The organism is Ferrimicrobium sp. (assembly GCF_027364955.1).
In the GTDB taxonomy this organism is placed as follows: domain Bacteria; phylum Actinomycetota; class Acidimicrobiia; order Acidimicrobiales; family Acidimicrobiaceae; genus Ferrimicrobium.
Window position 1 is genome coordinate 230,685 of record NZ_DAHXOI010000001.1, and the last position, 57,671, is coordinate 288,355.

Here is a 57,671-nt window from a genome sequence, read left to right on the forward strand (position 1 = left end):
ATTCACCAATGATGTTAAGGGAGAGAGGCCACAATGAACGTGTTTTTGAGTCAACTTGATCCGGTCGATGAATGGACCGTTGAAGCAGCCGTTACCCATCCCGTCTTTGAGGAACTATTTGGAGTAATTGTTGGGGAGGAGATCGAGACATCGTCTGAGCCTGGACCAAAGTGCCCTACTCCCTCCAGGCGATCATCGCACGGGCGCGTAGTAGCGCTCGTGGCGGTTCTCATACTCGTGGGTGCCTTGGTGGGAATTCGAGCCTTCAGTGGTGTCCGCGCGCTCACCCATCCCATCACCACCGCTTGGCGCCAGGCCCAGGTGCTCGCGTCGGGGAGTTCTCCTCGCGGCGGAACCTGGCAACTTGTTGATGCGGTCATGAGTGGGACCTGGCAACAGAACGAGGATGGACCACCGCCGGGGTACCTTACCTGCGCGACTCAGGGGCGCTGCTATGTGATGGCGGGTAACTACTCGTCCGCTTCTGCTGGAGCGCCACTGCTCTCCGAGTCACTTTACGTTACGATCGACCAGGGTGCAAACTGGGCAATTCTTCCCATGCCCGCCGGGTTTGCCCCTACGACAGCCCTGTCCTGTTCAGGGGCGGGCTGGTGCGCAGCCGGTGGAACCTATCACGGGCAACCGATTGTACTCTCGACCACAGATGGAGGACATTCCTTCACCTTGACGCCTCTGCCGGGTGGGCTGGGGACGATCGACGTCCTCTCGTGTCCATCTCGCGGAGCCTGTGACGCACTGGTCGCGGCGTCGACTGGACTAAATGGTGGTCCGATTGGGGCTACGTTTCTTACCATGACCGGTGAAGGAGCGAGATTTGTGGATCATCCGATCCTGCAAGGGGATTCGATGGTCGCGCTTGCCTGCGTCTCCTCGACCCGCTGTACGGTGGTTGGAGCGACGAGCCGAACACAGGGTTCGCTGCTACCCACCGGGGTGGCGGCGTTGACGAACAATGGCGGCAAGACGTGGACGCCGGGGAGTATTCCTGCTGGGTTTGGCATCCAAAGGATGTCTTCGCCTCTGGTCTGTTCCGATGCGACCCACTGTGTTCTTGGTGGGGAGATTCCTATTCACGATGCGAATACCTGTGTCGGGATACCCACCGTTGGACCATCGCTTGCGTCGTTTCCCTTATCGCCTTCGATACGAGCGATCTCTCGTACTGAGTCACGGATCGCCGAAGACTGGGCGATCCAAAGCGGGAGCTTTCAGGGTGCAAGGACCTGCACGAACGCTAGGACTAGCGTAGTGAGCGCATTTGCCACAAGTGCGAATGGTGGCCTGACCTGGAGCGCACAGTCGTTGCCCTCTGACGTGCCTGATCCACAAATCGATGGGCTCGCCTGCTCTTCGGCAACTGCGTGCTGGGCAGCGGGGTCGGAGTCGGTGCCCCAAAAGATCGCTAAGGTTACTGACTTTAGCTCCTCTGTCCTCCTAGGAACGGTCAATGGGGGCCAGAGTTGGTCAAAGGTGATCTTTCATGTGCCCGCAAGCGCACCGAATCCACAGGGGCAGTCGTATCAGACTATCGGTGCCGTCAGTTGCCCAACGAGTAGTCTTTGTCTGGCCGCAGGGGTGGCGGCCCAGGGCGCCAGCGTCAGTCCAATCTACCGCTTAGCCATTCCAAGCCACCAACCTCAGAGGTTGGGGTGAGGCGAGCGCTACCGGCAATCCCCTGTGCGTACTCGATTATTGGCCCGTAGAGCGTTAGCGGAGGGCGCTGCCAGGGCGGTGAGACCACCGGAGGAGAGGAGTACGTTGCACGACCGGTCCCGAGACGGCGCATTCAGGTATCCCCTGTCGAGGCCGTCTGGAGCGCGGTGGGAGCTATAGACGCCGATCAGCAACAGAGAGACTGCGCCGATTGTCCCGTGTATCGGAGGACTCGCACCTGGATTCAGTGCATCTTTCAGCACCCCAAGATGGCCTATGGCGCGCAACCGGATGAAATCTAGCGTGCACCCGCTGGTGGCTGACTCGGGGTACCTCCCAGTGCGAACGTCGGAACGAAATGGAGAGGCAAGACCCGGTGAGGGCGCCCTCAATACACTTGCGGTCACTCGGCTGGTAGGGTCAGGGCGAGACCGAAGGATGGATCGCACGTTCACACGCCTCGAGGAAGGGCGTCTGTCGCTAGGTTCTTGGTGTCCCTTGCGGTCGATGCTGGGGGGCGATCTCGGAGAGCCGAGGGTTCGTCTGATCACGGGTCGAGACGACGGGGTCTGAGATGCGCCAAGCGTCTTGGAAGCGGGGGTCGTCCCAACGGATGCCGAGTTCGTCGGAGGGGTTGTAGTAGCTGTCCACAAGGTACGTCAAAGTGATATCGGTGAGCGTCGCGAATCCGTGCGCAACTCCAGGAGGGATGAAGACCCCGATAGGGTTCGTCTCTCCCATCTCTAGATTCATTAGTCGGTCATAGGTCGTGGAGGAGGCACGCAGGTCGTAGAGGAGAACCTGTGCGACACCGTCGACGATGTACCAGTAGTCGGCTTGGTGGAGGTGGTAATGAAACCCTACCAGCGATCCAGCTATCTTGTCGGAACGGGAACTCTGTACCATCTCGCGACCGAGTGGAAACCATGAGCGACGATAGGTCTCCTGGAAGGTGCCACGGGCATCTCGATGGACCTCAGGTTGGATGATGATGACGTCTTGAATAGCGTCGTTGGAATCTTGGTTCGTCATTTGCAACCGCCGTTTCTTTGCGTCCCTTTGACGGTTAGGCTATCAGCCGCCAACGGCTTTGCACGCATCTGCTGAGGCCGTCGCGTTTGCGTCGATGCGAATCAGTTGGCCGTGAGTCCGAGATCCTTGAGCATGAGTCCGAGATCGTGACTATTGGATGCATTGGCGAGTGCGGTCTCGGCGGTGATTTTCCCCTCGGTAACTAACTGGGCGAGCGCTTGATCGAAGGTCATCATCCCGTAGAAGGCGCCCTCGGTAACGATGGTCTTTAGGTCAGTCGCGCGGTCAGGCTCAAGGATGGCCTGCTTGACCCTTCCGTTGGTGACAAGAATCTCGCAAGCGGCTACCAGTGCAGTGCCAGCGGCTGCGTCGACAAGGCGTTGCGAGATGACGCCAGCTAGGATATCTGCAAGAGAGACCCGAGCCTGTTGTTGTTGATAGGGCGGGAAGAAGTCGATGATACGAGAGATCGTCTCGGCAACACCGAGCGTGTGGAGCGTCGACAGCACAAGATGCCCGGTCTCAGCCGCTTGCATGGCAGCCTCAACGGTCTCGAGATCCCGCATCTCTCCTACCAGGATCACGTCGGGATCCTGGCGTAGGGACGCCCGCAATGCGGAAGCGAAGGTGCGAGTATCAAAGCCGATCTCGCGTTGGTTGATAAAGGACATCTGGTCGCGGTGGGTGAACTCGATTGGATCCTCGAGGGTGATGATATGCTTGGCCTGGGTCATGTTGATGGCGTTCACGATGGCTGCGAGCGTCGATGATTTGCCCGACCCGGTCGGTCCTGTGACAAGGATGAGACCGCGTTCGATGGCCGCCAGGTTGGCGATTGAGGCGGGGAGACCGAGGTCGGTGTAGGAAGGAGCCTCTGGCTTGACGGAGCGAAAGGCAAATCCGACCGCTCGCCCGAAGACAAAGCAGTTCACGCGGTAGCGACGGCCGTGGGTATCGACGTAGGCAAAGTCTGTCTCACCGGTCTTCTTGAAGTTTGCTGCCGCCGTCTCGGGCAGGATCGTCTCCATCATCGCCGAGAGGTCACTTGCGGTCGGAACGGGCAGGGTAGCAAGTGTTTGGAGTCGGCCACTGACACGAACCCGAGCGTGGGCATCGGCCTTGATATGCAGGTCCGATCCTCCTTGTTCGCGGAGGGTGTCTAGGTAGCGCTCCAAAAGAGGGTGATAGGTCATACTGGACAATCTTCGACCTGTTGGGCCGGTTGCTGAAGGTGTACCTAAATCCGCATAACTGCGGCTATTTTTGCGACGTCTATACTGGAGCAAGAAGCGTCGTCTCTCACCTTCGAGGTGTCCCATGGAAGTAATAATCGTCTTTGTAGTTGCATTTATCGGCTTGGCGGTTGTAGCGCGGATTGGGCTATCGAATGCGACCCGCGAACGTCGTTCCATGTCTGGTCATCGCCAGACGCTTGAGACCATCTCAAAGGTAGCTGACGCTCCAGTTGCTGACCGAGATGTTCGTACCTTTAAGGTTGAACCTCTCCGTCCAGTGCGCCTTGATCTCTCCAAACTCGATGATCTTACCGATCCCGACCTCATTCGTATCACCTCTCCGCTTGCGAGTGATGACGAGCCGCCGGTCGTGGAGGACCCTGCTACCGATACAGGTCAAGACCACGACACCGGTCGTTCTCGGACACACGCTTCGAGCGAGAGCGATGCCACGGTTGCCCATGACACCTTTCTTGACCGCGACGATCGTGAAGAACCTGCCTCTGTTGCAGAGCGTGAGGCTATCGATTCAGGACTTGTCTTTGGCGATGAAGGTCTCATCGGTACAGCCCCCGGGGAATCGGAGGTGACGGCTCAGCTTATTGCCGCAGGAGAGGTGGACCCATCGCTACTGACGCAGTCCATGGGGACGGTAGAGCCACCGCTAGGCCAAGACGCAGTGGATGAAAAGGGTTCGGCAGATGAGCAGGGCTCGACAGGGGGGTTTGGAGCTCGAGGTCAGCACCGTGTCTATTCCAGTGGACGTAGGGGCGTTCCGCTGTCGGCGATGGCGGTAGGCGCCGGGGCGATTGCGGTGCTGCTCGGCGTAGGCTTCTTCGTGCTTGGTAGGAATACTTCGGCTACCGTTGTTCCACCCTCGAGTACGAACCAGACGCAGACCACTACACCCTCAAAGACCTCGTCCACCGGCTCTCAGCCCACATCATCGACCAAAAAGAAGACGGGTACTGGTGGATCATCGACGACCAAACAAGCGAAATCAACGACCGGAGGTAATGGAGCTTCAGGGAATTCCTCATCGGCGTCGCCGACGAGTTACACGCCGGTGAGTTCAAATGCGGGTTACGCTACCTACGACATACCTGGAGGCGCTAAGACGATTGTTGTGAGCGCAAGTCAACCGTGCTGGGTGGCGGACTCAGATTCTGCGAACGGTGCTCTCCTGTGGGACGAGACGCTCCCAGCGGGTGGATCATATACGATCTCGTCGACGGCCCCGTCGTTGTGGATCAAAGTTGGCAACGCGCATGAATTCCAGATGCAGGTCAATGGTGTCCCGGTCTCATTCTCGGCACCGCCGGGAGTCTACGCTTTCAACTTAGTGGCGACCTCTGGCCAGTCGCCAGCGTAATTGCTGCCATGATCTGGGGTCGCTGGGCGCCGCGCTTGCGAAAGCCACCGCCCATGCGGATGGAGAGAGCACCGGGGGAGCCTGCAGGTACGTGACCCCAGCTTGTGGTTCGATCTAGGCTCGGTTTACGGTAGCTCAACGTTCGTGCATGCGGCGATGAGGAAGGCTTGTACCAGTGCCTCATTCTCATAGACCTCCGTACGCTTTGAGGCGCCCATATGTCCTGCCTCCTCCTCGACTTTGAGAGCGACATTGGTCATCGGGGAGAGTTGACGGAGTTTGGCGACGTATTTGGTCGGCTCCCAATAGGAGACCCTGGAGTCATTGAGGCCTGTCGTGACCAGAAGGTCCGGATATGGTTCGGCTCGCAGATTATCGTACGGGCTATAGGAGGCCATCAGCGCCTCGATTGCCAGCGATTCGGTGGGGTTGCCCCACTCCTCCCATTCGGTAATGGTGAGCGGAAGATTGGGGTCTGATATGGTCGTCAAGCAGTCAACGAACGGGACTTCAAGGACCGCAGCGCGGAAGCGATGCGGATCGAGGTTGAGTGTCGCTCCTACCATGAGCCCACCTGCACTGGCACCGCGAAGACAGAGCATGTTCTGGTCAGTGACTCCACGACTGATGAGCCAGTCGCTCGCAGCGAGTAGGTCATGAAAGCCTTGAGTTTTGCGCTCGAGGCGTCCCTCATCGTGCCACGTGCGACCGAGTTCACCGCCGCCTCGCACATGGGCGATCGCGTAGGCAAATCCGCGATCGAGAAGGGAGAGCCGCATGGTTGAAAAACTCGGATCGATGGGTTCTCCATAGGCGCCGTAGCTGTACAGCAGTGTTGGGACCGGCAGCATGACGTCTCGACGGTGGATCACCGTCACGGGGATCGGGGTTCCATCGTCGCTCGGTGCGTAACCACGATACGTCAGATAGTTGGCGAGGTTGACGTCGCCAACTACTCGCTGTTGCCACAGGGTGGTCCGTTCGAGCGTAGCGAGATCAATCTCGTACAAGGTCGCCGGCAATCCAAGCGAGGTCTCTTCGATCCTGATCGTGGTGGCAGCGGGGTCGGCATTGCCGAGCAGTATCGATGTAATGGCGGCGTCGTCTCCTGACAGTTCGATACCAGTGCTTGCTGGCGCTCGATCAAAGGCGACATAGGTGAGCTTTGTGCGGTCCTGCGAGCGCAGTTGCAACACAAGTCCAAGTGAGGTCGCCTCAAAGCTCTCAAGGCGGTCGTCAACCGGTAGATCGAAGAAGGGTTGCCATGGGGTCTGTGGGGTTTGTGCTGAGAAGAGACGGTACTCCTCGCCCTCATGAGCGGCCAGGAGATAGAACGTCCCATTGATATGGTCTAAGTGATATTCAAGCCCCTGTTCACGTGGTCGAAAACAGGTGGGCGTACCAAGATCCCCCGAGGTCGGCAACAGCCAGTATTCGCTGGTGATTGCACTTGCTGATGAGATCACCAACAACTCTCTATCCTTGGTGCGGCCGACGTCGAGGTAGAAACGTTGATCGTCTTCATGCATGAGCAGTCGATCGTTGGCTGAGTCAGAGCCAAGTGCGTGCAGGAGGACGGTGTCTGGTCGCATCGCTTCGTCAGGACGGGTGTAGAGCAACTGGGTCGCATCGTTGGTAAAGACAAACCCGTACGATGTGCTGGGAATCTCTTCAAGGACGTTGATCACGCCATCGGTCAGTTGTCCAATACGCAGGGTGTAGCGCTCCTCTCCAGTGAAGTCAACTCCATAGGCAATCGTGTGATCGTCATCAGCGATGGCGATACCGCTGATGCCGAGAAAATCATGGCCCTCGGCGACTACGTTCTCGTCGAGCACCGTCTCGATATGGGTGTCGCCGACTCTGCGCCGGAGATGAATCGGGTAGTCGCGATCTGGTTCTATTCTTGTGAAGTACTCAAAGGCCCCGCGACGCATCGGATAGCTCTCATCTGGCTCAGGGATACGGGTGCGAAACTCCCGTACTAGCTCATCTCGTGAGGTCAGCAAGGTTCCGGTGAGTCGATCCATGAAGTCTCGCTCCTGCTCAAGATAGGCGGCCGTGACCGGGTTGTCGAGGTTACGCAGTTCGTAAAATGGGTCCTCGCGTAGGATGGAACGGCCTTGGAGGGTGCGTTGGAGCCCCCGCGGAGGGGTTGGGGTCGGTAAGGCGCGTGCAAAAAGCTGCTGAGACAGATATGGCATGATGCTCAGTGTAGACCGGTCGTGGCGATGCGCAGAGTTGTTACTATGGAGGTAGTGCAAATCACTCGTACGACTCAGTTGGGGGGTGATGGTGCCTAGCGGATGCGTGAAGGAGTAACGATGGCCTCGGTAGAACTTGATCTGGGACGATACAAACTCGGTTGGTCTGACGTCGAGGATTATGTATTTAAGCCGAAGAAGGGACTCTCCAGAGAAATCGTGGAGGAGATGTCGAGAATCAAGGGCGAACCTGATTGGATGCGAGCATTTCGATTGAAGGCCCTTGACCACTTCATGCGTAGGCCGATGGCTCCCTGGTTTGCGGTCAACATGCCTGATTTAGACTTTGATGATATCTACTATTACGTGAAGCCCACCGACCACCAGGTAGATAACTGGGATGCGCTTCCCGAAAACATGAAGAATACGTGGGATAAACTTGGCATCCCTGAGGCTGAGCGTAAATACCTCGGTGGCGTGACCGCACAGTATGAGTCTGAGGTCGTTTATCATCGCAACCGGGATGACCTCGCCAGACTTGGTGTGCTCTTCACCGATATGGATACCGCCTTGCGCGATTACCCGGAGATCGTCAAACAGTATTTCGGAACGGTGATTCCGCCCAATGACAACAAATTTGCCGCATTAAACTCTGCGGTCTGGTCAGGGGGATCCTTCATCTACGTGCCCAAGGGTGTGAAGCTTGACATGCCTCTGCAGGCGTACTTCCGGATCAACTCAGAGAATATGGGCCAGTTTGAGCGGACATTGATCATTGCCGATGAGGGTTCGCAGGTTCACTACATCGAGGGTTGTTCGGCACCGGTATATTCGACGGATTCATTGCACTCCGCGGTGGTTGAGTTAATTGCAAAGCCGGGTGCTCGTATCACCTATACGACGATCCAGAACTGGTCATCAAACGTCTATAACCTGGTGACGAAGAGAGCCCGTGCTGAAGCTGAGGCGCGAGTGGAATGGATCGATGGCAACATCGGCTCTCGCTTGACGATGAAGTATCCTTCGGTGTACCTGATGGGTCCTAAGGCATCTGGAGAGGTCCTCTCGGTGGCCTATGCCGGAGCGGGACAGCACCAAGATGCAGGGGCCAAAATGATCCATGCTGCGCCGGAGACGACCTCGACGATCGTCTCCAAGTCCATCTCAAAAGATGGAGGGACTGCGACCTATCGCGGGCTCGTGCACATGGAAGAGGGCGCGAAGAACTCACGATCCTTCGTGCGTTGTGACGCACTACTCCTAGACGATAACTCTATCTCCGAGACGAAGCCGTACATGGAGATCGGAGAGCGTAACGCATGGATTGGTCACGAGGCGACGGTCTCGAAGGTGGGTGAGGATCAGCTCTTCTACTTGATGAGCCGAGGCCTATCAGAGGCTCAAGCCATGAGCCTGATCGTGAACGGGTTTATCGAGCCGGTGACGCGCACGCTGCCGATGGAGTATGCGGTTGAATGGTCAAGGCTGATCGAGCTGCAGATGGATGGTTCGATCGGTTAATGGGGTCGCTTGACCTTGGTCAGGGTCGAGCTAACGCAACGTACGGTGATGCGATCGCATGGAGCGAATCTTTCGCGGCGATCGGTCACCGACGGGCTGGCGTTGCTTGAGGCAACGAGGCTTTCTCGTCTCCATAGCCTTCTCGTCTCCATAGCCCTAGTCAGAAGTTACCCCATGAAGTCCTCCCTTAAGGCGTTCTAACTGGACTTATTCCAAAAATCCTGCCTACTGTGGGCATGTAGACAGACCGCTCACCTGGGGTGGAGTACTCCTGAAGGGGGAACTTTGGCCTCGCAGGGCCGCAGCGGCACACAAAGACTTGATGGACTTGCTAAGCGACGCATCAAACGAGTTGAGATGTGCCCACCGCTACCCGAACCTCAGGTCCGCAGTAGCGCCATGATGAACCATGCGTTCTGTCCGTCTCGCAACAGGATGCGCGTGCCCCCGAAAGGATGGACCCGCTCCACCTGTTGCGATAGGGACGTGCGTCTAGCTCGTGCGATCTCTCGTAGAGTACTTATAGCCAAGCCATCCCCCTGCAGCAGCACCGACGACGAGGCCGATCGGTCCTGCTAGCATCGTTCCGAGGACAGCGACCACTGCTCCGGCACCTACGGTCTTGCCTACCAAGGCTGGTCCACGATTCGAATAGCTGCTCACGGTGTCACCTTTCAAGAACTCTGTCATGGGTCATGCTACTAGCGTTGCTGGAGCGAGACAACCTTGTGGTTGCGGGCTTCTTCAGCAAAGCCGCCTGGTTCGGCTCCCGGGTTCCTCCCTGCTCTGTGGTGGCGTGCCGTGGCTTGACCCCACTCGGATGGCAGGGCGGGGTTCATTCCGCTTTGGAATGCCGTTCTCTGCGAGAGGAGATCTTCCAGCGGGGCGTGAGTCTTGCGGTCGGTTCGTTGGTTGCTTGGCGATCTGCTAAGTCAGGGATGGTATCGGCAGCATCCATCTCGAGCATTGGGAGATCGACTCCAAAACAACTGCCTCGCCCGAGACCAGGGCTGGCGACCCAAGCGGTACCTCCATGGGCATGCGTGATGGCGGCGACGAGGGAGAGTCCAAGTCCAGCTCCACCACGCGCGCGTGAACGCGATTCGTCCGATCGATAGAACCGTTCGAAGACGCGTTCTAGCTGTTGCCCGTCGAGCCCGGGTCCAGAGTCGCAGACGGTGAGCCGTACCATAGCGTCCCACTCGAGGAGTGCGATGGTTTCGTCAATACTGCCGAACAGATCTGATATACCCTTTGCTGTACGGGCACCTGGGGGCGGCAAGGCGCCCTTTGGAACCATCTCGACTCGCACCACGACGGTCGCCGTTGGAGGAGTGTGGGTGCGCACATTGGAGAGGAGGTTGGTGATCACCTGGGTAAGCCGATGTTGATCACCGAGAACCAACGCTTCGTCTGGTGTGATCAGCTCGATGTTGCGATCGGGTTCGACGGCCTTAGCGTCCATGACCGCGGCCTTCGCGAGCGCTGATAAATCGATAGGGGCTAGCGAGAGCGGTCGGTTCTCGTCCATGCGGGCGAGCAGGAGCAAGTCTTCGATGAGCGCTGCCATGCGACTCGCCTCGGATTGAATGCGTTCCATGGCGATCGGTGTGTCGGTCGTTGGGTCGAGAGCGCCGTCGAGATAGAGTTCAGCGTAACCCTTGATGCTGGTGAGCGGTGTGCGGAGCTCATGACTGACGTCCGCGATGAATTGACGCAGGCGGGTCTGTGAACTCTGGGAATCGTTGTAGGCCTCCTGGAGCCGTTCTAGCATTGTGTTGAGCGTGCCAGCAAGACTAGCGATCTCCTGAGGACCATGATCGTCGACTCGGGCCATGGAGTCACCTGCGGTGATCTCACGAGCCTGTGTTCGCATCCGCTCAAGTGGGTTCAGACCAATGCGAATGGAGAAGGCACCTGCGAGACCAAGTGCCAGAACAACCCCGAGGGAAACGAAGAGTTCGGCTAACTCAAGCCGGCGGAGCGTGCTTTGCACCGAGGTGAGGGGGATTGAGAGGACCATCGTCGCGCCGAGTGACGGATCGCGAGCAGCGAGTACACGGTAGGCGTAGTCGGTTCCAGTGAGTTCGATCGTGATGGGGTGTCCGACAGGTATGTCGACGCGTTGGTCTCCTGCCTTGCCTGAAGCGACGTTTGGCGGGGGTTCAGAGACCGAATTTGAGAATTGGCCAACCACTGAGGTCCCGTTTGAGAAGATCAGCTCACCATAACTGCCTTGTGGCAAGGAGACAAGACCGGTAAAGCTCGAATCACCATAGATGCTTGAGTGCAAGAGCTCTCGGGCAGCGAGGGGGATATCGTTGGTCAACTGAGAGTCGACTCGTGCTACGAGGAATGATCTGAGTGCGGTGACCGTCGTGAAGTCGATTGCCAGGGTGCCGACGATCAGGGTGGTCAGCGCGATGAGCAGCAGTCGAGCCCTCAGGGAAAGAGTTGATCGCTTCGGTGACACGGCCCCTGTCTCGCGCTTCAGGAGTTTTTGATCTCTGGGGCCCGCAGACTGTAGCCGACTCCGCGGATCGTTTTGATGATCGGTGGCCCAAACTGGTCCAGTTTCTTGCGAAGGTAACTGATGTACGTTTCGACGATATTGGCATCGCCTCCGAAGTCATACTCCCAGACATGGTCGAGAATCTGTGTCTTTGAGACGACCTTATTAGCATTGAGCATGAGGAATCGCAGAAGTTTGAACTCGGTGGCGGTGAGCTCCACGAGTTTACCTGCCCTAAAAACTTCGTGTGTCTCATCATCAAGTGTAAGATCATGAAATGTTTGCCGGGTGGATTCGGTTGTTGCTCCACCGCTGCGTCGCAACACCGCCTCAATACGAGCTGTCAATTCGGCGAGCGAAAATGGTTTCGTGAGATAGTCGTCTGACCCTAAGCGGAGTCCTTCAACACGATCCTCGACCGAGTCACGTGCCGTTAAAAAGAGGATAGGCGTGTCATCGCGTTCCTCGCGGAGCCGCTTGACGACCTGGAAGCCATCAAGTCCTGGCATCATGACGTCGAGCACGATGACATCAGGGCGAAAGGTCCTGGTGAGTTCTAGGGCTTCACGACCGGAAGCTGCCACCCCAACATCGTAGCCTTCGAAGTTGAGCGCCATTTGGAGAAGTTCGGTGATTGGCAGCTCGTCGTCTACCACCAGTATCCGTTTGTCCTTGGATGGTCGGCCCTGTGGGGATGTCATGAATCCTCATTTCTGTTGGCTGCGGCTCTGCCTCTCGTGTGCAGCCCGGCGGACACTGGTCGAAGAGGCAAGGGTTGGATGACTGAGACAGGAACGATACCGCTCGTGTCATAGGTGACGCGAGCGGTATCGTTCCTACGAGTTCTACCGAACCAAGAACGCCTCATCTAGGCTGCCGGAGCGTTGCCAAGAGTAATCGTCATTGTCGAAGTCCCTGATTGTGAGAGTACCTTCAAGGTGACGGAGGTTCCAGGAGACTTTGACGTGACGTCGGTGACGAGTTCAGAGGCGTCCGTCACTGCCTTGCCATCGAATCCAATGATGACATCACCCGACGTGAGTCCAGCGTTCGATGCGGGCGACCCAGGATAGATGTAGTCGATGAGCGCCCCCTGTTGATCGGTCGGATAACCGAGTTGGGCTGCGGCTTGTGCATTCATCGTCTGTATACCGACGCCGAGAAATGCCTTTGCCGTGGTGGCGGTGCTCGAGGAACTTGAAGAAGTTCTGGTGTAGTAGCTCGGATCCTTCAGGATATTTTTCACGACTGGCAGAACAGAATCTATCGATTCGGCGAAGCCTAGGTTTTGGGCGGGAGTCTGTGAAGTGGAGGAGATAATGGCGGTGTCCATTCCCACCACCTGTCCCGCTGCATTGACGAGCGGACCGCCGGAGTTGCCGGGGTTGATGGGTGCATCCGTTTGAATCATTTGGGTGAGGTGTTCGCTTAAATTTTGATCCTGCGCAGTGATCGAACGGTTGAGCGCAGAGACGATGCCCTGCGTAACCGTAGGATCACCTTGCAGTGCGAGTGCATTGCCGATCGCCACGACAGGATCGCCTACTTCCAGTTGCCCAGAGTTTCCAAACTTGACGGTAGGCAAGCCTGATAGGCCCTCGATCTGAAGGACAGCAACATCATGGGTGGGATCGGTTCCCACAATCTTGACCGGGTAGGACTTCGATTGGTTATAGAGCGTCGCCTGTATTGAGGTGGCCCCGGCGATGACATGGTTGTTGGTCAGTACAAGACCGCTGGAACCAAATATCATCCCTGTTCCGGCGTCTTCAAACTGACTAGTGCCCAGGAAGCCGTTGCTGGTCGAGCCCTCAGCCGTGATATCAACGACTGCAGGTTCGACTTTGGCCAGGATCTGAGGCACATTAAGACTCCCGTTACCATTTAACCCGGAGCCTTGAATGGCGGTGGGAGAAGCCGATGACTCGGTGATGACGACAGGCTTTGAGTTCGAGGTGCCGCTCAAGTGAACGACGGTGATGCTGGTGCCGACGGCCACCACTGCTGCCACCACCGCTGCGGTGAGGACAGTCAAGCCAGAGAAGCGCCGCTCGCTGAGTGAGCCTCGACGCTTCGCTGATCCCTTCTTTGTTGCACCTGACGTCGGCGCTGACGGTGGGGGGGAGGCCCAACTGGATGCATATTCATAGCCTCGATAGCCAGCACTCTCCGCAGTGGTGGGTCCATCGGGATCAGTGTTCTCATGTCGGATGAAGGGATCATCGCTCGACGCCTCGCTCGACCAACTTTCACCGGACGAGAGGGTGTCGCCAGCAGACCAACCGTCACCGGAGGACCAACCATCTCCCTGCAAAGTCGCATCGGGATCCTGTCCGCTGGGGTTCGAAGACATCTCCTCGTCCTGCGAAGAGGAGTCTGCGGCCTCGTCGCCCGTCGGCTCCGCTCCGGTGCCATTCTCTGGGAAATCGCCGTCACTCATCATGCGTGCCTTTCTCTACCGATCTTCTTTGAGCGCTACCAACCGTGAGACTCATCGGTGTCAGCAACCTTTCACCCGTCATTCTGGTGGTCTATGCTTTGAGAAACCTTAGGAACAGGTAGGAGCTTGGCTAAAGGCCAACAGCGCTCCTACATCCAGCACTCCTAGATCTATGGTAGCGGTACGGGAGCAAAGCCCGGTCTTAGGTCCTTGGTGTGTCGAGCATGCGAAGCAGATGCGACGGTGTTCTAGTGTCCCTAGCCAGAAATTCCTTCAATAAGGAATTTTCAACCCTTACACCTGGTTATCCCAGTTGGTATCTACTCTGGGAGGTAGTCGGTTATGGGAAAGCAAGAAGAGCAATCAACAAACGAGGATCATGCAAGGAACGTCGGTGGACGCCCGATCCTCTATCACGTGACGCTCTCTCCAGAGGAACGAGAGCGCTTAGATGCCCTTGTTCGTCAAACAACGGCCCCGCAGGCTCAGGTACGTCGTGCCAAGATCGCTTTGTACGCAGCTGAGGGGATGGGGACCACCGAGATTGCCAGAAAACTCTCGCTATCAGCTCAAACAGTAGATAAGTGGAGAAGGCGGTTCTCGTTGTTTGGGGTAAAGGCACTCTCGGATGCACCAAGATCTGGGACTCCAAGAACCCATGGGGATGACAAGATCGCCGAGATCATCAAGCTCACTACCACGACTGATCCCCCGGATTCATCAACCCATTGGTCAACCAACACCATGGCAGCCCTAGCTGGTGTATCCCCCTCTACAGTGGGGAGGATCTGGCGAACCTTTGGGCTCAAACCTCACATGGTCGAGACCTTCACTGTATCAAACGATCCAGAGTTCACCGAGAAGGTCAGAGACGTTGCTGGTATCTATCTCAACCCACCTGAGGCGCACGATCGAACTCTCGCGTCGACGAGAAGACACAGATCCAGGCACTGAACCGTACCCAGCCCATGCTCCCCATGGTGCCAGGGGTTCCTCTGCGTCGTACGACCGAGTACAAGCGCAACGGTATCTCCAATCTTTACGCTGCACTCGACATCGCTTCCGGCAAGGTCATCACCAAGATGAGGAACGCCCACAGGGCGATAGAGTTCATTGAGTTCTTAGAGCTTATCGACCGACAAGTACCCAAGGAGCTGGGAGTTCACGTTGTCTTAGACAACTACTCAGCCCATAAGACCGAGTCGGTGAGAACCTGGCTCCTTGCCCACCCGAGGTTTGAGTTCCACTTCACGCCAACGTATTCTTCTTGGATGAACCAGGTAGAGAGATGGTTCTCAGCGTTAACCACCAAGTACCTTCAACGAAGCGTTCACCACAGTGTGACCGAACTCAACCGAGGGATTATCAAGTGGGCCAAAGCCTGGAACGAGAACCCCAAGCCCTTCATCTGGACCAAGAGCGCCGACGAGATCTTCGCTTCTATGCGCAAATACCTGGAGCCGATAGTTATGAATGGAACTTCCGAGGAGGGACACTAGTTGGCGTGATAGTTGGGGGGCCGTCGTTCCTTCATGGCGGTCAACGCTTCTCGCATGTCGTTCGATCGCATCAGCGCGACGTTGTAACTGGCAGCGAGTTCCAGGTGCTGTGTGAGCCCTTGTGTTCGTCCTTGGACGAGCAGGCGCTTGGTCGCCTGAACGGCCAGGGGTGGATTGGCCTGAATTTGCTGGCCGAGCTCCAGGACGGCCCGGTCCAGATCCTCGGCGGTATCCCAGATCGAGTGCACGAGTCCGATTGTGTGAGCTTCGACGGCATCGACATCGCGACCGGTGAGGGCCATCTCGGCCAGGATCGCTTGGGGGAGCACCCCGGAGAGCAGGGTGAGCGACCCGAGATCGGCGACGATTCCAATGCGGACTTCGCGGAGCGAAAAGATCGCCGAACGAGTAGCTAGGCGAAGGTCGCAAGCGGCGATCAGATCGAGGCCTCCGCCGATGCAGTAGCCGTTGACGACAGCCAGCGTGGGTTTCTGGGCAGTCGCGAGGGCGATAAAGCCCAGTTGAAGCGATCGTATGTCGTTGGTCGATTGGATGTTCTGGGACCCTGGCGCGAAGTCGGTGAGGTCAAGTCCTGCACTGAAGTGGGGACCGTTGGCACGAATGACGATGACTCGTACGGCTGTGTCCGCCTCAAGGATCTCGATCGCGCGTGGCAGTTCCGTGAAGAAGGTGGCGTTCATGGCGTTGAGTTTGGCGGGACGGTTGAGGACTAACGCTCCGATCCCATCGTTGATCTCAATCTCTAGGGTCTCCATACCTCTCCTTTTGGTGGTGCATCGTGGACACTTCCTAGGTTATCACTATGATGGTAGGGGAAACTAGCACCCTGGCGGTGCGAAGGTAGCAAACAGTATCGAAGGAGATCGCGTGAAGTCCCTAGGGAAGGATATGTCCTGGGAGCTGCCGGCTCGCAGTATGACGAGGGCGGCCGAAGCTGAACGACTGGAACAGCCGACAGAAGCCCTGGAGTGCTGGAGATACTCTCCAGTTGACGAGATCGAATGGGAGCGCTACCAGAAGAGCTGTGCGGCGACGAACGATGATCTGTGGGCAAGAGGACTGGAGATACTTTCGACCTTTGGCGCGGTGGATGCGACCGTGCGTGTGGATGGTGGCCGGTTGATAGAGGGTAGTTCTGCGGTACCTGGATTAACCGTGGCCCAGACGGAGGCCGTTGGTGAGTTCCTTCGCGAGGAGGACGAAAGTCTGTTGACGCTTGGCACCCTCCTGGCCCCTGGTCGCGTCGAGATCAAAGTGGAGGCTCCACTCCGGCGGCTGGGCATTCTCACCGCTGGAACGGGTGACGATGCTGGCCTGTGGAGTTGGCTTCGACTCTCGGTGGCTCCCGATGTCGAGCTCGAAGTCATCCATGTCGACCTCTTGACCGGGTCGGTTATGCACCTTCCGATTCTTGAGATCGTTGGTCAAGAGCGGTCAGCGGTGGTCTATCGCCACCAGCTCGAACACGACCGAAAGGCTCTCAGTCTTGGGTACGTACGATTTCGACTCGGCGCCGAAGCCAGTCTCGAGCTGGATGCGGCCAGTGCCCATCAGGGGTACACCCGTGTGCGTACGGATGGCATACTCGAAGGCACCAGGGCCCAGGCCGTGATTCGGGTTGGCTATGTCGTTGGTGCCCATGAACGTGTTGATTATCGGACGTTCATCACCCATGACGCGCCGAGTACGACCAGCAACCTGCTCTACAAGGGGGTGGTCAATGGTGATGGGACGTCAATTTACACCGGGATGATCACGATCACGCCGCTCGGGAGAGGTTCTGAAGCCTTCCAGACCAACCGGAACGTCCTCTTGTCGGAGGACGCGCTTGCGTGGTCGGTGCCAAACCTCGATATTCAGATCAGCGATGTGAAGTGCTCACATGCCTCCACCGTCGGTCCTATCGACGAGGAGGAGTTGTTCTACCTCGCCTCAAAGGGTTTTCCGGCCGAGGAGGCTCGACGTACCCTCGCGCGTGCGTTCTTCGCTGACATGGGAGATACTTTTGCGGTTGAACAGCAGCGCCTGCGAGCGGCAGTCGATGAGAAATGGGAGGCAGGGGCGTAATGGACAAAATTGGCACAACGCGAGATTTTGAAGAAGGCAAGCCGGTGAAGGTTGATTTCAACGGCTTTCCGGTGGTGGTTGTTCGAGTCGATGGTGAACTCTTTGCTATTGGTGATACCTGCTCACATGCCAAATACAGCCTGTCGGAGGGCGAAGTGTATGCAGAGGAGCGTGAGATTGAATGCTGGAAGCACGGCAGCACCTTTTCGCTCCGTGACGGGCACCCAACTTGCTTCCCAGCGACGAAGGCCGTTCCGGTCTTTGAGGTTATCGAGCGGACTGGCGACGTCTTCCTGGAGGCACCCGAAGACAGCAAAATCAACACGAAGAGAAGTTGAGGAAAACATGGCGTTCTTAGCAATCGATGACCTTCATGTCGCAATCGGTTCCAAGCAGGTACTCCAAGGTGTTGACTTGTCGGTCGACAAGGGTGAAGTCGTCGCGGTGATGGGTCCGAATGGATCGGGGAAAAGTACCCTCGTCTCGACGGTCATGGGTCGCCCCAACTACCAAGTCGTTGGGGGCTCGGTCACGATCGATGGGGAGGAGATTGCTGGTTGGGCCACCGATGAGCGAGCTCGTCAAGGCATCGCTTTGATCTCTCAGAGCCAACCAGAGATCCCCGGTGTTCGGGTCGACGAACTGGTGACAGCGATGTACCGCTTCCGTGGCCTTGATCCACAGGGCGTCTCCGAACGCATCGTTGCTGAGGCTGTCGAGCTCTCGCTCGATCAGGCACTGCTCAACCGTTGGGTGAACGTTGACCTCTCGGGTGGGGAGAAGAAAAAGCTCGAGACGCTGCTGGTGAGTGCGGTACCGCAGTCATTGGTTATTGGAGATGAAATCGACTCTGGCCTCGACATCGATGCATTGCGGGATGTCGCTCGTCGACTTCGACGGCTGAATGAGGAGCAAGGAACTTCGCTGCTCCTGATCACCCATTACCCTCGTCTCTTGCGTGAGATCAAAGCTGACCGAGTCGTTGTCCTCGTGCGAGGTAAGATTGTCGCCGAAGGCGGTATGGACTTGGCGGTCGAACTAGAGCGTTCGGGCTATCAACAGTTTGGTGCTGAACCAGCTGAGCACGCCGCGTTCGACTGAACCAAGCGAGGCTTGACGACTCTTCAAGCAGCCTTGCCCTGGGAGCTGCGAGCCATCACTGGCTTCCCAGTGAGGCAGTGATCCTATCTCGCAACTTGGTGAGCTCCTCTGGCGCGTTCATGAGTACGGCACCCTCGAGGCGGTCGTCACGCCGGTAGAGGAAGATCTTGCCGCCCTCGACCTCCTCGACCTCCTCGGTGAGATCGGGACCTGGTACTCCAATCACTTGGAGTAAGAGATCGCCTTGATCACTCCATCCAAAGGGGAGTTCCCCATAGGCAACGCGTCTGTTGGCCACGAGCGCCTGGGCCGTGTGGAGGGCGTGGTTGGTAGCTACCTCAAAGTGCTCAAAGCGCACCGAACGACCATAGAGAGGGTGATCCCAACTGGCGACGTCACCAGCGGCTCCTACTTGCTCAAAACCCTCGACGAGCCCCATTTCGTTCACATGGATTCCCTCGTCCTCGGCCAATGGGAGCGCTCCGCCGAGCCACGCAGTGCAGGGCACGACTCCCACCCCTACCACCACAAGGTCGGTGGGCCAGGACTGTGTTCCGTTACTGACGAGCCGATGGTCTCTCATGGTCTCAAGGTTTGCTGTGCTATTGAGTAGCAGTTCGATATTGCGTTCATGGAGATTGTGTTCGACGATGCTGCTGACACGCTGGCCCACGGCACGCGAGAGGAGGTGCGAACTCTGTTCGACGACGGTGACGTTGACGCCCAGACTGCGTGCTGTGACCGCAACCTCGGCACCGATGAAACCACCACCGATGATGGTGAGGTGACCGATCCGCGTCAGTGCTTCCTTGAGGCGCGTTGCATCTGTCAAGGTTCTTAGGTAGATGATCGCTTCATCGGGGGCGAACCCTCTGAGTTGGCGAGGCTCGGCGCCGGTTGCCACCACCAGGAGATCAAACGGATAGGCGTTGTCTGCGGTGAACACCAGTGACTTCGCAAGATCAACACCTACCGCAGGGCTGCCAGAGAGAAACCGGTAGCCTTCGCCACCTCCTCGCAGTCGTACCCGCTGGGCGGAGACGGTTCCGGCTAAGTAACCCTTGGAAAGGGGCGGACGTTGATAGGGTAGCTCGTCTTCACCGGCGAGCACCGTGATATCAAGCTCCGCATCGAGGCGACGAGCTTGGATCGCTGCCCGATGACCGGCGAGTGCCCCTCCGACAACGACGAGGCGACGCATGTCGTTAATCGCTCACGCTGATGGCCTGTGTGGGGCATTGCGCTTGAGCGGCAAGGACAGCGGCATGGAGATCTTCGGGAGGATTTTCGTTGATGACATAGAGGAACCCATCATCTCGAACCTCGAAAACGGAGGGTGCAAGCCCCTCACAGACGGCGTTGGACTGACACTTGTCGTAGTCGACTTCAATACGCATCGTTCACCCCACTTTTTGGCACAAGTTCGGAGTTGAGTCTATCAGGTAGGACTTTCGCACAGTCCTCGCTTGGTCCTCAATTGCACTATTGGGATAGGGTTAATTGCTACTAGACTGGCGTTGTGACTGTTCCATCATTGTTTGAAGCCCGGGATCTATGGGTATCGGCCGCTGGTACTACGATTTTGAAGGGTTTTTCGATCGCTGTTGCTCCGGGTGAGTTGCATGTGATCATGGGTCCCAACGGATCTGGTAAGTCAAGCTTTGCGAACGCGATCATGGGGAGTGCTGATTACCACATCGATAGCGGGCAGGTCGTCTTCAAAGGGGTCGATATTAGCGCCCTCCCGGTTGATGAACGAGCAAAAGAGGGTATCTTTTTGGCTTTTCAGTATCCCGAGGAGATTCCTGGCGTCTCGGTGATTCAGTTCCTTCGTCAGGCTCTGCAGGCGCGACGCGGGGCTGATGTATCAGCGATCGAGGTACGTTTTGACCTTCTTGAGTGGTTAGAGCGTCTAGGACTTGACCCCTCCTTTGCGTCACGCTACTTGAATGAGGGGTTCTCTGGAGGCGAGAAGAAGCGGAACGAGATTATCCAGATGGCGATGATGCAACCCGAGCTAGCCATTCTGGACGAGACCGATTCAGGGCTTGACATCGATGCCTTGCGCACGGTGGCTCGTGGTATCGAGACGGTTCGAGAGGCGAAGCAGGAGATGGGTGTCATTCTGATCACCCATTATCAGCGCATTTTGGATTGGCTCACCCCCACGACCGTTCATGTCGCGGTCGATGGCCGAATCGTTGGATCCGGTGGCATGGAGTTGGTGGAGGATCTAGAACGAGAGGGATATCAAAAGTGGCGAGTGTCAAAGTAACGGATCAGTTCAGCGAGCTCCGGAAGGATTTCCCTATTTTTGCCGATATCCAGGCGAGTCGGCCGTTTTACTATCTTGATTCTGCGGCATCGTCGCAGCGACCAGCGGTGGTGATCGATACCATGAGTCAGTACTATCGCCACTCGCATGCCAATGTGCACCGAGGAGTCTACGGCTTGGCTGAAGAGGCCACCGGGATCTATGAGGCCGCTCGGAGGCACCTTGGCAGATTCATCGGTGCAAGCGATCCTGAGCGAGAGATCGTCTTTACCAAGAATGCCACCGAGGCGCTCAACTTGGTCGCGCAGGGTCTTGGGCGTGTCTTGCTGACACCGGATAGCCACGTGCTCCTCACGGAGATGGAGCACCATGCCAATCTGGTGCCGTGGATGATCCTGCAAGAGCAGCTCGGTTTTACCATCGAGTATCTTCCCTTTGATGCCGAGGGGTTGCTGGTGCTTGACAACTTGGATGCACTCCTGGAGCGTGCGAGCATCCTTGGTGTTACCCTGATGTCGAATGTGCTTGGAACGTTGAATCCGATTGCCGCGTTGAGCGAGCGAGCACATGAACACGGTGTACTGGTGGTTGGCGACGGTGCACAGTTCGTACCCCACTTTGCTACGGATGTCCGTCAGCTTGGCGTCGATTGTCTAGCCATTACTGGTCATAAAATGCTCGCTCCCACTGGGATCGGCGCACTTTGGGCAAAAGCGGAGATCCTTGAACGTATGCAACCATTCCTTGGTGGTGGTGAGATGATCGCTGATGTGCGACTCGATGGTTTCAGTGCTGGTGAGATCCCGCATAAATTCGAGGCTGGCACTCCCCCGATCGCAGAGGCTGCGGGCTGGGATGTCGCTTTGGACTATCTTGAGATGGTTGGGATGGACGCCATCACCAACCACGATCGCCGGCTCACGAGCTACGCGATGACGCAGATGCGCGAGAGGCTCGACGATCGTATCAGAATCTTTGGCCCGCAAGACGTGACCAAACGAGGGGGTGTTCTCTCCTTTGAGCTCACTGACGTTCACCCTCACGACGTCGCCCAGGTCCTCGATCAACATGGGGTTTGTGTGCGCGCTGGACATCACTGTGCGAAGCCGCTCATGCGTGAGTTGGGGGTAGGGGCTACGGCTAGGGCCTCGTTCTACCTCTACAACGACGAGCGAGATGTTGATGCATTGATCGATGCATTGATCGACGCCTATGAGCTGTTTCACGGTTAGGAGTGACGATGAACGATTTAGACGATCTGTATCGCGAAATTATCCTTGATCACTATAAGAATCCCCGTAATCAGGGAGTGCTTGAGGGACCGACGGTCCATGCTGAAGAGGGCTTCAATCCACTGTGTGGCGACGAGGTGAAAATCTATGTGCAAGTTGAGGATGGTGTCGTTCAGGACATCAAGATCACTGGCCAAGGTTGTTCTATCTCCCGATCATCGGCTTCACTGATGTCACAGGCGGTCAAGGGGCAGTCCATTGCTGAGGTAAAGGCGACGGTGAGCCGTTTCAAGCGAATGATTACTGTCGAGGAGACCGATGGCGAGCCAGAGCCAGTTGACCTGAGGGTCGTTGGTGAATTGGCTGCGCTGCAAGGGGTCGTGAAGTTCCCGGTTCGGATCAAGTGCGCGACGTTGCCGTGGAACACCCTGATGCTCGCGTTGGAAGCGGCACAACTCGGTTAAGGCCTAGGGCGAGCCGCTCTCTATCGGAGGAAGGCGCGGCTCCCTTTGTGTCGAAGGGGATCCTTACCTTAGAGCGGGTTCTTACGGGCGACGACGGCGACAAAGTCCCTTGCTGTTCCCTCAAAGTACCGTTGTGGCGGTCGTTCCATGTTGTAGACCAACCGATAACCATTCGTTGGGCTTGCGGGTGCACCGAGCGTGTGGTTGAAATAGAAGAAGTTCGTCCATGCGGAGTTGATATCAAGCTCCATAGCGTTTACGGCACCGGCTCGTTGGAGCAGGCGAGCAAGGGATGGGACGGAGAGTCCTGGCCCACTGACGTAGACGATGGCACCATTGGAGGTGACGCCCACTCCTGATCGCCAGACGAGCACTTGATTGCCCACGGTGGTGCCCCAGACCTGGTAGTTTGAGGAGTAGACCACGGGATTGATCTTTCCCGACTCCACGAGTGGAACGAGGTTCTGTCGCACGACCTTGATCGATGAGGGAACATTCTGGCCATGGGTCCATTGCTCGACGGTCGCCGTACCTTGGGCGTTGACGACGAAGGAGGCAGCTCCATTTCGTAGCGGGACTGCCATGCGACCATAGGCGTAGTATCCACCCTGTGCATCGCTCATACGAAACCCTGAGTTGAAGGCTGCGACAAGGTTGTTTGCCTGCGATCCTTGGATCGGCGCCATGTAGGGCCAGGCCCCTCCGCCCGGGGGTTCTTGGGCGCCGGCGTACTGGAGGAAGCTCACCAGATGGGGGTCCATCCAGGCAACACCCGCCACGAGCGAGGTGTGCACCTTGTCAGGTCGCATCAGGGTGACATAGAGGGCCGGGGAGCCATCGATCAGTGGGCCCTCTGGGGTCCACTGTCCCTCATGGGGCAACGGTGGACTTGCGATAGGGGTGATGGCTTTTGGCGCGGGGAGGATCTTCGAGGTAGCCGTCACCTGACTCTGCCGTACACTGGCCACTGGTCGTAGTGAACCTTTCGGTGGTTCCCCACCGACTGCTGGCTGATGGGTTGTGTACCAGATATTCTCAGCGGTTTGGACGATGCTCGCACCACCGTTTCCGCGAACCCACTCCACAAACTTGACGCCCAGGCTGGCAGATCCGGGCGCACCTAGTGCGCTGATCATGCCGACACCTCCGTAGCCCCCAGCGACGACCACTCCGGCTACGGCAATGGCTCGAACGCGACGATAGGCGAGTGAGTGTCGCTTGGGTTGTTGCTTCACAGTTGGTGTTTGCAAAAGTTGTGTCAAACCTTTTCCTTTAATGGTGTTGCTGATGGTAGAACGTTAGCCGCCTCCGATGGTACCTGGTCTTGCGCGAGGATCGGCAACTGCACCCGAAAGTACGCTCCGCCAAGATCAGAACTCCCGACCATGACAGTGCCTTCGAGCAGTTCGACCAAACTACGCACGATTGGCAGACCGAGACCTGATCCACCTTGGAGGCGGCTTCTTGCGGGATCCAGACGAGTGAAGCGCTCGAAGATGGCGTCCCTTCGTTCCAGGGGGATGCCTGGACCGTCGTCGCCGACCGTAAAGATGGCGGATGGTCCAGTCGTCGAGGCGGTCACCGCCACGGTTGTTCGCGCGTAACGGACGGCGTTTTCGATGAGGTTGCGCACAATGCTGCGGATCTGTTCGGGATCGCCCAGTAGTCGCACTGCGCTGACGCGAGACATATCGATATTGACTCCAGGATGGGTCCGGCGAATACGATGAACCTCGTCTCGGCAGAGTTCATCAAGGTCGACCGTGACCCGAACTGCCTGCACCCTGGCCTCTGCTTTTGCGAGCGTGAGTAGGTCTTCGATCAGACGTTGCATGCGTTCGCTCTCCCTAAGGGCGATGCCCGCGGTCTGTTGCCAATCGGTTAACTCGCTGTGGAGGAGCCCGACCTCAAGAGAGGCACGTAGGGCTGAGAGCGGGCTTTTGAGCTCGTGAGATGCATCCGCGATAAACTGTTTTTGCTGCTCGGCGGCGGCATCGAGTCGTCCCAACATGGAGTTCATGGTTGCGGCGAGTCGTGCTATCTCATCGTCGCCTTCGGGTTGGAAGACTCGGTTGGATAAGTTCAGAGCGGTGATCTCCTCTACATCGCGTCGTATCTGGTCGACTGGAGCAAGGGCTCGGCGACTCAGAATCCAGGTGGAGATGGCGACGACTGCCAAGATGATGGGGTATACGATGAAAAACTCACGTTTTAAGGCCGCCACCGAAGCGTCTACGGAGGAGAGGGATGCGATGGTGTAGACGTAGAAGGTCGTCGGTTTGCCGTTTGACCCCGCCATCAGATGGCTGTCGCTGGCCGGCTTGGATCTTGAAATTACGCCGACGAGGAAGGTCGGCACCTGCACCTGATCAGCAACAAAAACTGTGTGGCGATCTACGTTACCGTTGATTGCCAGACGGTTGGCGCGAGCGGAGTCTTCGGTCCGTACGATACCTCGGGTTGGTACCGCTTGGGGGGGGCGCAGGGCTTTCGCCCCTTTTAAGTTTGGTGAGTACGCAATGACCGTACCGTGGCTGGACACGACCTGGGCGGCAAGGTCACCCCGTGGGATGGGCAATGGGTTGGGCAGGTGCCCATCGCGAACGAGGAGGACGATGTCGTCAGCTTCGTTTTTTGCCGTGTTCACTACGTTACGCGTCAACGCAGCCCGCAAGGTAAGCGCCACCGCGATGAAGGCCGCCAGGAGTACTAAGCCGACGACGACAGTAGCGGCGATGGTGGTGCGCTTCCGCACCGATGCGAGCTGACGTCCGACCCAACGAAGCGGAGGGAACTGCGTTCTCGAGACGTGATTGAGTTTCTCCATCGAGGCCAGTTTCAAGGGTGCTGACCCCCGGTGTGAAGTTTAGACAGGCGCGGAAACCTCATCGCAGGTGACAACCGCCGCCGATCCACCATCCTCCTCAAGGAGGTAACCGACCCCACGCACCGTACGGATCGATTTTGTCCCAAAGGGGGCATCGATTTTCTTGCGCAGGTAGCCAATGTACACCTCGACGATATTGGAGTCTCCCTCAAAATCGTAGTCCCAAACGTGTTCAATGATCTCACGTTTGTTCAGCACTTTACCCTTGGATCGCATCAGCAACTCAAGAAAGGAAAACTCACGGGTGGTGAGGTCGATAATGGTATCCCCGCGGGAGACTGAGTGACTCGATGGATCGAGTTTGAGATCACCGGCGGCGAGCACGGGTGGTCGACTGTCGACGTTACGACGGAGCAGTGCCCGGATTCGAGCGACGAGCACGGTGAACGAGAAGGGTTTCTTGAGAAAGTCATCAGCGCCGGTATCGAGAGCCTCAGCTTCATCGAGCTCTCCATCCTTGGCGGTCAGCATCAGGATCGGTGTCCAGATCTCCTCGCTTCTTAAGGTAGCGGTGAATTTAAAGCCGTTCATGCCCGGCAGCATGATATCGAGAACGATGCAGTCATAGGGCGCACTCCTCGCCAGATTGATACCATCTATTCCGTTGAGACAGGTGTCGACTGCAAAACCCTCCGCGACGAGCCCACGTTTCAGGGTGTCCACCAATGTTTCTTCATCATCCACTACTAGGATTCGCATGCGATTCTCCTTTCGCTGTCTTTAGGATACGCAGACTTCTCAAAGGAAGGCTAGGAGTAACCCGAAGAATTGCTGAGAGAGGCGCTCCAGAGGCTGTCATGTGAGCGTTGTAGTGTGAGGCCAGAGCTCTCGCTCCAGCCAGCCAAGAATGAGAGCGTAGGGCCGTGGGTCGTTGTGGAGCCTCGTCGATGTCGCGTAGACCCGATGGAGCTCGGGGTGAAACGTTGCAACGAGATGCTCAAGCATAGAGTTGTCGGGTCGAGGACGGTCGCCAGGGACGATCATCATCCAGCGCCTGGAGAGATCGGTTAAGGCCCGCATATAACCGGAGACCGGGAAGACTCCTGCTGGATCGAGTCGGGCCCCGGTGGCTGTCAGCTCCTCACGCGAGAGCTGATCGACCAGAGGATCGACGGTGACGACCCCGACGACCGAGCTGCTGTCTTTGGTGGCGAGCATGGCATAGCCAACCAGCCCAAAGCCGATGATGACGAGCGGCTGCGGTGCGAGGAAGTCGATGACCGCCTCAAGGTCGGCAACCAGTGCTGTCGCTTCAAGGGTCCCGTCAGACTCACCAATGCCATGGGGGTTCACGCCAACCACTTGGGTTCGACAGTAGAAGCTTAGGCGTTCGGCGGCCTCTTGGAGAACCCGATCGCTGCTGCCGCCGATGTCGGTATCGGCGATGCCCGGGGAATATAGCACCGTCGGTCGTCCAGGAGTGGAGCTCTCCTTCACCGTCGCCACAAAGAGTGAGAGCCCAGCGGGTTCGCACCATAACTGATCTACTGGCATCACACCTCCCTCTCTAGACTGTAGCCGTGCAAGGAATTTCATCAGGATGGAGATGCGCTCTGGATCGGGTGACCGATTGAGTCAATCACCTATGCGCACCGAGGATCGAGAGGTGGTTGTTGTAGCCAACCTTGGCCTCGGGGAGAAGTTTTTCGATCACGGCATCCTCTATCAACGTGGACTCAGTAAGACCTTTGAACATGTCGAGCTAGTGAGCACCGAGTATCTCCTCAGCCGAGTGACACATGTTGATCGACGACACGAGCTCATTCTCTTTCTTGACAAAGATGTTGCAGTTGCAGAGGTACTTGAGCTCCAAGGTGCGACGGTGATCAACAGCTCGTTGTCGATCGCGATCTGTGATGACAAGCGCCGCACCTATGCCCACCTAGCGGCAGCGGGCTTGCGTATTCCAAAGACAGTGATGATGCCGCCGCTCTATCCAAAGCAGAAAATCGCCACCCACTTGGTGCTATCGGCGGTTGCGGAGGTTGGGCTCCCCCTGGTGATCAAAGAGGCGAATGGATCCTTTGGAGCTCAGGTGTACCTGGCCCAAACTGTCGATGATGTTTTTGCGATAGTCGACGCATTGGCCGATCGACAGCTGCTCGTACAGGAGTTTATCGCGAGTTCACGAGGACGTGATCTACGGCTACAGGTCGTCAATGGGCGCTGCATTGCCGCCATTGCTCGTCAGCATCCTGATGACTTTCGCGCAAATCTTTCGGCTGGGGGCGTTGGCGCCCCCTACAAGCCCTCGGCAGCGGAGTGCGCGTTAGCCGAGGCGAGCGCGGCGGCGGTTGGGGGCTTCAATGTCGGTGTCGATCTCCTCTTTGACGATGCGAATGAGGGTTCTATCGTCTGTGAAGTGAACTCCAATGCGCACATCTGGAGGTTGTCGGCGATCTCCGGGGTGGATGTGCCCTATCACGTGGGCCTGGCGCTTCGACAATGGCTCTGCGCGTAGCAATCTACTACGATCGCCAGCAGCTCCAGCCGAACGGCTTCTTCTTGAGGGCACTCGTGGCGGCTGGTCGATCGTTTGGAGCTCAGGTCATTGCGTTGGTTGGTCCAGAGGAGCTCCAGTCGCGCGAACTGGCTCATGTCGATGTCGTCTTCGTGCGCTCGCGGTCACTTCGCCAGCGCCTTTGGTTGGCCCGTCGTATTCCTCGTGTGGTGAACAGCCCGCTGCTGGCGCTGGTCGGCAACGACAAGCTCGCCCAATACCTCTGGTGCCAGCAGCATGGATTTGCTACGCCAGCGGTGTTTTCCACTCATGCGGTCCCAACTCCCTGGGTGAGCAAGCCCAGATTTGGCCATGGAGGTCGGGGGGTACGGTTGGTCGAAACATCGGGCTGGCGAGGTGGTCTTGATGTACTACTTGCTCAGGAGTATCATCCAGTCGGCACCGTGGATCGACGTCACTATATCCTGGGCACGACGATCGCGGTGACGGTTGAGCGGAGGGCGAATGGGGATTTCCGATCGAACCTCTCACGAGGAGCCTCACCCCGGCTTGTGACGGCGAGTGGTGAAGAGCGCGATTTTGTGCAAACGATCGCGGTCCGATTGGGGCCGGGTTACTACGGTATCGATATCGTGACTGGACCTCAAGGTCCGATGGTCATGGAGATCGAGGATTTGGTGGGCGCTCGATCGCTCTACCAGCTGGGGTTCTCCGATCATGCGACCCAGGTTATGCAATGGGTGTGCCAGGTCCCATGACGGACGGGTCAGCGAGCGTACTAGCTATCGCTCGGGTGGTAATCGCGTTCGTACTCATCGAATGCCTCAAGCGCTCTGGGTCCGTACACCGTGCCGGGCCCACCGGTGAGCAAAATGGTCACCCCGAGCGTCTCGGCGATGGCCTGGCGACTTACTCCGGCTCGGGCTGCCCCACGTGCGTGAGACGTGATACAACCGTCGCACTTAAGCGCTACGGCGACCGCTAACGCGATAAGCTCCTTCGTCCCGGTGCTGATCTCGCCACTGGCCATTGCACTATGGTGGAGACTGCCATACGACTTGAGTACATCAGGGATCATCGCTCGAAGTTCCTTCGCAGGTTGGCGAAGATCCTCCTGGACCTGGTGCCATGGCTGATGCTGATCGTCGTTCATGGTTCCAGGTTAGACGGGATGATTGCTCTTTGCAAGGCTTCGTTTGATCGGACGGTAGCGCAGCCACTGCACTCCGTACCCTAGGTTCGTCAGCAGGAATGCAACGATGACGATCGCCAAGACGGGGAAAATCCAACCCATGAAGAAGCTGAGCGCTGCCAGCGCCACGACTGGGATCAGACCAAACGAGTCAAGACGACGAATTCGGCGATCCCAACGAGGACCCACGAAGGGTGCGCGTGTCTTCTCAAACGTTGCTTCATAGATCTGGGAAACCTTGCGGGCCTTGGCAAGCAACATGAGACGAACTTCGTACTCGTCAAAGTCAAGATCTCCGGACCTGAAGCGTTCAAGCAGCAGGGCGCGAGCCCGCTCTCGATCTTCGGCGGATGCCTGCAGCTCGCTGCTCTTGTCTGGGGTACTCTCTCGATCCATATTCATTCCACCACTCAGGTAACCATCTACCTACTAATATTCTACTCGCTCGGATTCGATAGCGCGATACTCGTCGGAGAAGTGCTTGCCACTAGATGATACCGAGGAGCTGTGCGAGTTTACGTCGTTGGGCAGGCCCGTTCCCAAACAAGATTTGGTCGGCTTTGGCCCGCTTGAAGTACAGATGGGCATCGTGTTCCCAGGTGAAGCCGATACCGCCATGCACCTGAATCGAGGATGCTGCGATGCGATAGTAGGCATCCCCACAGGTTGCCTTTGCGGTCGTGGCTGCAATCGCCTGATCATCTGCCTGATCTGCGAGTGTGAAAGCAGCGTAGAGCGCTACCGACTTCGCGGATTCCAAGTCAACAAGCATGTCCGCGAGACGGTGTTTGACGGCTTGGAAACTACCGATTGGACGGCCGAACTGATGGCGGTCCTTTGCGTAGGCAACTGACATCTCGAGTACACGTTCGGCTCCACCAACCATGTCTTGAGCCATGCTTGCGTTCGCCAGTGCCTCGAAGGCAGGCGTTGCTGCCTCCAACGCTGGACCATCGAGCACCATCGTTCCTGGTGAAGCGTTGAACGAGACCTGGGCCATTGGCCGGGTGAGGTCAAGTGTGGTCTGTTGGGTGAGCACAACCCCCGGGGCGTCGGCTCGCACGAGTGCGAGTACCCGCTCGCCCTCTCTCTCAAGGGTGATGAGCAGATGGGTGGCCTGGGTGCCGTCGAGCACGAATCGGCTTTCGGCGTCGATGCCGGTGTCATGCCAGGTGCCACTTGGATGGAGTGGATGCTCGGCGGTCCCGCTGACCAGCCCGAGCACCACTGCGCCACTGCTGATCCCCGCGATCGTCTCTGCGATGACAGGATCATCATTGGTCGCTTGGTTGAGGAGGCTAGCACCAAGGACTGACGTCACCAGGAACGGGAGAGGAGCCACCGCGCGGCCAATCTCTTGGAGGACGCAGGCTGCCTCGACGAAGCCAAGCCCGAGTCCCCCTTGGGACTCAGGGATGAGCAGGCCGGCAATCCCCAGTTCGTTGACCATCGCCTGCCAAAGATCGATGGGGATGGGGGTCGTGGACTCCATCGTGGTGCGTACGAGACTTGTTGGCAAGCGTTGGGTAAGAAATCGACGGGTGGTAGCCTTGAGCTCTTCCTGTTCCGACGTAAACGCAAAGTTCAACGTAGCCCTCACTTTCTTTGGCTCGCTATTTCGCTGGCGTCCTATCGTTTGGCGCTATCGCCAAGATCGTACGCACTGACTAGCCTACTGCTAGAACAGCTTCAAGAGAGGGCAGAGCGTCGTGCAAACCACGTATACCGTTGGGGATCTTACGATTGAGCAGTTTGTGGTAGGGCCGCTTGAGAATAATCTTTACGTCCTGACCACCCCGAGTTCACCAGAGGCACTCCTCATCGATGCCACCGCCGGCGATGATGTTCTTGTCGATGCGTTGGTCCAGCGGAACGTCACCAAGGTCATCATTACGCATGGTCATCACGACCATATCGGTGCTGTGGCGGCACTGCGACAACAGGGAATGAGGGTGATGGTGGGAGAGCCTGATGCTTCGTTGCTCGATGGGTTTGATACGACCTTGGTCGATAACGAATTGATCAGGTTTGGTGCTCTCAATCTACGTATTTTGGCGACGCCGGGACACACCCCTGGATCTGTTTGCATCGCTCCTGAGGGTTATGAACTGCTCTTTACTGGAGATACGCTGTTCCCAGGCGGACCTGGGGCGACCAAGTTCCCTGGTGGCGATTTCCCTACCATTATCGAGTCGATCCGCCGCATCTTTGCCACTTTCCCCGCCGAAACAGTCCTACTGCCGGGTCATGGTGCTTCGACTACGATTGGAACACAGGTCGGCAGCTTGGACGAATGGATCGCAAGAGGCTGGTGAGCTGTACTCTTCTGAGAGACGCCTGGCCTGCATCGGGTTGGTCGTCCGCATGCATTCGATAGGAGGCGAGATGTACGCGGGGATAGTCGGTAACGGTCCACGACGCTCTCGCGTGAACCCAGTCTTCGCTGCTGGAGTGCTGCGGCGTGCAAGGGCCTTGAGCCACGACGAGACCGTAACGACCGCGCCCCGTTGGTTCCAGCGAGTTGCTTGTGTGGTAGTACGCCTGCGTTTCGTTGTGGAAGACCGCTCAGTGCTGTGAGCGCCCGAGAATCCCACAACCTGCAGCATTGAGCTAGCCTGGCAAGGCTTCGACGACGATAGGCCACCAACATCAGGACCGTAACAGTAAAGCACTGCTTGTTCCTCTTGGGCAGGTAGTCAGTTTTGCGTGTGGACGGGTTTATGTGCTGAGGCGGTGATGAGGCCGTGACGAACGCGAGTTGCCGAGAGGATGGCTGCAACCACTAAAAAGATCATTGATGCGTAAAAGGCCGAATGTAGCCCGTTAACGAATACCTGTGCGATCTCCCCATGGAGTTTAGCGGTACCGACGAAGATCGCAAAGGCTACTTGCCGAGGGATCGAACGCGATGCGATCAGAATCGCCATCGAGAAAGAAAAGACCATACCGGTATTTTGAAAGGTCCTCAACATGCCTGACGCGATCCCGAAGACCTGGCGTGGGGCCGCCTTCATTACTGCTGAGTTGTTAGCGGGGAAGAAACTGCTTGAGCCGATGCCATTGACCACGCTTGCGACTACGACTAGCCATAGCCCGGTGGTCATGCCCAACTGAGCGTAGAGCAGCAGACCAATAATCTGCGTCGCGAGACCGAAGGTGGCAGGGAGTACAGGTCCGATTTTGTCCGCCATTCTCCCCGAGAAGGGGCCGATCGCACCACCGACTAAGTAACCGGGAACCAAGAGGAGTGAGGCGTCGAGGGGCGAGAGGCCACGCGGCCCCTGGAGGTACATCAGAACCAGAAAGAGCACGGCGTAGTTTGCGAGTCCTTGGCAGAGTGAGGCAAGTAGCGATGGAGTCATGGTCGGTACCTTGAAAAGAGAGAGATGGACCATGGGGTCGGTTTGCCGATGCTCGATAAAGACAAAAACGATGAGGACGACGATGCCGCCGATGAGAAAGAGGAGTAGCGACAGGTCGAGTGTGTGCGTGGCGAGGTTCGTCACCGCCCACAGGATACCAAAAAGGCCGAGACCCGCAGTCAGCATTCCCCACAGGTCGATCTTCCTGCGTTCACGAGTTCCGCCATCGTGGAGGACGCGAAGGGCGAGGATGACGGCCACGAGACCGATCGGTACGTTGATCCAGAAGATCCATCTCCATGAGATAAAAGTGACGATGATTCCTCCGAGGACGATTCCGAGTACGGCACCGAGGCTGTAGCCAATGCCGTTGAAGCCATAGGCACGCCCCCGTTTCTCCGGTGGGAAAAGATCGGCGATGACCGCGCCGCTGTTGGCGGTCACAAGCGCTCCGCCGATTCCCTGAAGAATCCGGAACGCAATGATTGCTGGTTCATCCCACGAGATGGCACAGAGCGCTGAGCCGATGATGAAGACGACAAAACCGGTCTCATACATTTTGACTCGTCCGTACATGTCGCCGAGCCGGCCGACTTGCGAAGCAAGGAGTGTCACCACCAGTAGATATCCGATAATTATCCAGATGACCGAGGCGAGTGCAACGTGGAGGCCCCGTTCGATTTCAGGTAGCGCAAGCACAACGATCGTGGTATCCACCGCTGTGATGAGCACCCCGGTCATGACCACTGCGAGGGCCAACCCGGTTCTGGTCGTCGATGGTCTGGTTGCTGTTACCTTGGGGTTATCTGCACTCAAAGGATCACCTCCTCCGCAATGCCACGCAGCCTAATGAGCTTCTCTAGCCCTAGTGTCGCCAGATCGCGAAGCTTTGTTGACGCGATGGGACTGGCATGGTGACTTCTGGTACAAGCCTAGTCGTCGAGCCGCGATTGGGTCAAGAGGCGTTTTGCGAAGCTAGACCTTACCTGGCGGGTTGGAGCATCTGGCATAGATTCTCCCAGTTCATTGGGCCGGGCCTTGTGAGGTCTATCGCTGCCACGAGTCGATCAGGTCGCCATGATCGCCGTAGACACCGATCCAATCGATAGCGTTTGGGGCATACGGAAGTGCAGCGTCGAGCGCAATCTTGGATCGGTTCGTGCCACGCCACGTGGTGGTAACTCGCCCCGAGTGGGTGGCAACAACCATTTGGATTTTACCCGTGGTGGGGAGGTTCGCAAAGGTTGCGTGCACCTGAGTCCCCCAGGGTTTGCGATACAGAGCAAGCGACCCATTGACCCCAGTTTGATTCGATGACATCGCGATGACGTCGGTCGGTTTGGCGGTAGTTGCTGGAGTGTGAGCAATGGACACTCCGACGAGGAGGCCAGCAGCGATACCGGCAATGAGAATGCCAGCTCGTGCGAGCCAAACGGTCGGTAGCTTCGTGACCTTGGTAGGTTGAGGCGGTGCTGGTGGCCCGGGACTGGTTTGCGGGTACTGGCTCTCAAGCGTAAGAACCAACATGGTAGTACGGTCAACCGCATCGCGACATTCGTCGCAGGTGATCAGGTGCTCCTCAAAGGCGCGCTGCTTGGTGGGGCCCAAGGCTCCAAGCGTGTACTCAACCAAGAGGTCGTGTGATGAACTATCGGGTGTCATGAACGTGATCCAATTTTGTGCGAAGGATTTTGACAGCGTAGTGGAGCCGCGATCGCAGGGTTCCCTCGGGAACACCAGTTTTTGCGGCTAGATGCACCAGTGGAGTGCCGTTCACCAGTACCTCTTGGACGACCTGCCGATGGTCGCTGGAGAGTGTGTCGATGGCCGACTCGATCACGAGGCGGTCGAGGACGCTATTGTTCTCCTCGTGGCTGTAGTCCAAGGTGCCAATATCGATTTGTGAAAGTCGACTTGATCGGCGCAAATGGTCAATAGCACGGTTGCGTGCAACGATCAACAACCAACCTTTTAACAGCTCTTTATCGATCAGAAGAGAGTCCTTGTGGTCAAGGGCGGCGAGGAATGTTGCTTGCACCAGATCGTCGCTGACCGAGGTATCCCCGACGATGGCGAACACTTGAGCACGAATGAGAGGGGAGAATGACTCGAAGAGATCTTGCAGTATCACTTCGAGCATCGTGCCCCCTCCCATCGTCATCAAAGTCCCAGCGCTAGAGCAGCGGGTTCGCTGCAGCAGTGAAGGTCATTCCCTTGCCAGCGCCTGATCCAGAGAATCCAGCGTCACCGAAGTTGAAGACTCCTCCGTCCTTAGCTACTAACCAATAACCAGCACCATCTGGTGTGCTGATTATTCCCAACACGGGCATATCTAAGGGATGCATGCCACTCAATCCGGTCAGTCCATCGCTATAGGTGTTGCCATAGTAACCAGCGTCACCGAAGTTGAAGACTCCTCCATCTGCTCCCACGAGCCAGTAGCCCTTCCCGTCCGGGGTCGAAGCGATGCCGACGATGGGGGCGTTCAGTCGAAGGTTGTTGACCCCACCGTAGTTTTTGGCGTTTCCGGCCGCGTAGACCGCGCCATTTGCGGTCACTTCCCAGTAACCAGTACCGCCGTTACCAGCCGCGTAGGCCATCCCGACGACCTTGCCAGTGACTTTGGGGGCTGTCGGTGCTGGTGCTGTGGTGGTGCCAAAGGCGGAGACGGAACCGTCACTTTGGGCCAATTGGTAACCGCTATAGCCGACGGTGGGAGCGCTGAGCTCGTCAAGTGTGGAGGTATTGGAGTCGTCAAAGTAAATTCCGAGATGTCCCGCATTCATTGAGGTGGTTGCAAGGCCAAAGAGCGCCCCGGCGGAACCTCCATCAAGTGTCCTGGTGGCCACGACTTCTCCCGTCGTGGTGACTTCGACAAGGTTATTGTTGCCGGCACCGTTGACGACGAACAGATCGTGATTCACAGGGTTGATGGCGATCCCCTGTGGAGAGTTGAGGGCCCCACCTTGGGCAATCATCACTGGAGTCACCGGCCCCGTAGCGGTCAACGCATTGGGCAGCGCGTAGATCGCATTGTTGTAGTCGTCGGTCACATAGAGCGTACCGTTGGTAGCGTCATAGACCATACCCTGGGGACCGGCCACGGTACTTGGGCTGAGCGAGGTACCTGCCATATCAGAGGTCGGTAGGTTCGTCGCCAAGGGAGCGTACGTCGCACTGATCGGCTGACCGTTCGCGGTGGCCCCTGGGTGGGGATTGAGTCGCCAGACCTGCCCCGTCGTTCCTTGTGCATTAGGAGTCGCTGCCCCTGCGTTGGACCAGAAGAAGGCCCCCGGAGCAAAGGCTGCTCCCCAAGCACCCTCGAAGAGGTTCTTCTGACCTTTATAGGAGCTCGTGGTGTTGGTGTAGTTGTCGAGCAGTGTACCCTCATTCGAGATCACTGCGTAGCCTGAACCTGACCCATTGGCAGCTGTTCCGTAGTAGGTGACCCAGACGATATCAGCCGATGGGTTGATAGCGATCCCGACAGGTCCCGTGATGTCGGCGTTCTGGTAGAACACCTTCGATGCACCAGTAGATGGATTGACCTCGACCAACGAGGTTCCCCCACCCATAGCCGATGAACTGTTAAAGTCGGTGACCAGCACATCACCAGCGGTAAGGTTGCCTAGTGTCTTTGGAATGACGGCGATCCCGTAAGGATTGGTGTCGCCGTTGGTTGCATTGGTCGATCCAACCTGGTGGATTGACATCTCCGGGAACAGGTGTGACGATGGCATCACCTGTGCAAAGGCGGTCTGCGGAAGAAGTACAAGGCTCATGGCCCCGGCTCCAATCCCCAGGGTGACAACTCTCATGGCTTTTCTGGAAGCACGTATCTTCATTGTGGTTTCCTTTCTTGTGAAACAACTATGAACAAGTACGCACCACTTTGGTGTTTCGTTCAATGCAAAGTGAAGTTTTCTTTGCATCGTGCGATGGCGAGGTTGGTAGAGTGCTCGGGGGTGCGTGTTGCATGCAGTGGATGGAGTGCTAGGAGATGTAGGAGTGGTTCAGCAAGGGGAATCGCCTCGTCACGTGAGGACTCGGATAGGCACCAATGGCACCCCCCTAGGTCTCAATATCAGTGTGTGCGCTGGTATTAATAGTCAGTGCGCCATCCTGTTACGGAAGCAGGAACAACCAATTGTCGGTATGTTGCACCGGTAGAAGTGGCAACAACAGACTATGCCTTGGCAGCAGCTTTCATACTGGCCTTAAAGTTCCGTATCTGTTCGAGCGCCTCGGGAGAGCTGGCATCGGCAACTGAACGGACCTCATTGGTTCGTCCAAAGGGATCTGAAGCCTGTTCCCAGCCGGCTGGAGCTGCTTTGAAGCGCTTGCCAAGCAGCGCCATGAAAATCTTCGCCTTGTCGGCTCCAAAGCCGTTCAACGCCTGCAATCGGGATAGAAGTTCCTCCCCTGATGGTGCCTCTTCCCAGATGGCGGTGGTCTCACTGTGGTAGTCCGTGACGATACGGTCAGCGAGAAGGTGGCATTTTGTTGCCATCGCCTTCGGAAAGCGATGTAAGGCGGGCTTCTCTGAAAAGAGTGCGATCAACTGTTCCTCATCGAGTGCCACAATGGTCGCCGGTTCGAGGGTCTTGCCATAGTGTTGCTGCAGTCTCGTATGTAAGAGATACGGGGCGCCGAAGGCTCGTTCCATGGGTATCTGCTGGTCCAGCAACATGCCAACCAGGAGCCCAAAGGGGTTCTCTTTGAGGTAGTTGTTCGCATCCGGATCAGGCGTGAGATAAATATCTCCGTTCATCGTGCGCTCGTACCTCTCAATCAGACGGTCGGATCGTGGTGGTCGTAGACAACACTGTAATGCGTCATTGCATCCGCGACCTCTTCTGGCTTGGCCTCACCCTGCTTGGATAGCGCTGAGAGCGTAGCAACGACGATCGATCCCTCATCGGTTTCGAAGAATCGGCGGAGGGCTTCGCGCGTGTCTGAACGGCCGAAGCCATCGGTTCCGAGGGAGACGAAGGGTTGGTGCACAAACGGCCGAATCTGATCAGGGACCAGTTTGACAAAGTCGGTAGTAGCCACGATCGGTCCTTCTGCACCGGCAAGAAGTTGGGAGACCCAGGGAGACTCCGTCTTTTCACCGGGATGGAGCCGTTCGAAGCGTTCTACGGCTTCGGCATCCTCTCGAAGGCGCTTGTATGAGGTGATCGAGTAGACATCGCAGACAACATTCCAGTGCTCCCGGAGTGCATCGGCAGCCGCACGCACCGAGGATTGCGCGGTGCCCGAGAATAACAAGGTGGCGTGGCGCGCACGGTCCCTTGGTGTCGCAGATGAGATGGGTGAGAGCTTCTCTGGGTTGTGGCCGGTGGCGAAGAGATATCCGCCGCGCACAATGGAGTCCATAAGCTCTTCGAGGTTTCTCTCCGCGTCTACGGGGGGCATCACGTAGTTTTCGTTGTAGGTGGTGAGATAGTAGATGACATCCCTACCATGTGGACCAAACATGTCAGCGATGCCGTGTTTTACAATCGCGGCGATCTCATACGCAAAGGCCGGATCGTACGCTTGAATATTTGGATAGACCGCTGCCAGTATCTGGGAGTGGCCATCGGTGTGCTGGAGCCCCTCGCCAATCAGCGTGGTCCTGCCTGCCGTTGCTCCGATGAGAAAGCCCTTCGCGCGAGCATCGGATGCCGCCCACAGGAGATCTCCTGAACGCTGGAAACCAAACATCGAATAGAAGAGGTAGACGGGAATCATGGGCACCCCAAGCGTTGCATAGGAGGTGCCAGCGGCGGTAAACATCGCGGTCGACCCATCTTCGGTGATACCCATCTCGAGGATCTGACCGTCTTGGGCTTCGGTGTAGGAGAGGAGCAGTCCCGCATCAACGGGTGTGTAGCGTTGGCCAATCGTAGAGTAGATTTTTGCCTCGCGGAACAGGGCCTCAAGGCCGAAGGTTCTCGCCTCATCAGGCACGATTGGAACTACGCGGGTCCCGACTTGGGGATCTTTCATGAGGTTACGGAGGAGTTTGGAGAAGACCATTGTGGTCGAAACCTGTTGTTTGGCAGACCCAAGGTAGAACTCCTTAAAGACATCATCGCTTGGTGCTGGCAATTCCGCACTTCTATTCATGCGGCGCGGCAACGAGCCTCCGAGTTGCTTGCGGCGTGAGCTCAGGTAGGCAGCCTCGATGGATCCCTCGGGCAATCGTATGTATGGAGGCTCTGGAGCTTCCAACATCTCATCGGTAATAATGTCGTTGAGATGGAGGCGGTCTCGAAACTGACGCAGCTGCTCATCCGTCATCTTTTTGATCTGGTGCGTCGAGTTGCGCGCCTCGATGTCAGGCCCTAATGTCCAGCCCTTGACGGTGTGAGCGAGGATCGCGGTTGGCGAACCGTGGTGATTGACAGCGGCATGATAGGCCGCATAGAGTTTACGGTAATCATGCCCCCCTCGTGGCAGCTGCTGGAGGTCCTCATCGCTTAAGTGGTCCACCAGGGCACGCAACCGTGGGTCTGGCCCGAAGAAATGTTCCCGAATGTAGGCGCCGGATTCCGTGGCAAGTTTTTGAAAGTCTCCGTCAGGGGTGGTGTTCATCTTGTTGAGGAGGACTCCATCAGTGTCTCTGGCCAACAGCTCATCCCACTTCGAACCCCAGACCACCTTGATCACATTCCATCCGGCTCCCCGGAAGGTGGCCTCGAGCTCCTGGATGATCTTGCCATTGCCACGCACAGGACCATCGAGGCGCTGCAGGTTACAGTTGACGACCCAAATCAGATTATCCAGATGCTCGCGTCCCGCTAGCGACAATGCCCCGCTGGTCTCTGGCTCGTCGAATTCACCATCGCCGACAAACCCCCATATCCGACTCTCGGTCGTACTGGCGAGATGTCGATCATTCATGTAGCGATTAAAGAGGGCATGGTAGATCGATTGGATCGGACCCAGTCCCATCGAAACAGTTGGGAACTCCCAAAACTCGGGCATAAGGCGAGGATGGGGATAGGAGGGGATTCCAAGGCCATCTACCTCCATGCGAAAATGGTCGAGTTGGTCTTCGCTAAGACGGCCCTCCAAGAAGGCCCGTGAGTAGATACCCGGTGAGCCGTGTCCTTGGAAGTAGACAAAATCACCTGGAGACCCGTTGTCCTTGCCACGGAAGAAATGATTGAAGCCCACTTCGTAGAGTGAAGCCGAACTCGCATAAGTCGATAGATGGCCACCGATGCCATCCGCGAGGTGATTAGCCCGTGTCACCATAGCCGCGGCGTTCCAGCGGATAAAGGCTCGAATCCGTCGTTCAACCTGTTCGTCTCCCGGAAACCAGGGTTCGTTTTCGGGCGCGATCGTGTTGATATAGGGGGTAGAGACCGTCGCAGGGAAGCCTACTTGTCTTTCCCTGGCGGCTTCTAGCAGCTTCATCAGGAGGAAAGTGGCGCGCTGCTTACCGCGTCCATCCACGAGCGAGCCGAATGACTCTACCCACTCTGCTGTCTCTTCTGGGTCTATGTCTGGAATCTGATGTGCAAAGCCGTCGATAATCACATCTACTATTCTTGCAGCTTTTGGCGAAGACTTCCACCTGGTACACTGACGTCCGGAAAAGAGCAACCTTAGGGAGAGTAATTCGCATGACGTTGTTGGTGTACACGGACGGTGCGTGCAAAGGCAATCCAGGTCCAGGGGGCTGGGCCTGGTTTGAACCGGCTTCGCTGGCCTACGATTCAGGTGGAGAGTCTCTGACCACCAATCAACGGATGGAGCTCGCGGCGGTCTTGCATGCACTTGAGTCCCACACCGGTGATCTTACGATCCGATCAGACTCCACGTACGTGGTCAATTGCTTCCGTCAGGCATGGTGGAAGAAGTGGGAAGCGAATGGCTTCAAAACCAGCAAGGGTGATGCGGTGGCCAATAGTGATCTCTGGCGACCGCTGCTCGTTGCGGCGTTGCACGCTGGTCGAAGCGTCACTTTTGAGTGGGTGAAAGGTCACAGCAGGGATCCGCACAACAACAGAGTGGACGCACTTGCCCAGGAAGCAGCGAATCGCTTCCGATAAGTCTGCTGTCCGCATTCCTGTCGAGTTGACTGATTTGAGGCAGCCGTTACGCCTCGACTAGGGTGGCGGTATGGATATTCGAGGAGAAGTCGCGGTCATAAGCGGCGGAGCATCAGGCTTGGGATTCGCAGCGGCAGCTGCGCTGGCTGAGGCCGGGGCACATGTGGTGTTGGCGGATCGCAATGAAGAGGCGGGACGAGAGGCGGCAGGGAAGATCGGCGATCTGGCAACGTTTGTGCCGACTGATGTCGTTGAGGAGACCTCGGTTGGCGAACTGATGGTAGAGGCCGCTAAAGTCGGCGTGGTTCGCATGGTGGTCAGCTGCGCGGGCATTGGGATCGCGGAACGCACAATTGATCGCAACGGCAACCCGCATGATTTTGCGAGCTTCGAGCGAGTGATCCGGGTGAACCTGATGGGAACCTTCAACATGCTGCGTTTTGGCGCGCAATATTTATCACGCAATGACCCTCGCGATGGCCAACGAGGCGTAATCGTCAATACCGCCTCTATCGCTGCCTATGATGGCCAGATTGGCCAACTCGCATACGCGGCTTCAAAAGGCGGTATCGTAGGACTGACGCTACCTGCAGCACGTGATCTTTCGAGTGTTGGCATCCGGGTTGCTACTATTGCCCCTGGCATCATGGATACGCCGCTCTTAGGCATGTTGCCTGAGGAGGTGCGATCAGCGTTGGGAGCTTCTATTCCTTTCCCGAAGCGACTTGGATTCCCGGCTGATTTTGCCAAGCTCGTTCTCGCCATCCTCGACAATGACTATCTCAATGGCGAGGTCATTCGTCTCGATGGCGCGCTCCGTATGCCACCTCGTTGATTGGCTGTCGGACAATGGGGACGCTGCCGGCGCGGGCAACTATGGAGAGTATCGGTCTACCTTCGGTCAGGAGATAGGTGTCTGAGTTCGTTTTGCGAAGCACGCCCGATCGGTGTTTTGGATGTGACACCTAGGCTGAAGAGGTGAGATATCGAGAGCTCAATGGCATTCAGTTCAGTGTGATCGGGCTGGGAACATGGCAATTCGGATCGCCTGAATGGGGTTATGGTCGTGAGTATTCGGAGCGGGTCGCTTACGAACTTGTTGAGGAGGCCCTGAGTCTGGGCATCAACTTATTTGATACCGCCGAACTGTACGGGTTCGGTCGCTCCGAGACCATCCTCGGCCAGGCGCTTGGCTCACATCGCCGGCAGGCATTGATCGCTTCGAAGTATGCCCCGATCCTTCCCCTGCCCGGTGTCGGAAGAAAGCATGCACGACGTTCAGCGGCTCGGTTGGGGGTGGAGGAGATCGATCTTTATCAACTCCATTTTCCTAATCCATTGTTTTCGCTACGCGCAGAAGTTGCAGAGTTCGAGCCAATGCTCCATGCGGGTGATATTCGGATGCTGGGGTTGTCCAACTACTCACTGGGAGCATGGCGGCGCACACAGGATTCAGTCAGCTTTCCGCTGTGGACGAATCAGGTCCATCTGTCACTTTTCGCGCGTAGACCAGTGCGCGAGATGGTCCCTTGGGCGATAGCAAATGATCGACTGATTATCGCGTACTCACCGCTTGAACAAGGTCTATTGTCTGGGCGATATGATATTGACAATAAGCCGACGAACCTTCGACGGTTGAAACGGGAGTTCGGTGACCGTACGCTGTTGGCGTTTAGGCCGGTACGAGAAGTGATGGAACGCGTCGCGCGAAGTTATGACGCGACAATCGCTCAGGTTGCGTTAGCCTGGGTGTTGTCTCACGAGTCTGTGGTAGCGATTCCTGGTGCGTCCTCCGTTGAACAGCTGAGGTCGAATGCTCAAGCCGCTGACTTGATTCTTTCGGAGGATGACTATCTTGACCTGGCTGAAGTTGCACAACGAATGTGGCCATGAGGAATCCAGGCAGTGCTCCTCCAATTTATTAACCAGGCGTAATTTCTACTAAAACTAGTAGGGGGGCGGTGCAAGGAAGGAACGGTGTTGAGCGAAGAGCAAGTTTTTGATGTGGTGATTCTGGGTGCAGGGCCAGCTGGTTATGCGGCAGCGCTTTACGGTGCGTCGGCAGGCCTCAAGATCGGTATCGTGGAGCGCGATCGAGTTGGTGGTACATGCCTGCAGCGTGGTTGCGTGCCTGCCAAGGAGTATCTAGAGACGGCTGCGGTCTACCGCTCTATTCGTGGATCGGCTGAGTTCGGGATTGCTGTTAGCGACCCGGTTGTGGATTTTGCCGTCTCGCAAAAACGCAAGCAAGCGGTAGTGGATAAGTTAACGGGTGGGTTGGCTGGTATCATGAAGAGCCGCGGGATCGTGACGTATGCGGGTGACGGTGCCTATGAAGGTGATGGGCGTATCTCGGTGTCGACAGGAGAGAGGCTCGTTGGCGACAAAGTCATCATCTCAACCGGGTCGCGTCCGCGTGTCATTCCTGGTTTTGAGGTCGATGGTCGTTACGTCCTGACCTCCGACGAAGTCTTGTTGTTGGAAGAACTACCTAAGTCGGTAGCCATCGTCGGTGGCGGGGTTATTGGTTGTGAGTTCGCCTCTTTGATGGCGGATCTTGGTAGCAAGGTTACGATCGTTGAGGCACTTCCACGGTTGCTGCCAGGTGTCGATCAGGATCTTGTCGACGTGATGATACGCTCGTTCAAGAAGCGTGGAATTGCGATTCGTACTGGTGTTGGAGTCACCGGGCACAGCCCTGATGGTAAAGAAACCACCCTGACGTTGGCAGATGGCAGCTCATTGGTGGTCAACCAAATTGTTGTTGCGGTTGGTAGGCGTCCCAATTCTGAGGGTATTTTTCAGGGTGGAGCCGCGGTTTCGGTGTCCGAGAGAGGCTTTGTAGAGGTCGACGAAAACTATGAAACCTCGGAACCAGGCGTCTATGCAATTGGCGATTTGATTGACACCGCTCAGCTTGCACATGTGGGCTTTGCAGAAGGGGTTGCGGTAATCAAGACAATACTTGGCGAGAGGTCTACTCCGGTTGATTATTCCAGAGTTCCCTGGTGTATCTATACCCATCCCGAGATCGCCTTCGCTGGGCTGACGGAGGAGCAGGCCAAAGAACGGGGGTATGACCCGATCGTGAAGAAGGATCCACTCGGTGGAAACTCGCGCGCGCGCATCATCGGCGAGGTGGATGGCTTCGTAAAAGTGGTTGCAGATCGAGCAACCCATCAAATTTTAGGTGTCCATATTGTTGGTCCTTGGGCAACAGAACTGCTTTCACCGGGCTACCTAGCGGTGAACTGGGAAGCAAGTGCCGAAGAGCTGGCGCATTTTATTCAACCACATCCGACCCTTTCGGAGGCGTTCGGAGAGACAGTTTTTGCACTTACCGGAAGGAGTTTGCACGTTGGCTGATGTAATTATGCCACAGTTGGGAGAGACCGTTACCGAGGGCACGATCACGAAGTGGTTGGTGCAGGTTGGTGATACCGTTGAGATCGACCAACCCCTCTTTGAGGTCTCTACGGACAAGGTGGATTCTGAGGTTCCAGCCACCGCATCAGGAGTGGTGAGTGAGCTTGTAGTGCCAGAAGGGGAAACCGTTGCTGTAGGTACTGTGGTTGCGAGGGTGGGCGATGCAGCCCCAGCCCCACAGCCGGCCCCAGCCCCACAGCCAGCCCCGGCCCCACAGCCAGCCCCCGCCCCACAGCCAGCCCCGGCCCCACAGCCATCTTCGGCGACTCCTGTTCGCAGGGAAGATTCGCCAGTGGCGTACTCCGGTCCGGATATTGAGCCGGGCTCACGGGATTATGTCGTTCCGTTTACCAATATTCGTCGTCGGACTGCTGAACACATGATTCATTCGAAGGCGGTCTCAGCGCATACGCTCATGTCGATCGAAGTTGACTTTGAACGTGTCGAGCGTGTCCGCCGAGCTGCTGGTGCGGACTTTAAGGCCGAGGAAGGCTTCAGCCTCACGTACCTTCCGTTTATTGCTCGAGCAGTAGTTGAGTCGGTTAGGGCCTACCCCAATGTCAATGCATCTGTGTTGGGCGAGTCGCTAGTGGTCCACCGAGATATTAACCTCTCTATCGCGGTCGATCTCAACTTGGAGGGGTTAATTGCCCCGGTAGTTCATGGCGCTGATGGGAAGCGATTGACCGGAATCGCTCGGGAGATTCATGATCTTGCTTCCCGTGCCCGTACCCGCCGCTTAGCTGCCGACGACATCGCTGGCGGTACCTTTACGATTACCAATCCGGGTCCGTTTGGTACCTTCATGACAGGCGCAATTATCAACCAACCGCAGGTCGTTATTCTGGCGACTGACGGCATCGCTCGCAAGCCGGTCGTGATTGTCGACGGTGAAGGTAATGAGTCGATTGGGATCCACTCGGTTGGCATGTTGACACTGAACTTCGATCATCGAGCAGTCGACGGAGCTTACGCGGCAGCGTTCCTTGCGAAACTCAAGCAGGTGATCGAGACATGGAATTGGGAGCAGGAGCTTTGATGGTAGAGAGCCGACCAGAATTAGGGGCTCGTTGGTTGGGACGCGTTGGTTACGAGGATGCGTTGGTATTCCAACAGAGACTCCGCGAGGGGACGAGCTCGCATCTCTTGCTGCTCGAACATCCCCATGTGTATACGATGGGCGTCCGGACGGATCCTGCCCATCTGTTGGTTGACCCTGCTTCGGTGAACGCAACTTCTTGTTGGACAGACCGTGGTGGTGACATCACGTATCACGGGCCAGGGCAGCTGGTAGGTTATCCCATCATCGACGTCCCGTTCGGTCCAGATTCCACCCCGCAGTATGTTCACACGCTTGAGGCATCGATCATTGCACTGCTTGCCTCGTACGGGATCGAGGCCTTTACACTCAAGGAGTTCCCGGGGGTGTGGGTTGGTCCGGCTGACGCTCCTCGCAAGATCGCTGCCATTGGGGTGAAGTTAAGTCGCGGACGATCAATGCACGGTTTTGCCTTGAACGTACATACTGATTTGTCTATGTTCGAACATATTGTTCCATGCGGTATCTCTGATAAGGCGGTCACCTCAATGGAGGCTGAAGGTGTCCATGCATCGTTGCGTGAAATAGCTCGCGCTTACGCGAAGGAGTTTGCTGCCCATTTTGCGTTCGATCAGCTTGACTATCAGGGTGTGGATGATGCCTCTCAAGTAGCCGTTGCACAAGAAGGAGCACGGACGCAGAGCGCGCTCGCCTCTCGGTTGAATAAGCGTTTGGCGAAGGCGGGCTTCTCCTTTGAGTCTGCTGTTCCCTATGTCTCACGAAAGCCGGAATGGGTGCGTAGTGAGGTAAACCTTGGTACGGAGTATCGGTCGTTGCAGCATCTTGTGCGGGATTTGAATCTTGTAACGGTCTGTGAAGAAGCGGGTTGCCCAAACATCTATGAGTGTTGGAAGGATGGTACGGCGACATTCATGATTAACGGTGAACGTTGCACGCGCGCCTGCGGCTTCTGTCTCGTAGATACCTCGAAGCCGCTACCACTCGATTCGACAGAGCCCAGTCGGGTAGCGCAAGCGGTCGCGGCCCTGAAGCTCTCCTTTGCGGTCGTTACTGCAGTGGCCCGTGATGATCTGCAAGATGGAGGTTCTGGTGCCTTTGCGGAGACGATTCATGCGATTCGCGAGCTCAATCCTGCCTGCTCGGTTGAGGTCCTCATCCCTGACTTTAAGGGCGACCATGCATCGCTGGAGACGGTGTTGGAGGCTAGGCCCGATGTTTTGAATCACAATTTAGAGACAGCATTGCGATTGCACCGTGCCGTCCGTCCCTCTGCGAACTATGTGCGTTCTTTGACAGTACTGGCACGCGCGAAGGAGTTTGGCTTGACGACAAAGTCGGGTCTCATCGTTGGAATGGGCGAGTCGATTCCAGAACTCAAGTCAGTGATGCGTGATATACGGTCGGTAGGTGTTGATATTTTGACGGTAGGACAGTACCTTCGGCCGACGCGAGATCACTTGCCGGTCTCTCGCTACTACCACCCTGAGGAGTTTGTCGAGTTGCGTGAGTATGCGATGAGTCTGGGCTTCCGTTATGTGGAGGCGTCGCCGCTAGCGAGGTCCTCCTATCACGCACGTCAAGGGTCCGATGCTGCTATTGAGGCGATGGCATGATTGAACCTTCTCAGTTTGAGGCCGCTTATCAGGGACGCCAGGAGCGGACCCGACAGCTACTTGCGGCGAACGAAGTCGATGCATTGCTGATCACATTGGGTAGGGAGTTACCCTGGCTTATCGGCTATCAAGCGATGCCACTAGAGCGAATTACCTGTCTCTACATGGATGCCAGCGGGTCGACTCGTTTGGTGATTCCAAAGTTGGAGGCGCCGAGAGTTCGGGCATTGCCTGGACTGGAACTCGTGCCATGGGTAGATGGCGAGGATCCCTTTGGGCTCCTTGGATCCATGATTCGTGATGCAAAGGTTGTCGCAGTGGATGATCGTTTTATCTCTGGATGGCTGCTGCCACTGATGGAGCGAGCTCCAAGGGCTAGCCTGCGATCAGCGACCTCATTGCTAAATCCGCTTCGGCGACAGAAAGATGCAATCGAGATCGAGTTGCTCGAGCTTGCGGCTCATGCAGCGGACCGGGTGACGGAGCGGCTGATTCGGGGCGAGATCAAGGTAGCGAATCGCCGAGAGAGCGAGGTGGCGAAGGACATCGGCGAGGCTCTGCTAGAAGAAGGTCACACCAGCGTCAACTTTACCATTGTCGGAAGTGGGCCAAATTCTGCTTCGCCACACCATGACCCTACCCACCGGGTTATCATGCCAGGAGATGCGTTAGTCCTAGACTTTGGCGGGACATACTCGATTGATGGCGAGCCTGGTTATTGTTCCGATACCACACGTACCTTTGCGGTCGGTGAAATTCCCGAAGGTTTCGGCGAACTCTACGACGTGCTGTACCATGCGCAAGCAGCGGCTCGTGAGAGTATCCGGGTGGGTATGTCCGGTCGGGAAGCCGATCTCGTCGCTCGTCATGTGATTGCAGATGGCGGCTATGGAGAGTATTTCGTTCATCGCCTCGGGCACGGAATTGGCCTCGATGAACATGAGGATCCCTACCTGTCGAGCGAAAACGTGTTGCCACTGGAAGCGGGCACCGCTTTCTCAATTGAACCAGGCATCTATCTTCCAGGTCGTTATGGTGCTCGGATCGAGGACATCGTCATCTTGGAGGAAAAGGGTGTCCGTCCGTTGAACGAGTCGCCTCGGGAATTGGCCGTGCTTTAGACAACTCTGCTCCGTTGTCTTTCTGGGGCCGCCGTGAGGCCCGGTACTCGGGTTGATGTGAGCAAGGGGCGACCCGATGCAAGAATGGATGCTGTTGTCCTGTCGTGTGATCCCTTATGCGATGAAGTATTTAGCCATGGGGTGATGGGCGATGATGGCGGTGGTTGTCTGTTCGGGATCGAGTTGGAAGTTCTCGGACACCGTCACCCCGATCCGTGAGGCTTCTAAGAGCTGCACCAACTTCTCGTTGTCTTCGAGATTGGGGCACGCCGGGTAGCCCCAGGAGTAGCGCCCACCACGGTAGGCCTGTTTGAAGAGACCGGTTAGTGTTGGTCCGTCTTCGCTGCTGAATCCCCATTCGCGTCGCGCCCGTGCATGCCACAACTCCGCGAGAGCTTCGGTCATTTCAACGCCGAGCCCATGGAGATGCAGGTAATCTTGGTAGCGATTGTCGCGGAAGTATTCTTGGGCCACCTCGCTGACACGTTTACCCATGGTCACTACGTGAAAGGCGACGTAGTCAACTTCTTGCGTTGTACGGGGTCGGTAGAAATCGGCGATGCATAGATGTGGTGCATTTGGCTGCCGCGGGAATTGGAAACGGGTCAATTCGCGATCATGCGCCAAAGGGTCCCATATGATCAGGTCATTGCCCTCAGAGTTGCAGGGGAAGTATCCATAGACGAGCTGGGGAATCAAGATCTGGTCCGTTTTTGCGTGATCGAGTTCTAGCGCGAGTTGCTGGCGAATCCGTTCTTTAAACTCGGCGTCAGATTCTCCCTTTTGGGGTCGATAGCCCCACTGATGACGAAAGAGCGCTGTTTCATTGAGATAGGCGGCGATCTCCTCGAGAGGGACGCCTTTGACCACCCTTGTGCCGAGAAACGGAGGAGCATAGACCGGATTATCCAATGGCACCTCTTCGGAACGAATAGTGCGCTCCACGGAGCGGACGTTCGCCTCGACTCGCATGCGCTTGACGGAAGAAGCTTTGATCTGGCGACCGAATTGGTCGTCAGTGAGTTCACCATGGGAGATTTTGACGAGCTTGTCGAGCACGTCAAGTCCTTCGAAGGCATCTTTACCGTAGAAGACTCTTCCCTGGTAGATCTCGCGTAGATCGCGCTCCACAAATGAACGTGTTAGGGCGGCTCCTCCAAGAATGACGGGGATATGCGCAAGACCCCGTTCATTGAGTTCGAGTAGATTATCTCGCATGACGAGGGTTGATTTGACCAGTAGTCCACTCATGCCTATCGCATCTGCATTCGTCTCAACGGCTTTTTCGATGAGTTCATTGACCGCAACTTTGATACCGAGATTGTGAACACGGAAACCATTGTTTGTCAGGATGATATCCACGAGATTCTTTCCGATATCGTGCACGTCGCCTTTGACGGTAGCAAGTACAATGGTCCCTCGATTAGTGGAGTCCGCGCGATCCATAAAGGGCTCAAGATAGGCGACAGCTTGTTTCATGGTCTCAGCCGAAGCGAGCACAAAAGGTAGCTGCATCTGACCTGAGCCGAAGAGGTCGCCGACCTCGGCCATGGCCGCGAGAAGGATGTCGTTGACGATGGCAAGTGGCGCCAATCCGCCGTCGAGTGCTTGCCGGAGGTCGGTTTCAAGACCGACTCGATTCCCGTCAACGATGCGGCGGTAGAGACGTTCATCGACGGGGAGGGACTCGAGTGGAGGTCCAGTGTCCTTGAGACTTTCTGCGGATTCGAATAAGTCAATCAGGCGCGACAACGGATCATAGTCATCCCGGCGGCGGTCATAGATGAGGTCAAGGCAGACGGTGGTGATCTCTTCGGGAATCTTCGCCAGAGGGATGATTTTTGAAGGGTGTAAAATTGCCATGCTGAGTCCATTGAGCCGACACTCTTCGAGAAAGACGGAGTTCAATACTTCACGGGCCGCGGGCTTCAGGCCAAACGATATATTGGATAAGCCGATGATGGTATGCGATTCAGGAAAGGCCTCAGTGATGAGCCGGATGCCTTCGATGGTGGCTTTGGCATCTTGGCGAGACTCTTCCATCCCGGTCGTAATGGGGAGCACGAGCGGGTCGAAGATGAGATCAGCGGGTTGGAGCCCATACCGATTTATCGCGATAGTGGCGATAGCGGTGGCGGCTTTGAGTTTCCATTCAGGTGTTCGTGCTTGTCCCTCCTCGTCGATGCAGGTCGCCACTACTGCGGCTCCGAAGCGCTGCGCGAGGGTGAGAAATTTGTCGAGACGCGATCCAGGGGCATCGCCCTCTTCGAGGTTCACGGAGTTAAGAATCGTTCTTCCACCGAGATGGGTCAACGCGACTTCGATCACCTCTGCCTCGGTAGAGTCAAGCATGATAGGTAGGGTTGCTGCAGTGGCGAGGCGTGCGCTCAGTTCGCCCATGTTGTGCACACCGTCTTCACCGGTATAGTCAACGCAGAGGTCGATAAGGTGGGCGCCGTCACGAACCTGTTCTTGGGCCATCGCTACACAGGTGTCGTAATCACCTGCAAGGAGAGCCTGGCGAAAGCGTTTCGAACCGTTGGCATTTGTCCGTTCGCCGACGTTCAGAAGGGAGGTGTCCTGACGGAGGGAGACGGGGGAGTACAACGACGCAACCTCGGGTTCTAGGCTTGGGTGGCGTGGTTGTGGTGTGAGATCTCGGCAGGCCTCCACCACCGCCTTAAGGTGGTCAGGCGTGGTGCCACAGCACCCGCCGATAACGTTAACGCCAAAATCGTGCACAAAGCGACGCAGAGAGGTGGCCAGCTGGTCCGGCGTGAGATCGTAGTGCATCTTGCCGTCTTTGACCGATGGGAGTCCAGCGTTGGGTAGACACGAGATTGGTAGCGGGCTGCGCTCTGCCAAATAACGGAGATGCTCACTCATCTCAGTAGGACCGGTGGCGCAGTTGATACCAAAGACGGTCGGTTGCATGGCGCTGAGCGAAGACAGGGCAGCACCGATCTCAGTTCCAGGGAGCATGCGTCCGGTTAGCTCGATCGTCACTTGGAGCTGTAGAGGCAGCGTACGACCCTCACTCTGCATTGCCCGGCGAGCACCGATCATTGCAGCCTTTGCTGAGAGTATGTCATAGACGGTTTCAATCAGCAAGAGGTCAACGCCGCCGGCGATCAAACCTGACGCTTGGGTATGATAGGCCTTCACGAGTGTCTCGAACCCGATCTGTCCGAGCGTCGGGAGTTTGGTCCCTGGACCCATGCTACCAGCAACATAGCGTGGATGGTTGGGCGTTGAGAAGTCGCTGGCCACCTCGACGGCTAAGCGAGCTGCGGTTTCATTGAGCTCGCGCGCCTCCGATGCGAGCCCGTATTCAGCCAAGACTGGCGACAGGGATCCAAAGCTGTCAGTCTCAATTATGTCCACGCCGACCTCCAAGAAGGAAGCATGAAGCTGCTGGATGACCTCTGGCTTTGTGCGCACGAGCACCTCATTACAACCCTCAAGATGTTCGCCACCGAAGTCGTCGGCAGTGAGGTCGCGGAGCTGTAGATTGGTGCCGGTCGCGCCGTCAAAGATGACGATCTGTTCTTGAACCAGCCGGGCGTAGTCGAGCATGTCTAATAGGCTAGTAGGTGCTGAGCTGCGTTTTTCGAAGGGAATGATGTGAAGATCTACACCAAGACAGGGGATAAAGGAACCACTGGATTGCTCTATGGCGGGAGGGTCCCAAAGAATTCACCCCAGGTCGAGCTCAATGGTGCAGTTGATGAAGCGCAGGCCCATCTCGGTCTGGTTCGGGCTCACGCCACCGGGGAACTCGCGTCAATCTGCCGGGACCTCGAACTCGATCTCTGGATACTGATGGCGGAGGTCGCGACGCAAGCTAGTAAACGCGATCATCTCAAACCGGGTACGACGCTGGTGACTCGTGAGATGGTAGCGCACTTAGAGGGACTCATTGACGAGATTTCTCTGCGTTTTCAAGCACCAAAGGAGTTTGTCGTCCCAGGTGAGGGGGTGACCGCAGCGTTTCTGGATGTTGCGCGCACGGTTGTTCGTCGAGCAGAACGACATAGTGTCGCCTTCGTTGAGGAGGCTCCGGACTCACTGGTGCAGATGTACCTGAACAGGCTCTCTGATCTGGTCTGGACGTTGGCGCGATGGAGTGAGGGCGTGTCGCTGACCGCACGAGGAGCTCAGAACGCCTAGGGTGCAAGGGGACAGACTTGTTCGAAAACGTGGACCCCAAGGAGGATGGAGTGAGTTTAAAGACATCGGTTTCGATTGCGCAAAACGCAAGTGTTGGCGCTGTCGATGTTCGTATTGTCGAGGGTGAGCACATAACTCGGATGCAGCCAGCCGTTGTAGACGGTGCACTGCAGTATCACCTCGGCGTCGCCGCTGAGGCAACAGCCGAACAGCTTCGCACTCTGGGGGCGGCGGTGGTCGATGAGGCGTCACGTGCTCATTTTGCTGAGGTAGCGCTGACCCTACCCGCTTTGAACGAGACCCAAATCGAGGAACTTGCCATCGGTATGTTGCTGGCTGGGTATCGTTTCGATACCTATCGAACCCGTGAGGATACCGAATCTTCTGTCTGTACTCAGGTTGTCGTGCTTGGCCACGAAAATGAGGGCGCTGCAGTGGAGCGGGCGTTAGTGATCGCTGAGGCGGTGGCGTTGGCTCGCGATCTCGTGAACGAACCACCATCACGCTTGACCCCGATAGCTTTTGCACGCATGGCGAGCGATGTCGCGGCTCGTTCTGGCCTTGAGATTCGCGTGTGGGATGAGCAGACTTGTGAGGAGGAGCGATTGGGCGGTCTCCTTGGGGTGGCTCGTGGGTCGGTGGAGCCTCCACGTGCCATCAAACTGACCTATCGCCCTCAGCAGACGGGTGGAAAGAAGGTCGGACTCGTAGGGAAGGGCATCACCTTTGACTCGGGCGGCCTCTCACTCAAATCTGGTGAGGGGATGATGACCATGAAAACGGACATGGGTGGCGCCGCCGCAGTGCTCGCCGCGATGTCGACTTTGGGTGCGCTCGGTGTGTCCCATGAGGTCAATGGTTATCTCATGATGACTGAGAATATGCCCTCCGGCAGTGCCCAAAAGCCCGGTGATGTGTTGGTTACGCGTTCGGGACGTACGATTGAAGTCTTGAACACCGATGCCGAGGGACGCCTCGTCTTGGCTGATGGCCTGACGCTTGCCCTGGAGGACGGCAACGATGAGATCGTCGATATCGCGACACTCACCGGCGCTTGTGTCGTCGCATTAGGTGAAGAGGTCGCAGGATTGATGGGCAACGACGAGTCGCTTCTCGATGCACTTCATGCCGCTGGAGCAGCAGCTGTGGAGCCAAACTGGCGACTTCCTCTCCCGTCGAGCTACGAGAAGTTGATCGCCTCGGAGGTGGCGGATATGAAGAACATTGGCAAGCGCGGTGGTGGTGCCATCGCTGCGGCTCTTCTTCTCCAGCGTTTCGTCCCAGACGCGCGGTGGGCACACCTCGATATTGCCGGACCCTCGCGAGCCGAGGCCGATCACGGCTGGATACGGGCAGGAGCGACAGGATTTGGTGTAGTGACCTTCATCCGCTGGTTACAGGGTGTGCACGACTAGAGGTCGTGGAACGTTCAGGTGGGTAGCCGAGTCGAAGGAGTTGGTCGCTGATCTCGTCGTCCGTTGCACCTAGGTTGGCGAGTGTGGCGGTGAGTTGGTGTAGTCGACCTCTCCGTTCGGTCTCGTTGCGATAACGTTGGAGCTCAGGCTGCGCATGAGCGACCACTTGGAGGCTCTCTGGCAGTCGTTTCAGCTGTCGGCTGCTCAGAGGAGGTAGTTCACGTGGCACCTCGATGAGCCCTGGAATGAGTTCACGGAGCACGCGGAAATCGCAGCAACGATCGATACTGCGGTCCAGCAGCGAACCTCGGTGTGGGGTATAGCCAAGTCCGAGCGATCGAGCGAGCTCCTCGGTGGAGGTTCTGACCTGTCTTGCCTCTCCGATCAGCAGGTCGAGGCGCTGCAAGAGGACAATGCAGGATGGACCAAGTATCGGCAGCCAGAGCAGCTGCACATACTCTGATGTGATCGGCCACCACTGCTCTTGGCGGTGTGGGACCTCCCAACGGCACACAGTGAGGAATGCTGGACGTGGACCATCCTGACCCATAACGACCCTCCTTAGTCTTCTCGTAACTCAGTTTAGCATAGAATACATCAAAATCAAATAGGAGAAAAAGTTCCAAATATCTCGCGCAACGTATCGGCGACCTCGCCCAGGGTGGCCCGCGCCGCTAAGGCACGCTTCATCGGGTAACAGACGTTGTCGGTGCCGAGAGCGGCCACTCTGAGTTCGGCGAGTGCCCGATCGACCGCCCCTTGATCACGGCGGCGTCGCAACTCGCGGATCTCCTGTATCTGCTGTCTCTGTAGCGCTGGATCAATCGGGAAGACCTCTGGACTCATCTCCTGCTCATCGACGAAGCGGTTTACCCCAACGATCACTTTTTCGCCAGCATCAACGGCCTTTGTGTAGGCATAGGCGGCACGCTCGATCTCCTGTTGGATATATCCACTTTCGATGGCGGCGACCGCGCCACCACGTCCATCGATCTCCTCGAGGTAATCGCGAGCCTTTGCTTCGAGCGAACTGGTGAGCGACTCGACGTAGTAGGAGCCCGCGAGTGGATCGACCGTGTCAGTGACCCCGGTCTCATAGGCGATCACTTGCTGCGTCCTGAGCGCGAGTTTGGCGGCCTTTTCGGTTGGCAATCCCAGGGCCTCGTCGTAGCCATTGGTGTGCAGCGACTGCGTGCCTCCGAGGGCGGCTGCTAACGCTTGGACTGAGACTCGCACGAGGTTCACCTCTGGCTGCTGTGCTGTCAGGGTTGAGCCGCCGGTCTGGGTGTGGAAACGCATGAGCAAGGATCGTGGATCTTGAGCATGGAAGCGTTCTTGCATGATATGGGCCCAGAGCCGTCGGGCAGCCCGAAACTTGGCAACCTCCTCGAAGAGATTGTTATGGGCATTCCAGAAGAAGCTGAGTCGTGGCGCAAAATCATCGACTGCCAATCCAGCGGCCAGGGCGGCTTCGACATAGGCGATGCCGTTGGCAATGGTGAAGGCAAGCTCTTGTGCTGCCGTGGAGCCCGCTTCACGGATGTGATAGCCCGAGATGGAGATGGTATTAAAGTGGGGAAGTTCCCGTTGGCAGTAAGCGAAGATGTCCGTGATGATGCGCATGCTTGGACGGGGAGGGTAGATGTAGGTGCCGCGAGCGGCATATTCTTTCAGAATATCATTTTGGATCGTCCCCCCAATGGCAGAGGGATCGACGTTGTTCTCCTCGGCGACTAGCTGGTAGAGCAGCAGCAGGGTGGAAGCGGTGGCGTTGATGGTCATGGAGGTGGTGACTTTGTCGAGTGGAATTCCCTGCAAAAGTCGATGCATGTCCTCGATGGAGGAGATTGCCACGCCGACTCGACCTACCTCTCCATCGGCTCGTGGGTGATCGGCGTCATAACCCATCTGTGTCGGCAGATCGAAGGCACAAGAAAGCCCGGTTTGGCCGTTGGCGAGCAGGAATCGAAAGCGTTCGTTAGTGGCCTCAGCTGTCCCAAAACCGGCATACTGTCGCATGGTCCAGTTGCGTTGGCGATACATCTCGGGATATATCCCACGGGTGAACGGGAAGGTGCCTGGATCACCGAGATCCCTCGCATAGTTCACCGTGGTGTTCTCGGGAGAATAGAAGGGTTCGATGGGTATCTCAGAGTCGGTCTGTCTTGTGGTCACCCTTGCCATCCTACTTGTATCATCTGTGATCGAGTTTGGTTGATGAAGAGTTTGATGGTCGGGCGTCTGGAGGCTATACCACCTTCATGTTCGGGTGATTGACCAGGCCGGATGGTCGGCCTCCGCAGCTTGGACAATTGGGATTACGCTCAAGACGGTAGGTGTGTAACGATTGGGTCAACGCGTCGTAGGTGAGTAGGCGCCCAACGAGTGTCTCACCGATCCCGAGTAGGAGCTTGAGCGTCTCTGCGGCCTGGAGAGAACCGATGATGCCCGGAAGTACGCCCAAGACGCCCGCTTCAGAACAGGAAGGTGCGAGTTCGCTCGGAGGGGGGGTCGGTTGGAAGCATCGATAGCAAGGTCCTTGTGGTGGCGCAAAGATGGTGACCTGACCCTCGAAGCGATAGATGGAGCCGTGCACCACTGGAAGGTGTGCAGCGATCGCTGCATCGTTGATCAGGTAGCGTGTCGCAAAGTTATCGGTACCATCGACGACCAGATCGTAGTCAGCGATGATAGAGGCGATATTCGTTGCATCGAGACGACAGTCATAGGTGATGACGTCGATATCAGGGTTCAGGGCACGGACAGCCGCACTCGCGGAGTCGACCTTACGTTTGCCAATCGAATCTGTGGTATGAATGATCTGACGCTGGAGGTTCGACAGATCGACCTCGTCCATGTCGAGAATGCCAAGGGTTCCCACCCCCGCTGCAGCGAGGTATAGGATGATCGGCGACCCGAGGCCCCCGGCTCCTAACAGCAGGACCTTGGAGTTGAGCAACTTCTTTTGGCCCTCTTCACCGACCTCCGGTAGTAGGAGGTGGCGATGGTAACGACGGCGCTGCGCATCACCGAGCCGTTGCGGCACCTGCCAGAGCCCCCCCTGGTTCTTCCATGCTTCAAAACCCCCAGAGAGTGACGAGACGTTCGTGTAACCGAGTTGCCCCAATGAATGCGCAGCGAGGATACTGCGCACGCCTGCGGCGCAGTACACCACGATTGGGGTCCTCTTGTCCGGAATAACCGTCTCGATCTGCAATTCTAGGTTACCACGGGGTAGCAGAATACTTCCGGGGATGGTGCCCTGGCTGAACTCCTCGGGCTCGCGTACATCGAGAAGAACCCAACCATCACCGAGCCTCGTCTGCAGCGTTACGGCCTCGACTTCGCTGATCTGCGCTCGTGCATTCGCCAGTAGCTCGCGAAAGTTAGACATAGAGCGTATATTGCCTCCCTCGATCATGCTACCACTGCTCGAAATGCATCAGCGTCTCCGTTGACCGGCGCTGGCGACGACTCGGTGAGCCCGTGAGACGAGGGTTGCTGGGGTGTCCAATGCAAAGAATGCCAAGCGGATGGAGCCCGTCAGGTAGCGCTAACAGTTTGCGCAGCTCCTCAGCGCCGTAGTAGATGCCCATGAAGCTTGCACCGAGACCAAGATCCACGACCTTTAGCAACAGTTGCATGGTGGCAAAACTTGCATCAACTAGCCAATAAGGCTGGGGCCAACCGTCCTCGGTCGCCATGCCAGATTGCGCTTTGTCGGGTTCCGCGTATCGTGCGAGATAGGCCTGCTGGTTGATGATTGGGAAGATCAGGACTTGGCTGTGACGCAGTCCTTGGTGGCTGGCAGCGTTCGTCAACCAGTCTTGCGTGGTGATCAGTTCCAGGATGGTACGAATGCGTTGAGGGTCTCGTACGATTACCAACTCGGTACCCTGGGTGAAGCCAGCCGAAGGCGCACGAAGCGCCGCCTCGCAAAGGGCGTTGACCTCCTCGATAGGGACGGGTTCGTCAGTGAAGGAGCGGTGCATCCGCCGCCGTCGCAGTACCGCGTCGAACTCCATTCTTAGAGGCCTCGTGAAGAGCACACTTGGCGTCGCCTATCGGCAAGGGTGAGAGAGGAGTCGTTCTCTGGTGTCGTGAGTGAGCGCGGCGGTCATCGCTGTCATAGCCAGCGCCATGCCTCCTTCAAACATTGCTCTGTCTGCCTCCGGCGACTTCGCCGCCTCAGTGAACTCGGGTTGGTGGTTGACGGCTGGCCATGAGTTGATGTTGATCAGAGGATGAATGGTAGCGACTTCGAGTG

The 57,671-nt window shown here is 57.0% G+C and carries 52 protein-coding genes and 1 pseudogene (2 of these 53 cut by a window edge); 24 read left to right on the forward strand and 29 right to left on the reverse strand.

Annotated features, from left to right (window positions below; translation table 11 throughout):
* Positions 1-37, forward strand: the 3' portion of a protein-coding gene (locus M7Q83_RS01025; protein WP_298334459.1) for an RNA polymerase sigma factor. 560 nt of this gene lie to the left of the window's left edge; the window shows 37 of its 597 coding nt (coding positions 561-597); its start codon lies off the left edge, out of view; its stop codon occupies positions 35-37.
* On the forward strand, positions 34-1,674 hold the full coding sequence (locus M7Q83_RS01030; RefSeq protein WP_298334460.1) for a hypothetical protein: 1,641 nt from the start codon (positions 34-36) through the stop codon (positions 1,672-1,674). The genes M7Q83_RS01025 and M7Q83_RS01030 overlap by 4 nt, the downstream gene beginning before the upstream one ends.
* A 480-nt stretch (positions 1,675-2,154) precedes the next feature.
* Here the strand turns inward: M7Q83_RS01030 and M7Q83_RS01035 are convergent, their stop codons facing one another.
* Complete coding sequence (locus M7Q83_RS01035) at positions 2,155-2,706, reverse strand: dTDP-4-dehydrorhamnose 3,5-epimerase family protein (protein ID WP_298334461.1); 552 nt, start codon at positions 2,704-2,706, stop codon at positions 2,155-2,157.
* A gap of 101 nt (positions 2,707-2,807) precedes the next feature.
* Positions 2,808-3,899 carry a PilT/PilU family type 4a pilus ATPase gene (locus tag M7Q83_RS01040; protein WP_298334462.1) on the reverse strand — a complete coding sequence of 364 codons (1,092 nt, stop codon included), beginning with the start codon at positions 3,897-3,899 and terminating at the stop codon, positions 2,808-2,810.
* Between the two features lie 124 nt (positions 3,900-4,023).
* On the opposite strand from M7Q83_RS01040, the gene M7Q83_RS01045 reads away from it, so the two are divergent.
* Entirely contained in the window at positions 4,024-5,313 is a 1,290-nt protein-coding gene (locus tag M7Q83_RS01045) for a DUF4115 domain-containing protein (RefSeq protein WP_298334463.1), read from the forward strand.
* A 125-nt stretch (positions 5,314-5,438) separates the two neighbouring features.
* On the opposite strand, the gene M7Q83_RS01050 is transcribed toward M7Q83_RS01045, so the two are convergent.
* Complete coding sequence (locus M7Q83_RS01050; RefSeq protein WP_298334464.1) at positions 5,439-7,517, reverse strand: prolyl oligopeptidase family serine peptidase; 2,079 nt, start codon at positions 7,515-7,517, stop codon at positions 5,439-5,441.
* A gap of 120 nt (positions 7,518-7,637) precedes the next feature.
* Between M7Q83_RS01050 and sufB the strand changes: the two genes are divergently transcribed.
* A complete protein-coding gene (sufB, locus tag M7Q83_RS01055; RefSeq protein WP_298334465.1) occupies positions 7,638-9,038 on the forward strand; it encodes a Fe-S cluster assembly protein SufB in 1,401 nt (466 codons plus the stop codon).
* 492 nt (positions 9,039-9,530) lie between these two features.
* Here sufB and M7Q83_RS01060 read toward each other — a convergent pair whose 3' ends face one another.
* From M7Q83_RS01060 to M7Q83_RS01075, 4 genes are all read right to left on the reverse strand, one after another.
* Positions 9,531-9,728 (reverse strand): hypothetical protein, encoded by a 198-nt coding sequence (locus tag M7Q83_RS01060; RefSeq protein ID WP_298334466.1) that lies wholly within the window; start codon positions 9,726-9,728, stop codon positions 9,531-9,533.
* A 145-nt stretch (positions 9,729-9,873) separates the two neighbouring features.
* On the reverse strand, positions 9,874-11,511 hold the full coding sequence (locus tag M7Q83_RS01065; RefSeq protein ID WP_298334468.1) for a HAMP domain-containing sensor histidine kinase: 1,638 nt from the start codon (positions 11,509-11,511) through the stop codon (positions 9,874-9,876).
* Between the two features lie 17 nt (positions 11,512-11,528).
* The gene (locus M7Q83_RS01070) at positions 11,529-12,251 is read right to left on the reverse strand and encodes a response regulator transcription factor (RefSeq protein ID WP_298334470.1); all 723 of its coding nucleotides are present in this window, start codon (positions 12,249-12,251) and stop codon (positions 11,529-11,531) included.
* 167 nt (positions 12,252-12,418) lie between these two features.
* A complete protein-coding gene (locus tag M7Q83_RS01075) occupies positions 12,419-13,990 on the reverse strand; it encodes a trypsin-like peptidase domain-containing protein (RefSeq protein WP_298334471.1) in 1,572 nt (523 codons plus the stop codon).
* Positions 13,991-14,332: 342 nt separating this feature from the next.
* On the opposite strand from M7Q83_RS01075, the pseudogene M7Q83_RS01080 reads away from it, so the two are divergent.
* A pseudogene (locus M7Q83_RS01080) lies at positions 14,333-15,489 on the forward strand (IS630 family transposase).
* On the opposite strand, the gene M7Q83_RS01085 reads toward M7Q83_RS01080, so the two are convergent.
* On the reverse strand, positions 15,486-16,265 hold the full coding sequence (locus M7Q83_RS01085) for an enoyl-CoA hydratase-related protein (protein ID WP_298334473.1): 780 nt from the start codon (positions 16,263-16,265) through the stop codon (positions 15,486-15,488). The pseudogene M7Q83_RS01080 and the gene M7Q83_RS01085 overlap by 4 nt on opposite strands.
* A 112-nt stretch (positions 16,266-16,377) precedes the next feature.
* On the opposite strand from M7Q83_RS01085, the gene M7Q83_RS01090 reads away from it, so the two are divergent.
* Genes M7Q83_RS01090 through sufC (M7Q83_RS01100) form a run of 3 tightly spaced genes read left to right on the forward strand, consistent with a single transcriptional unit; the run spans position 16,378 to position 18,678 of the window.
* Positions 16,378-17,577: a SufD family Fe-S cluster assembly protein gene (locus M7Q83_RS01090; protein ID WP_298334475.1), complete on the forward strand. Its 1,200-nt coding sequence runs from the start codon at positions 16,378-16,380 to the stop codon at positions 17,575-17,577.
* Entirely contained in the window at positions 17,577-17,915 is a 339-nt protein-coding gene (locus tag M7Q83_RS01095) for a non-heme iron oxygenase ferredoxin subunit (protein WP_298334477.1), read from the forward strand. The genes M7Q83_RS01090 and M7Q83_RS01095 overlap by 1 nt, the downstream gene beginning before the upstream one ends.
* A gap of 7 nt (positions 17,916-17,922) precedes the next feature.
* Complete coding sequence (gene sufC / locus M7Q83_RS01100; RefSeq protein WP_298334478.1) at positions 17,923-18,678, forward strand: Fe-S cluster assembly ATPase SufC; 756 nt, start codon at positions 17,923-17,925, stop codon at positions 18,676-18,678.
* A 55-nt stretch (positions 18,679-18,733) separates the two neighbouring features.
* On the opposite strand, the gene M7Q83_RS01105 is transcribed toward sufC (M7Q83_RS01100), so the two are convergent.
* Positions 18,734-19,879, reverse strand: coding sequence for an FAD-dependent oxidoreductase (locus M7Q83_RS01105; protein WP_298334480.1), 1,146 nt, complete (start codon positions 19,877-19,879; stop codon positions 18,734-18,736).
* 4 nt (positions 19,880-19,883) lie between these two features.
* Entirely contained in the window at positions 19,884-20,075 is a 192-nt protein-coding gene (locus M7Q83_RS01110) for a ferredoxin (RefSeq protein WP_298334482.1), read from the reverse strand.
* A 122-nt stretch (positions 20,076-20,197) separates the two neighbouring features.
* Here M7Q83_RS01110 and sufC (M7Q83_RS01115) point away from each other — a divergent pair, with 122 nt between their 5' ends.
* From sufC (M7Q83_RS01115) to sufU, 3 genes are read left to right on the forward strand one after another with little or no spacing between them, the layout of a single operon-like run.
* The gene (gene sufC, locus M7Q83_RS01115) at positions 20,198-20,953 is read left to right on the forward strand and encodes a Fe-S cluster assembly ATPase SufC (protein WP_298334484.1); all 756 of its coding nucleotides are present in this window, start codon (positions 20,198-20,200) and stop codon (positions 20,951-20,953) included.
* Entirely contained in the window at positions 20,935-22,185 is a 1,251-nt protein-coding gene (locus tag M7Q83_RS01120) for a SufS family cysteine desulfurase (protein ID WP_298334487.1), read from the forward strand. The genes sufC (M7Q83_RS01115) and M7Q83_RS01120 overlap by 19 nt, the downstream gene beginning before the upstream one ends.
* An 8-nt stretch (positions 22,186-22,193) precedes the next feature.
* Positions 22,194-22,649 (forward strand): Fe-S cluster assembly sulfur transfer protein SufU, encoded by a 456-nt coding sequence (gene sufU / locus M7Q83_RS01125; protein ID WP_298334489.1) that lies wholly within the window; start codon positions 22,194-22,196, stop codon positions 22,647-22,649.
* Positions 22,650-22,717: 68 nt separating this feature from the next.
* Here the strand turns inward: sufU and M7Q83_RS01130 are convergent, their stop codons facing one another.
* From M7Q83_RS01130 to M7Q83_RS01145, 4 genes are all read right to left on the reverse strand, one after another.
* Positions 22,718-23,911, reverse strand: a complete 1,194-nt coding sequence (locus M7Q83_RS01130) for a phosphodiester glycosidase family protein (RefSeq protein ID WP_298334491.1) — start codon at positions 23,909-23,911, stop codon at positions 22,718-22,720.
* Positions 23,908-25,476: a HAMP domain-containing sensor histidine kinase gene (locus tag M7Q83_RS01135; RefSeq protein WP_298334493.1), complete on the reverse strand. Its 1,569-nt coding sequence runs from the start codon at positions 25,474-25,476 to the stop codon at positions 23,908-23,910. Before M7Q83_RS01135 ends, M7Q83_RS01130 begins: the two co-directional genes overlap by 4 nt.
* A 39-nt stretch (positions 25,477-25,515) precedes the next feature.
* Positions 25,516-26,235, reverse strand: coding sequence for a response regulator transcription factor (locus tag M7Q83_RS01140; protein ID WP_298334495.1), 720 nt, complete (start codon positions 26,233-26,235; stop codon positions 25,516-25,518).
* 96 nt (positions 26,236-26,331) lie between these two features.
* Positions 26,332-27,030 carry a hypothetical protein gene (locus M7Q83_RS01145; RefSeq protein ID WP_298334497.1) on the reverse strand — a complete coding sequence of 233 codons (699 nt, stop codon included), beginning with the start codon at positions 27,028-27,030 and terminating at the stop codon, positions 26,332-26,334.
* Between the two features lie 46 nt (positions 27,031-27,076).
* On the opposite strand from M7Q83_RS01145, the gene M7Q83_RS01150 reads away from it, so the two are divergent.
* Complete coding sequence (locus tag M7Q83_RS01150) at positions 27,077-27,997, forward strand: RimK family alpha-L-glutamate ligase (RefSeq protein WP_298334499.1); 921 nt, start codon at positions 27,077-27,079, stop codon at positions 27,995-27,997.
* Entirely contained in the window at positions 27,982-28,755 is a 774-nt protein-coding gene (locus tag M7Q83_RS01155; RefSeq protein WP_298334501.1) for a hypothetical protein, read from the forward strand. Before M7Q83_RS01150 ends, M7Q83_RS01155 begins: the two co-directional genes overlap by 16 nt.
* Before the next feature lie 20 nt (positions 28,756-28,775).
* On the opposite strand, the gene M7Q83_RS01160 is transcribed toward M7Q83_RS01155, so the two are convergent.
* The 3 genes from M7Q83_RS01160 to M7Q83_RS01170 form a co-directional block, all read right to left on the reverse strand.
* Entirely contained in the window at positions 28,776-29,150 is a 375-nt protein-coding gene (locus M7Q83_RS01160; protein ID WP_298334503.1) for a carboxymuconolactone decarboxylase family protein, read from the reverse strand.
* A 9-nt stretch (positions 29,151-29,159) separates the two neighbouring features.
* Positions 29,160-29,585 (reverse strand): DUF1707 domain-containing protein, encoded by a 426-nt coding sequence (locus M7Q83_RS01165; protein WP_298334505.1) that lies wholly within the window; start codon positions 29,583-29,585, stop codon positions 29,160-29,162.
* A 91-nt stretch (positions 29,586-29,676) separates the two neighbouring features.
* Positions 29,677-30,789 (reverse strand): acyl-CoA dehydrogenase family protein, encoded by a 1,113-nt coding sequence (locus tag M7Q83_RS01170; protein WP_298334508.1) that lies wholly within the window; start codon positions 30,787-30,789, stop codon positions 29,677-29,679.
* 109 nt (positions 30,790-30,898) lie between these two features.
* On the opposite strand from M7Q83_RS01170, the gene M7Q83_RS01175 reads away from it, so the two are divergent.
* Entirely contained in the window at positions 30,899-31,504 is a 606-nt protein-coding gene (locus M7Q83_RS01175) for an MBL fold metallo-hydrolase (RefSeq protein ID WP_298334510.1), read from the forward strand.
* Positions 31,505-31,574: 70 nt separating this feature from the next.
* Entirely contained in the window at positions 31,575-31,766 is a 192-nt protein-coding gene (locus tag M7Q83_RS01180) for a hypothetical protein (RefSeq protein ID WP_298334512.1), read from the forward strand.
* Between the two features lie 119 nt (positions 31,767-31,885).
* On the opposite strand, the gene M7Q83_RS01185 is transcribed toward M7Q83_RS01180, so the two are convergent.
* The 6 genes from M7Q83_RS01185 to aceE all read right to left on the reverse strand — a co-directional run bounded on the left by M7Q83_RS01185 (position 31,886) and on the right by aceE (position 40,084).
* Complete coding sequence (locus M7Q83_RS01185) at positions 31,886-33,367, reverse strand: MFS transporter (RefSeq protein ID WP_298334514.1); 1,482 nt, start codon at positions 33,365-33,367, stop codon at positions 31,886-31,888.
* Positions 33,368-33,598: 231 nt separating this feature from the next.
* Entirely contained in the window at positions 33,599-34,213 is a 615-nt protein-coding gene (locus M7Q83_RS01190; protein WP_298334516.1) for a zf-HC2 domain-containing protein, read from the reverse strand.
* The gene (locus tag M7Q83_RS01195; protein ID WP_298334518.1) at positions 34,200-34,691 is read right to left on the reverse strand and encodes a sigma-70 family RNA polymerase sigma factor; all 492 of its coding nucleotides are present in this window, start codon (positions 34,689-34,691) and stop codon (positions 34,200-34,202) included. The genes M7Q83_RS01190 and M7Q83_RS01195 overlap by 14 nt, the downstream gene beginning before the upstream one ends.
* Positions 34,692-34,725: 34 nt before the next feature.
* Positions 34,726-36,396, reverse strand: a complete 1,671-nt coding sequence (locus M7Q83_RS01200; protein WP_298334520.1) for a hypothetical protein — start codon at positions 36,394-36,396, stop codon at positions 34,726-34,728.
* A gap of 341 nt (positions 36,397-36,737) precedes the next feature.
* On the reverse strand, positions 36,738-37,322 hold the full coding sequence (locus M7Q83_RS01205; RefSeq protein WP_298334522.1) for an HhH-GPD-type base excision DNA repair protein: 585 nt from the start codon (positions 37,320-37,322) through the stop codon (positions 36,738-36,740).
* A 20-nt stretch (positions 37,323-37,342) separates the two neighbouring features.
* Positions 37,343-40,084, reverse strand: a complete 2,742-nt coding sequence (gene aceE, locus M7Q83_RS01210; RefSeq protein WP_366526345.1) for a pyruvate dehydrogenase (acetyl-transferring), homodimeric type — start codon at positions 40,082-40,084, stop codon at positions 37,343-37,345.
* Positions 40,085-40,170: 86 nt separating this feature from the next.
* On the opposite strand from aceE, the gene M7Q83_RS01215 reads away from it, so the two are divergent.
* The 7 genes from M7Q83_RS01215 to M7Q83_RS01245 all read left to right on the forward strand — a co-directional run bounded on the left by M7Q83_RS01215 (position 40,171) and on the right by M7Q83_RS01245 (position 47,819).
* A complete protein-coding gene (locus M7Q83_RS01215) occupies positions 40,171-40,599 on the forward strand; it encodes a ribonuclease H (protein WP_298334525.1) in 429 nt (142 codons plus the stop codon).
* A 70-nt stretch (positions 40,600-40,669) separates the two neighbouring features.
* Positions 40,670-41,434 (forward strand): SDR family NAD(P)-dependent oxidoreductase, encoded by a 765-nt coding sequence (locus M7Q83_RS01220; protein WP_298334527.1) that lies wholly within the window; start codon positions 40,670-40,672, stop codon positions 41,432-41,434.
* Between the two features lie 143 nt (positions 41,435-41,577).
* A complete protein-coding gene (locus M7Q83_RS01225; protein ID WP_298334530.1) occupies positions 41,578-42,492 on the forward strand; it encodes an aldo/keto reductase in 915 nt (304 codons plus the stop codon).
* Between the two features lie 87 nt (positions 42,493-42,579).
* The gene (gene lpdA, locus M7Q83_RS01230; protein ID WP_298334532.1) at positions 42,580-43,965 is read left to right on the forward strand and encodes a dihydrolipoyl dehydrogenase; all 1,386 of its coding nucleotides are present in this window, start codon (positions 42,580-42,582) and stop codon (positions 43,963-43,965) included.
* Positions 43,958-45,064 carry a dihydrolipoamide acetyltransferase family protein gene (locus M7Q83_RS01235; RefSeq protein WP_298334534.1) on the forward strand — a complete coding sequence of 369 codons (1,107 nt, stop codon included), beginning with the start codon at positions 43,958-43,960 and terminating at the stop codon, positions 45,062-45,064. The genes lpdA and M7Q83_RS01235 overlap by 8 nt, the downstream gene beginning before the upstream one ends.
* The gene (gene lipA, locus M7Q83_RS01240) at positions 45,064-46,698 is read left to right on the forward strand and encodes a lipoyl synthase (protein WP_298334535.1); all 1,635 of its coding nucleotides are present in this window, start codon (positions 45,064-45,066) and stop codon (positions 46,696-46,698) included. The genes M7Q83_RS01235 and lipA overlap by 1 nt, the downstream gene beginning before the upstream one ends.
* Positions 46,695-47,819: an aminopeptidase P family protein gene (locus tag M7Q83_RS01245; protein ID WP_298334537.1), complete on the forward strand. Its 1,125-nt coding sequence runs from the start codon at positions 46,695-46,697 to the stop codon at positions 47,817-47,819. Before lipA ends, M7Q83_RS01245 begins: the two co-directional genes overlap by 4 nt.
* A gap of 114 nt (positions 47,820-47,933) precedes the next feature.
* Here the strand turns inward: M7Q83_RS01245 and metH are convergent, their stop codons facing one another.
* Entirely contained in the window at positions 47,934-51,395 is a 3,462-nt protein-coding gene (metH, locus tag M7Q83_RS01250; protein WP_298334539.1) for a methionine synthase, read from the reverse strand.
* A gap of 48 nt (positions 51,396-51,443) precedes the next feature.
* On the opposite strand from metH, the gene M7Q83_RS01255 reads away from it, so the two are divergent.
* Positions 51,444-51,989: a cob(I)yrinic acid a,c-diamide adenosyltransferase gene (locus M7Q83_RS01255; RefSeq protein ID WP_298334541.1), complete on the forward strand. Its 546-nt coding sequence runs from the start codon at positions 51,444-51,446 to the stop codon at positions 51,987-51,989.
* Positions 51,990-52,039: 50 nt separating this feature from the next.
* Positions 52,040-53,404, forward strand: a complete 1,365-nt coding sequence (locus M7Q83_RS01260) for a leucyl aminopeptidase (RefSeq protein ID WP_298334543.1) — start codon at positions 52,040-52,042, stop codon at positions 53,402-53,404.
* Here the strand turns inward: M7Q83_RS01260 and M7Q83_RS01265 are convergent.
* The 5 genes from M7Q83_RS01265 to M7Q83_RS01285 all read right to left on the reverse strand — a co-directional run.
* The gene (locus M7Q83_RS01265; protein WP_298334545.1) at positions 53,373-53,954 is read right to left on the reverse strand and encodes a hypothetical protein; all 582 of its coding nucleotides are present in this window, start codon (positions 53,952-53,954) and stop codon (positions 53,373-53,375) included. The two genes, M7Q83_RS01260 and M7Q83_RS01265, sit on opposite strands and share 32 nt — an antisense overlap.
* A 53-nt stretch (positions 53,955-54,007) precedes the next feature.
* Positions 54,008-55,588, reverse strand: a complete 1,581-nt coding sequence (locus M7Q83_RS01270; protein WP_298334547.1) for a methylmalonyl-CoA mutase family protein — start codon at positions 55,586-55,588, stop codon at positions 54,008-54,010.
* A 64-nt stretch (positions 55,589-55,652) separates the two neighbouring features.
* Positions 55,653-56,825: a molybdopterin-synthase adenylyltransferase MoeB gene (gene moeB / locus M7Q83_RS01275; RefSeq protein ID WP_298334549.1), complete on the reverse strand. Its 1,173-nt coding sequence runs from the start codon at positions 56,823-56,825 to the stop codon at positions 55,653-55,655.
* 1 nt (position 56,826) lies between these two features.
* The gene (locus tag M7Q83_RS01280; RefSeq protein ID WP_298334551.1) at positions 56,827-57,429 is read right to left on the reverse strand and encodes a nitroreductase family protein; all 603 of its coding nucleotides are present in this window, start codon (positions 57,427-57,429) and stop codon (positions 56,827-56,829) included.
* A gap of 36 nt (positions 57,430-57,465) precedes the next feature.
* Positions 57,466-57,671, reverse strand: the final stretch of a protein-coding gene (locus tag M7Q83_RS01285; protein WP_298334553.1) for a M20 family metallopeptidase. Its footprint extends 961 nt past the window's final position; only the last 206 of its 1,167 coding nucleotides appear in the window; its start codon lies beyond the right edge, outside the window; its stop codon occupies positions 57,466-57,468.

Coding starts and splice junctions, on each gene's coding strand:
- M7Q83_RS01030 (WP_298334460.1), top strand. CDS start 34: ATGAACGTGTTTTTGAGTCAACTTGATCCGGTCGATGAATGGACCGTT.
- M7Q83_RS01035 (WP_298334461.1), bottom strand. CDS start 2,706: ATGACGAACCAAGATTCCAACGACGCTATTCAAGACGTCATCATCATC.
- M7Q83_RS01040 (WP_298334462.1), bottom strand. CDS start 3,899: ATGACCTATCACCCTCTTTTGGAGCGCTACCTAGACACCCTCCGCGAA.
- M7Q83_RS01045 (WP_298334463.1), top strand. CDS start 4,024: ATGGAAGTAATAATCGTCTTTGTAGTTGCATTTATCGGCTTGGCGGTT.
- M7Q83_RS01050 (WP_298334464.1), bottom strand. CDS start 7,517: ATGCCATATCTGTCTCAGCAGCTTTTTGCACGCGCCTTACCGACCCCA.
- sufB (WP_298334465.1), top strand. CDS start 7,638: ATGGCCTCGGTAGAACTTGATCTGGGACGATACAAACTCGGTTGGTCT.
- M7Q83_RS01060 (WP_298334466.1), bottom strand. CDS start 9,728: ATGACAGAGTTCTTGAAAGGTGACACCGTGAGCAGCTATTCGAATCGT.
- M7Q83_RS01070 (WP_298334470.1), bottom strand. CDS start 12,251: ATGACATCCCCACAGGGCCGACCATCCAAGGACAAACGGATACTGGTG.
- M7Q83_RS01075 (WP_298334471.1), bottom strand. CDS start 13,990: ATGAGTGACGGCGATTTCCCAGAGAATGGCACCGGAGCGGAGCCGACG.
- M7Q83_RS01085 (WP_298334473.1), bottom strand. CDS start 16,265: ATGGAGACCCTAGAGATTGAGATCAACGATGGGATCGGAGCGTTAGTC.
- M7Q83_RS01095 (WP_298334477.1), top strand. CDS start 17,577: ATGGACAAAATTGGCACAACGCGAGATTTTGAAGAAGGCAAGCCGGTG.
- sufC (WP_298334478.1), top strand. CDS start 17,923: ATGGCGTTCTTAGCAATCGATGACCTTCATGTCGCAATCGGTTCCAAG.
- M7Q83_RS01105 (WP_298334480.1), bottom strand. CDS start 19,879: ATGCGTCGCCTCGTCGTTGTCGGAGGGGCACTCGCCGGTCATCGGGCA.
- M7Q83_RS01110 (WP_298334482.1), bottom strand. CDS start 20,075: ATGCGTATTGAAGTCGACTACGACAAGTGTCAGTCCAACGCCGTCTGT.
- sufU (WP_298334489.1), top strand. CDS start 22,194: ATGAACGATTTAGACGATCTGTATCGCGAAATTATCCTTGATCACTAT.
- M7Q83_RS01135 (WP_298334493.1), bottom strand. CDS start 25,476: ATGGAGAAACTCAATCACGTCTCGAGAACGCAGTTCCCTCCGCTTCGT.
- M7Q83_RS01140 (WP_298334495.1), bottom strand. CDS start 26,235: ATGCGAATCCTAGTAGTGGATGATGAAGAAACATTGGTGGACACCCTG.
- M7Q83_RS01145 (WP_298334497.1), bottom strand. CDS start 27,030: ATGCCAGTAGATCAGTTATGGTGCGAACCCGCTGGGCTCTCACTCTTT.
- M7Q83_RS01150 (WP_298334499.1), top strand. CDS start 27,077: ATGGAGATGCGCTCTGGATCGGGTGACCGATTGAGTCAATCACCTATG.
- M7Q83_RS01155 (WP_298334501.1), top strand. CDS start 27,982: ATGGCTCTGCGCGTAGCAATCTACTACGATCGCCAGCAGCTCCAGCCG.
- M7Q83_RS01160 (WP_298334503.1), bottom strand. CDS start 29,150: ATGAACGACGATCAGCATCAGCCATGGCACCAGGTCCAGGAGGATCTT.
- M7Q83_RS01165 (WP_298334505.1), bottom strand. CDS start 29,585: ATGGATCGAGAGAGTACCCCAGACAAGAGCAGCGAGCTGCAGGCATCC.
- M7Q83_RS01180 (WP_298334512.1), top strand. CDS start 31,575: ATGTACGCGGGGATAGTCGGTAACGGTCCACGACGCTCTCGCGTGAAC.
- M7Q83_RS01190 (WP_298334516.1), bottom strand. CDS start 34,213: ATGACACCCGATAGTTCATCACACGACCTCTTGGTTGAGTACACGCTT.
- M7Q83_RS01195 (WP_298334518.1), bottom strand. CDS start 34,691: ATGCTCGAAGTGATACTGCAAGATCTCTTCGAGTCATTCTCCCCTCTC.
- M7Q83_RS01200 (WP_298334520.1), bottom strand. CDS start 36,396: ATGAAGATACGTGCTTCCAGAAAAGCCATGAGAGTTGTCACCCTGGGG.
- M7Q83_RS01205 (WP_298334522.1), bottom strand. CDS start 37,322: ATGAACGGAGATATTTATCTCACGCCTGATCCGGATGCGAACAACTAC.
- M7Q83_RS01215 (WP_298334525.1), top strand. CDS start 40,171: ATGACGTTGTTGGTGTACACGGACGGTGCGTGCAAAGGCAATCCAGGT.
- M7Q83_RS01220 (WP_298334527.1), top strand. CDS start 40,670: ATGGATATTCGAGGAGAAGTCGCGGTCATAAGCGGCGGAGCATCAGGC.
- lipA (WP_298334535.1), top strand. CDS start 45,064: ATGGTAGAGAGCCGACCAGAATTAGGGGCTCGTTGGTTGGGACGCGTT.
- M7Q83_RS01245 (WP_298334537.1), top strand. CDS start 46,695: ATGATTGAACCTTCTCAGTTTGAGGCCGCTTATCAGGGACGCCAGGAG.
- metH (WP_298334539.1), bottom strand. CDS start 51,395: ATGCTCGACTACGCCCGGCTGGTTCAAGAACAGATCGTCATCTTTGAC.
- M7Q83_RS01265 (WP_298334545.1), bottom strand. CDS start 53,954: ATGGGTCAGGATGGTCCACGTCCAGCATTCCTCACTGTGTGCCGTTGG.
- M7Q83_RS01270 (WP_298334547.1), bottom strand. CDS start 55,588: ATGGCAAGGGTGACCACAAGACAGACCGACTCTGAGATACCCATCGAA.
- moeB (WP_298334549.1), bottom strand. CDS start 56,825: ATGATCGAGGGAGGCAATATACGCTCTATGTCTAACTTTCGCGAGCTA.
- M7Q83_RS01280 (WP_298334551.1), bottom strand. CDS start 57,429: ATGGAGTTCGACGCGGTACTGCGACGGCGGCGGATGCACCGCTCCTTC.